Annotated in this window: 49 protein-coding genes, 6 tRNA genes and 1 riboswitch; of the genes, 30 read left to right on the top strand and 25 right to left on the bottom strand. The window is 71.3% G+C overall.

Annotated features, from left to right (window positions below; translation table 11 throughout):
* The first annotated feature begins 263 nt into the window (after positions 1-263).
* From purS to purM, 9 genes are all read left to right on the top strand, one after another.
* Positions 264-527 (top strand): phosphoribosylformylglycinamidine synthase subunit PurS, encoded by a 264-nt coding sequence (gene purS / locus ACZ5TL_RS00275; protein WP_030251612.1) that lies wholly within the window; start codon positions 264-266, stop codon positions 525-527.
* Positions 524-1,204, top strand: coding sequence for a phosphoribosylformylglycinamidine synthase subunit PurQ (gene purQ, locus ACZ5TL_RS00270; protein WP_468586103.1), 681 nt, complete (start codon positions 524-526; stop codon positions 1,202-1,204). Before purS ends, purQ begins: the two co-directional genes overlap by 4 nt.
* On the top strand, positions 1,201-3,459 hold the full coding sequence (purL, locus tag ACZ5TL_RS00265; protein ID WP_468586101.1) for a phosphoribosylformylglycinamidine synthase subunit PurL: 2,259 nt from the start codon (positions 1,201-1,203) through the stop codon (positions 3,457-3,459). The genes purQ and purL overlap by 4 nt, the downstream gene beginning before the upstream one ends.
* Positions 3,460-3,572: 113 nt before the next feature.
* A complete protein-coding gene (locus ACZ5TL_RS00260) occupies positions 3,573-4,073 on the top strand; it encodes an ArsR/SmtB family transcription factor (RefSeq protein ID WP_468586099.1) in 501 nt (166 codons plus the stop codon).
* A gap of 25 nt (positions 4,074-4,098) precedes the next feature.
* On the top strand, positions 4,099-4,932 hold the full coding sequence (locus ACZ5TL_RS00255; RefSeq protein WP_468586097.1) for a M23 family metallopeptidase: 834 nt from the start codon (positions 4,099-4,101) through the stop codon (positions 4,930-4,932).
* 175 nt (positions 4,933-5,107) lie between these two features.
* On the top strand, positions 5,108-5,905 hold the full coding sequence (locus ACZ5TL_RS00250; RefSeq protein WP_468586095.1) for a maleylpyruvate isomerase family mycothiol-dependent enzyme: 798 nt from the start codon (positions 5,108-5,110) through the stop codon (positions 5,903-5,905).
* Between the two features lie 37 nt (positions 5,906-5,942).
* Positions 5,943-6,716: an META domain-containing protein gene (locus ACZ5TL_RS00245; protein WP_468586093.1), complete on the top strand. Its 774-nt coding sequence runs from the start codon at positions 5,943-5,945 to the stop codon at positions 6,714-6,716.
* A gap of 63 nt (positions 6,717-6,779) precedes the next feature.
* Complete coding sequence (gene purF, locus ACZ5TL_RS00240) at positions 6,780-8,309, top strand: amidophosphoribosyltransferase (protein WP_468586091.1); 1,530 nt, start codon at positions 6,780-6,782, stop codon at positions 8,307-8,309.
* Positions 8,310-8,352: 43 nt separating this feature from the next.
* Positions 8,353-9,432 (top strand): phosphoribosylformylglycinamidine cyclo-ligase, encoded by a 1,080-nt coding sequence (purM, locus tag ACZ5TL_RS00235; RefSeq protein ID WP_468586089.1) that lies wholly within the window; start codon positions 8,353-8,355, stop codon positions 9,430-9,432.
* A gap of 83 nt (positions 9,433-9,515) precedes the next feature.
* Here the strand turns inward: purM and ACZ5TL_RS00230 are convergent, their stop codons facing one another.
* Positions 9,516-9,764 (bottom strand): DUF3073 domain-containing protein, encoded by a 249-nt coding sequence (locus ACZ5TL_RS00230; protein ID WP_283974199.1) that lies wholly within the window; start codon positions 9,762-9,764, stop codon positions 9,516-9,518.
* 308 nt (positions 9,765-10,072) lie between these two features.
* The gene (locus ACZ5TL_RS00225; RefSeq protein WP_468586087.1) at positions 10,073-11,179 is read right to left on the bottom strand and encodes a Leu/Phe/Val dehydrogenase; all 1,107 of its coding nucleotides are present in this window, start codon (positions 11,177-11,179) and stop codon (positions 10,073-10,075) included.
* 252 nt (positions 11,180-11,431) lie between these two features.
* Here ACZ5TL_RS00225 and ACZ5TL_RS00220 point away from each other — a divergent pair, with 252 nt between their 5' ends.
* Entirely contained in the window at positions 11,432-12,277 is an 846-nt protein-coding gene (locus tag ACZ5TL_RS00220; RefSeq protein WP_468586085.1) for a DUF8083 family protein, read from the top strand.
* Between the two features lie 598 nt (positions 12,278-12,875).
* Complete coding sequence (gene bldC / locus ACZ5TL_RS00215) at positions 12,876-13,082, top strand: developmental transcriptional regulator BldC (RefSeq protein WP_003949541.1); 207 nt, start codon at positions 12,876-12,878, stop codon at positions 13,080-13,082.
* A 461-nt stretch (positions 13,083-13,543) separates the two neighbouring features.
* Here the strand turns inward: bldC and ACZ5TL_RS00210 are convergent, their stop codons facing one another.
* The 7 genes from ACZ5TL_RS00210 to ACZ5TL_RS00180 all read right to left on the bottom strand — a co-directional run bounded on the left by ACZ5TL_RS00210 (position 13,544) and on the right by ACZ5TL_RS00180 (position 20,252).
* The gene (locus ACZ5TL_RS00210; protein WP_468586083.1) at positions 13,544-13,753 is read right to left on the bottom strand and encodes a DUF6274 family protein; all 210 of its coding nucleotides are present in this window, start codon (positions 13,751-13,753) and stop codon (positions 13,544-13,546) included.
* A 244-nt stretch (positions 13,754-13,997) separates the two neighbouring features.
* Positions 13,998-14,072, bottom strand: a tRNA-Asp gene (locus ACZ5TL_RS00205).
* 93 nt (positions 14,073-14,165) lie between these two features.
* A complete protein-coding gene (hrpA, locus tag ACZ5TL_RS00200) occupies positions 14,166-18,134 on the bottom strand; it encodes an ATP-dependent RNA helicase HrpA (protein WP_468586081.1) in 3,969 nt (1,322 codons plus the stop codon).
* Between the two features lie 134 nt (positions 18,135-18,268).
* A tRNA-Phe gene (locus ACZ5TL_RS00195) sits at positions 18,269-18,342 on the bottom strand.
* A gap of 24 nt (positions 18,343-18,366) precedes the next feature.
* Positions 18,367-18,441: transfer RNA gene (locus tag ACZ5TL_RS00190), tRNA-Asp, on the bottom strand.
* A 35-nt stretch (positions 18,442-18,476) separates the two neighbouring features.
* Positions 18,477-18,549 (bottom strand) — tRNA-Glu (locus ACZ5TL_RS00185).
* An 80-nt stretch (positions 18,550-18,629) separates the two neighbouring features.
* Positions 18,630-20,252 carry a metallophosphoesterase family protein gene (locus tag ACZ5TL_RS00180; RefSeq protein WP_468586079.1) on the bottom strand — a complete coding sequence of 541 codons (1,623 nt, stop codon included), beginning with the start codon at positions 20,250-20,252 and terminating at the stop codon, positions 18,630-18,632.
* A gap of 83 nt (positions 20,253-20,335) precedes the next feature.
* Here ACZ5TL_RS00180 and ACZ5TL_RS00175 point away from each other — a divergent pair, with 83 nt between their 5' ends.
* From ACZ5TL_RS00175 to ACZ5TL_RS00160, 4 genes are all read left to right on the top strand, one after another.
* On the top strand, positions 20,336-20,686 hold the full coding sequence (locus ACZ5TL_RS00175; protein WP_468586077.1) for a metallopeptidase family protein: 351 nt from the start codon (positions 20,336-20,338) through the stop codon (positions 20,684-20,686).
* An 87-nt stretch (positions 20,687-20,773) separates the two neighbouring features.
* Positions 20,774-21,352 carry a hypothetical protein gene (locus ACZ5TL_RS00170; protein WP_468586075.1) on the top strand — a complete coding sequence of 193 codons (579 nt, stop codon included), beginning with the start codon at positions 20,774-20,776 and terminating at the stop codon, positions 21,350-21,352.
* Positions 21,353-21,692: 340 nt separating this feature from the next.
* Positions 21,693-23,792: a DEAD/DEAH box helicase gene (locus ACZ5TL_RS00165; RefSeq protein WP_468586073.1), complete on the top strand. Its 2,100-nt coding sequence runs from the start codon at positions 21,693-21,695 to the stop codon at positions 23,790-23,792.
* Between the two features lie 152 nt (positions 23,793-23,944).
* Positions 23,945-24,017 (top strand) — tRNA-Lys (locus ACZ5TL_RS00160).
* Positions 24,018-24,187: 170 nt separating this feature from the next.
* Here ACZ5TL_RS00160 and ACZ5TL_RS00155 read toward each other — a convergent pair.
* The 3 genes from ACZ5TL_RS00155 to ACZ5TL_RS00145 all read right to left on the bottom strand — a co-directional run bounded on the left by ACZ5TL_RS00155 (position 24,188) and on the right by ACZ5TL_RS00145 (position 25,315).
* On the bottom strand, positions 24,188-24,316 hold the full coding sequence (locus tag ACZ5TL_RS00155; protein ID WP_468586071.1) for a hypothetical protein: 129 nt from the start codon (positions 24,314-24,316) through the stop codon (positions 24,188-24,190).
* A 22-nt stretch (positions 24,317-24,338) separates the two neighbouring features.
* Positions 24,339-24,629 carry a glycine-rich domain-containing protein gene (locus tag ACZ5TL_RS00150; protein WP_468586070.1) on the bottom strand — a complete coding sequence of 97 codons (291 nt, stop codon included), beginning with the start codon at positions 24,627-24,629 and terminating at the stop codon, positions 24,339-24,341.
* A gap of 491 nt (positions 24,630-25,120) precedes the next feature.
* A complete protein-coding gene (locus tag ACZ5TL_RS00145) occupies positions 25,121-25,315 on the bottom strand; it encodes a hypothetical protein (RefSeq protein WP_468586068.1) in 195 nt (64 codons plus the stop codon).
* Positions 25,316-25,657: 342 nt separating this feature from the next.
* On the opposite strand from ACZ5TL_RS00145, the gene ACZ5TL_RS00140 reads away from it, so the two are divergent.
* Positions 25,658-26,233 (top strand): XRE family transcriptional regulator, encoded by a 576-nt coding sequence (locus tag ACZ5TL_RS00140; protein WP_468587040.1) that lies wholly within the window; start codon positions 25,658-25,660, stop codon positions 26,231-26,233.
* 74 nt (positions 26,234-26,307) lie between these two features.
* Here the strand turns inward: ACZ5TL_RS00140 and ACZ5TL_RS00135 are convergent, their stop codons facing one another.
* Positions 26,308-26,586 (bottom strand): hypothetical protein, encoded by a 279-nt coding sequence (locus ACZ5TL_RS00135; protein WP_468586066.1) that lies wholly within the window; start codon positions 26,584-26,586, stop codon positions 26,308-26,310.
* Positions 26,587-26,615: 29 nt separating this feature from the next.
* Here ACZ5TL_RS00135 and ACZ5TL_RS00130 point away from each other — a divergent pair, with 29 nt between their 5' ends.
* Complete coding sequence (locus ACZ5TL_RS00130; RefSeq protein WP_468586064.1) at positions 26,616-26,996, top strand: hypothetical protein; 381 nt, start codon at positions 26,616-26,618, stop codon at positions 26,994-26,996.
* A gap of 143 nt (positions 26,997-27,139) precedes the next feature.
* Here the strand turns inward: ACZ5TL_RS00130 and ACZ5TL_RS00125 are convergent, their stop codons facing one another.
* Both ACZ5TL_RS00125 and ACZ5TL_RS00120 read right to left on the bottom strand, forming a co-directional pair.
* Positions 27,140-28,000: an RNA polymerase sigma factor SigF gene (locus ACZ5TL_RS00125; protein WP_468586062.1), complete on the bottom strand. Its 861-nt coding sequence runs from the start codon at positions 27,998-28,000 to the stop codon at positions 27,140-27,142.
* A gap of 333 nt (positions 28,001-28,333) precedes the next feature.
* Positions 28,334-28,828, bottom strand: a complete 495-nt coding sequence (locus tag ACZ5TL_RS00120; protein ID WP_468586060.1) for a MarR family transcriptional regulator — start codon at positions 28,826-28,828, stop codon at positions 28,334-28,336.
* 156 nt (positions 28,829-28,984) lie between these two features.
* Between ACZ5TL_RS00120 and ACZ5TL_RS00115 the strand changes: the two genes are divergently transcribed.
* The 5 genes from ACZ5TL_RS00115 to ACZ5TL_RS00095 all read left to right on the top strand — a co-directional run bounded on the left by ACZ5TL_RS00115 (position 28,985) and on the right by ACZ5TL_RS00095 (position 33,126).
* Positions 28,985-30,175, top strand: coding sequence for a PP2C family protein-serine/threonine phosphatase (locus ACZ5TL_RS00115; protein ID WP_468586058.1), 1,191 nt, complete (start codon positions 28,985-28,987; stop codon positions 30,173-30,175).
* A 101-nt stretch (positions 30,176-30,276) separates the two neighbouring features.
* Positions 30,277-31,194 carry an STAS domain-containing protein gene (locus ACZ5TL_RS00110; RefSeq protein ID WP_468586056.1) on the top strand — a complete coding sequence of 306 codons (918 nt, stop codon included), beginning with the start codon at positions 30,277-30,279 and terminating at the stop codon, positions 31,192-31,194.
* Between the two features lie 38 nt (positions 31,195-31,232).
* Positions 31,233-31,619, top strand: coding sequence for an STAS domain-containing protein (locus tag ACZ5TL_RS00105; RefSeq protein WP_468587038.1), 387 nt, complete (start codon positions 31,233-31,235; stop codon positions 31,617-31,619).
* The gene (locus ACZ5TL_RS00100; protein ID WP_468586054.1) at positions 31,619-32,062 is read left to right on the top strand and encodes an anti-sigma regulatory factor; all 444 of its coding nucleotides are present in this window, start codon (positions 31,619-31,621) and stop codon (positions 32,060-32,062) included. The genes ACZ5TL_RS00105 and ACZ5TL_RS00100 overlap by 1 nt, the downstream gene beginning before the upstream one ends.
* Positions 32,062-33,126 (top strand): SpoIIE family protein phosphatase, encoded by a 1,065-nt coding sequence (locus tag ACZ5TL_RS00095; RefSeq protein WP_468586052.1) that lies wholly within the window; start codon positions 32,062-32,064, stop codon positions 33,124-33,126. The genes ACZ5TL_RS00100 and ACZ5TL_RS00095 overlap by 1 nt, the downstream gene beginning before the upstream one ends.
* 268 nt (positions 33,127-33,394) lie before the next feature.
* Here ACZ5TL_RS00095 and ACZ5TL_RS00090 read toward each other — a convergent pair whose 3' ends face one another.
* The 3 genes from ACZ5TL_RS00090 to ACZ5TL_RS00080 all read right to left on the bottom strand — a co-directional run bounded on the left by ACZ5TL_RS00090 (position 33,395) and on the right by ACZ5TL_RS00080 (position 35,310).
* On the bottom strand, positions 33,395-33,919 hold the full coding sequence (locus ACZ5TL_RS00090; protein WP_468586050.1) for a MarR family winged helix-turn-helix transcriptional regulator: 525 nt from the start codon (positions 33,917-33,919) through the stop codon (positions 33,395-33,397).
* Positions 33,920-34,020: 101 nt separating this feature from the next.
* A complete protein-coding gene (locus tag ACZ5TL_RS00085) occupies positions 34,021-34,662 on the bottom strand; it encodes a GTP cyclohydrolase II (RefSeq protein WP_468586048.1) in 642 nt (213 codons plus the stop codon).
* A 132-nt stretch (positions 34,663-34,794) separates the two neighbouring features.
* Entirely contained in the window at positions 34,795-35,310 is a 516-nt protein-coding gene (locus ACZ5TL_RS00080; protein WP_468586046.1) for a MarR family winged helix-turn-helix transcriptional regulator, read from the bottom strand.
* 77 nt (positions 35,311-35,387) lie between these two features.
* Here ACZ5TL_RS00080 and ACZ5TL_RS00075 point away from each other — a divergent pair, with 77 nt between their 5' ends.
* The 3 genes from ACZ5TL_RS00075 (at position 35,388) to ACZ5TL_RS00065 (ending at position 38,235) form a co-directional block, all read left to right on the top strand.
* Complete coding sequence (locus ACZ5TL_RS00075; protein ID WP_468586044.1) at positions 35,388-36,518, top strand: dihydrofolate reductase family protein; 1,131 nt, start codon at positions 35,388-35,390, stop codon at positions 36,516-36,518.
* A gap of 123 nt (positions 36,519-36,641) precedes the next feature.
* A tRNA-Met gene (locus ACZ5TL_RS00070) sits at positions 36,642-36,715 on the top strand.
* A gap of 311 nt (positions 36,716-37,026) precedes the next feature.
* A riboswitch (cyclic di-AMP (ydaO/yuaA leader) is annotated at positions 37,027-37,183 on the top strand.
* Between the two features lie 11 nt (positions 37,184-37,194).
* On the top strand, positions 37,195-38,235 hold the full coding sequence (locus ACZ5TL_RS00065) for a M23 family metallopeptidase (RefSeq protein WP_468586042.1): 1,041 nt from the start codon (positions 37,195-37,197) through the stop codon (positions 38,233-38,235).
* 160 nt (positions 38,236-38,395) lie between these two features.
* Here ACZ5TL_RS00065 and ACZ5TL_RS00060 read toward each other — a convergent pair whose 3' ends face one another.
* The 4 genes from ACZ5TL_RS00060 to ACZ5TL_RS00045 form a co-directional block, all read right to left on the bottom strand.
* The gene (locus ACZ5TL_RS00060) at positions 38,396-39,733 is read right to left on the bottom strand and encodes a PrsW family intramembrane metalloprotease (RefSeq protein ID WP_468586040.1); all 1,338 of its coding nucleotides are present in this window, start codon (positions 39,731-39,733) and stop codon (positions 38,396-38,398) included.
* 59 nt (positions 39,734-39,792) lie between these two features.
* Positions 39,793-40,620 carry a tRNA (guanosine(46)-N7)-methyltransferase TrmB gene (gene trmB, locus ACZ5TL_RS00055; protein ID WP_468586038.1) on the bottom strand — a complete coding sequence of 276 codons (828 nt, stop codon included), beginning with the start codon at positions 40,618-40,620 and terminating at the stop codon, positions 39,793-39,795.
* 36 nt (positions 40,621-40,656) lie between these two features.
* Positions 40,657-41,862 carry an L-2-hydroxyglutarate oxidase gene (gene lhgO, locus ACZ5TL_RS00050; RefSeq protein WP_468586036.1) on the bottom strand — a complete coding sequence of 402 codons (1,206 nt, stop codon included), beginning with the start codon at positions 41,860-41,862 and terminating at the stop codon, positions 40,657-40,659.
* A 140-nt stretch (positions 41,863-42,002) separates the two neighbouring features.
* Positions 42,003-43,427 carry an MFS transporter gene (locus ACZ5TL_RS00045; RefSeq protein ID WP_468586034.1) on the bottom strand — a complete coding sequence of 475 codons (1,425 nt, stop codon included), beginning with the start codon at positions 43,425-43,427 and terminating at the stop codon, positions 42,003-42,005.
* A gap of 803 nt (positions 43,428-44,230) precedes the next feature.
* On the opposite strand from ACZ5TL_RS00045, the gene ACZ5TL_RS00040 reads away from it, so the two are divergent.
* Entirely contained in the window at positions 44,231-46,345 is a 2,115-nt protein-coding gene (locus ACZ5TL_RS00040; RefSeq protein ID WP_468586032.1) for an asparagine synthase-related protein, read from the top strand.
* Positions 46,346-46,600: 255 nt separating this feature from the next.
* Here ACZ5TL_RS00040 and ACZ5TL_RS00035 read toward each other — a convergent pair whose 3' ends face one another.
* Positions 46,601-48,574, bottom strand: a complete 1,974-nt coding sequence (locus ACZ5TL_RS00035) for a sigma-70 family RNA polymerase sigma factor (RefSeq protein WP_468586030.1) — start codon at positions 48,572-48,574, stop codon at positions 46,601-46,603.
* 288 nt (positions 48,575-48,862) lie between these two features.
* Positions 48,863-49,627 (bottom strand): TetR/AcrR family transcriptional regulator, encoded by a 765-nt coding sequence (locus tag ACZ5TL_RS00030; RefSeq protein ID WP_468586028.1) that lies wholly within the window; start codon positions 49,625-49,627, stop codon positions 48,863-48,865.
* A 376-nt stretch (positions 49,628-50,003) separates the two neighbouring features.
* On the opposite strand from ACZ5TL_RS00030, the gene ACZ5TL_RS00025 reads away from it, so the two are divergent.
* The 3 genes from ACZ5TL_RS00025 to ACZ5TL_RS00015 all read left to right on the top strand — a co-directional run bounded on the left by ACZ5TL_RS00025 (position 50,004) and on the right by ACZ5TL_RS00015 (position 53,374).
* The gene (locus ACZ5TL_RS00025) at positions 50,004-51,383 is read left to right on the top strand and encodes an NAD(P)/FAD-dependent oxidoreductase (protein WP_468586026.1); all 1,380 of its coding nucleotides are present in this window, start codon (positions 50,004-50,006) and stop codon (positions 51,381-51,383) included.
* Between the two features lie 174 nt (positions 51,384-51,557).
* Positions 51,558-53,222 carry an ATP-binding SpoIIE family protein phosphatase gene (locus ACZ5TL_RS00020; protein ID WP_468586024.1) on the top strand — a complete coding sequence of 555 codons (1,665 nt, stop codon included), beginning with the start codon at positions 51,558-51,560 and terminating at the stop codon, positions 53,220-53,222.
* Entirely contained in the window at positions 53,219-53,374 is a 156-nt protein-coding gene (locus ACZ5TL_RS00015; protein WP_468586022.1) for a hypothetical protein, read from the top strand. Before ACZ5TL_RS00020 ends, ACZ5TL_RS00015 begins: the two co-directional genes overlap by 4 nt.
* A gap of 53 nt (positions 53,375-53,427) precedes the next feature.
* On the opposite strand, the gene ACZ5TL_RS00010 is transcribed toward ACZ5TL_RS00015, so the two are convergent.
* Positions 53,428-54,693 carry an MFS transporter gene (locus ACZ5TL_RS00010; protein ID WP_468587036.1) on the bottom strand — a complete coding sequence of 422 codons (1,266 nt, stop codon included), beginning with the start codon at positions 54,691-54,693 and terminating at the stop codon, positions 53,428-53,430.
* A gap of 122 nt (positions 54,694-54,815) precedes the next feature.
* Here ACZ5TL_RS00010 and ACZ5TL_RS00005 point away from each other — a divergent pair, with 122 nt between their 5' ends.
* Complete coding sequence (locus tag ACZ5TL_RS00005) at positions 54,816-55,364, top strand: MarR family winged helix-turn-helix transcriptional regulator (RefSeq protein WP_468586020.1); 549 nt, start codon at positions 54,816-54,818, stop codon at positions 55,362-55,364.
* Positions 55,365-55,887 lie beyond the last annotated feature (523 nt).

Raw genomic sequence — 55,887 nt, 5'->3', positions numbered from 1 at the left:
ATGGTGAAGCCCGACTAAATCCTTTGACGTGCCCAAAATCAAGAGGGAGTGAAGCGACTTCTTTGGAAGGGTGAGGGTGGGAGACGGGTGGGCGCAATAGGTTTCGGGTGTCGATCCGGAATCTTTCCCGAAAAAATCGGGTGTGCGCCCCTCGATGCCGGATCGTGATGACGGTCACGTAGTTTCCTACAAGTCAACGCGCGTAGAAATTTTGGGCGGGTAGTCTGAAGGGACCTGCTCAGCACCACACACCGGGAGTGCCAGTGGCACGCGTCGTAGTCGACGTCATGCTCAAGCCGGAGATCCTCGACCCCCAGGGCCAGGCGGTGCAGCGCGCACTGCCGCGGCTGGGATTCGACGGGATCTCGGACGTCCGCCAGGGAAAGCGGTTCGAACTGGAAGTTGACGGGCCGGTCGACGAGGCCGCCCTCGCCCGCATTCACGATCTTGCGGAGTCCTTCCTCGCGAACACCGTGATCGAGGACTTCACCGTCCGCGTCGAGGAAGTCGCGGAGGCCGTGAAGTGACCGCTCGTTTTGGCGTCGTCACTTTTCCGGGCAGTCTGGACGACCGGGACACCCAGCGCGCGATCCGGGTCGCGGGGGCCGAGCCGGTCCCGCTGTGGCACAAGGACAAGGACCTCAAGCAGGTCGACGCCGTGGTGCTGTGCGGTGGTTTCTCCTACGGCGACTATCTGCGCGCCGGGGCCATCGCCCGTTTCTCGCCGGTGATGGAGCCCCTGCTGGAGCAGGCCAGGGCCGGTCTGCCGGTGCTCGGTATCTGCAACGGCTTCCAGATCCTCACCGAGGCCCACCTCCTGCCGGGCACGATGCTGCGCAACGACCACCTGCACTTCATCTGCCGTGACCAGAAGCTGCGGGTGGAGAACGCCGAAACCGCCTGGACCACCGACTACGCGGCCGGCCAGGAGATCCACATCCCGCTGAAGAACAACGACGGGCAGTACGTCGCCGACGCGTACACGCTCGACAAGCTGGAGGCCGAGGGCCGGGTGGCGTTCCGGTACGTCGACTTCAACCCCAACGGCTCCCAGCGGGACATCGCCGGTGTCACCAACGAGGCCGGCAACGTCGTAGGCCTGATGCCGCACCCCGAGCACGCCGTCGAGCCGCTGATCGGCACCGGCCGCACCGACGGCCTCCCGTTCTTCACCTCGATCCTCAAGAAGCTGGTCAACGCATGAGCCGGACGCCTCTGGACACGGTCGAGCACGCGGCCGCGACCCCCGACGTCGAGCTGCCCTGGGCCGAGCTGGGCCTGAAGAAGGACGAGTACGAGCGCGTGGTCGAGATCCTCGGCCGCCGGCCCACCGGTGCCGAGCTCGCCATGTACTCGGTGATGTGGTCCGAGCACTGCTCGTACAAGAGCAGCAAGGTGCACCTGCGCCAGTTCGGCGAGAAGGCACCGCAGAACGACGCCATGCTCGTCGGCATCGGCGAGAACGCCGGGGTCGTCGACGTCGGTCAGGGCTACGCGGTCACCTTCAAGGTCGAGTCGCACAACCACCCGTCGTACGTCGAGCCCTACCAGGGCGCGGCCACCGGTGTCGGTGGCATCGTCCGCGACATCATCGCCATGGGCGCCCGCCCGGTCGCGGTCGTCGACCCGCTGCGCTTCGGCGCCGCCGACCACCCCGACACCAAGCGCGTGCTGCCGGGTGTCGTCGCGGGCATCGGCGGCTACGGCAACTGCCTGGGCCTGCCCAACATCGGCGGCGAGGTCGTCTTCGACTCCTGCTACCAGGGCAACCCGCTGGTCAACGCCGGCTGCATCGGTGTGATGCGGCACGAGGACATCCACCTCGCCAAGGCGTCCGGCTCCGGCAACAAGGTCATCCTCTACGGGGCCCGGACCGGCGGCGACGGCATCGGCGGCGCCTCGATCCTGGCCTCCGAGACCTTCGACGACGCCAAGCCCTCGAAGCGCCCCGCCGTCCAGGTCGGCGACCCCTTCCAGGAGAAGCTCCTCATCGAGTGCACCCTGGAGGCCTTCCGGGAGAAGCTCGTCGTCGGCATCCAGGACCTCGGCGCGGCCGGCCTGTCCTGCGCCACCTCCGAGCTCGCCTCGAACGGCTCCGGCGGCATGCGCGTCACCCTGGACGACGTGCCCCTGCGCGACTCCACGCTCTCGCCCGAGGAGATCCTCATGAGCGAGTCGCAGGAGCGCATGTGCGCGGTCGTCGAGCCGGGGAAGGTCGACCGCTTCCTGGAGATCTGCGAGAAGTGGGACGTCATCGCCACCGTCATCGGTGAGGTGACCGACGGCGACCGCCTGGAGATCTACTGGCACGGCGGCAAGATCGTCGACGTCGACCCGCGCACGGTCGCCCACGAGGGCCCGGTCTACGAGCGCCCGTACGCCCGCCCCTCCTGGCAGGACACCCTCCAGGCGGACGACGCGAACAAGCTGCCGCGCCCGGCGACCTCCGAGGAGCTGAAGGACCAGGTCCTGAAGCTGGTCGCCTCCCCGAACCAGGCCTCCAAGTCCTGGATCACCTCGCAGTACGACCGTTTCGTGCAGGGCAACACCGTCCTCGCCCAGCCCGAGGACTCCGGCATGATCCGGATCGACGAGGCGACCGGCCTCGGCGTGGCTCTCGCCACGGACGGCAACGGCCGGTACGCCAAGCTGGACCCGTACGCGGGCGCGCAGCTGGCCCTGGCGGAGGCCTACCGCAATGTCGCCACCACCGGTGCCAAGCCGCTCGCCGTCTCCGACTGCCTGAACTTCGGTTCGCCCGAGGATCCGGCGGTGATGTGGCAGTTCGCGGAGGCCGTGCGCGGTCTCGCCGACGCCTGCCAGCAGCTCGGCACCCCGGTGACCGGCGGCAACGTCTCGCTCTACAACCAGACGGGCGAGGCCGCCATCCACCCGACCCCGGTCGTCGCGGTCCTGGGCGTCATCGACGACGTCGCCCGCCGCACCCCGGTCGCCTTCCAGGAGGAGGGCCAGCTGCTCTACCTCCTCGGCGACACCCGTGAGGAGTTCGGCGGCTCGGCCTGGTCCCAGGTCGTGCACGACCACCTCGGCGGTCTGCCGCCCTTGGTCGACCTGGAGCGCGAGCGGCTGCTCGCGGAGATCCTGATCTCCGCGTCCCGCGACGGCATGATCGACTCCGCGCACGACCTGTCCGACGGCGGTCTGATCCAGGCGGTCGTCGAGTCGGCGCTGCTCGGCGGCAAGGGCGCCCGCCTGATCGTCCCGGACGGTCTGGACGCCTTCACCTTCCTGTTCTCCGAGTCGGCGGGCCGCGCGGTCGTGGCCGTGCCGCGCTCGGAGGAGGTCCGCTTCAACGACATGTGCGGGGCGCGGGGCCTGCCCGTCACCCGTATCGGTGTCGTCGACGGTGCTGTCGTGGACGTCCAGGGAGAGTTCGCGCTCACCCTGTCCGAGCTGCGCGAGGCGCACGAGGGCACGATCCCGGCGCTGCTGAAGTAGGCGACCGCTCCGAAGCCCCCGTCCGGTCCGCCGGGCGGGGGCTTCGCCGTGTCCCGGCAGGTACGCGCCCACCGACTCTTGCACGAGATTACGTAGTTTCGTAATATCGGAGCGTGGAACTGGAACAACGCGTCGCCGCCCTCGAACAGCGCCTGGCGGCCCTGGAAGGCGCCCAGCGCACCGGCCCCCGCATCGACGGGAGTGACTTCTGGGCCCTGAACGGACTGAAGGAACAGTTGTCCGAGGCGGGGGCCGCCGACGGAGGCGTCCTCTACACCGGCTCCGTACGGCTGCCGACGGGCGAGGGGTACGCCTGGCAGATGGCCGCCCTCACGGAGGACCTGCTGGAGGGCGACTGGACGTCGGCCGCCGAGTCCTTCGCGGCGCTCGGCCACCCGGTCCGGCTCCGGCTGCTCCGCGAGATCCTCGGCGGCCGGCGCACCGCCGCCGAGCTCGCCGAGCTGGACGAGGTCGGCACGACCGGCCAGATCTACCACCACCTGCGCCAGCTCACCGGTACGGGCTGGCTGCACACGACCGGCCGGGGCCGCCACGAGGTGCCGCCGGGGCGGATCGTCCCGCTGCTGGTGGCGCTGGCGACCACCCGCCCGTAGAGGAACGACTGAACTGGGGGACAGAATGTCCGCACGCAAGCTCGGCATGGTGACCTACCGCGTTCTGTGGCTGGTCTTCTTCGGCCTGATAGCCGCCGACCTGGGTTTCGGCCTGTCAGTCGGCCCCTGGTGGTGGAACTTCGCACCGGTGGTCCTGGCGTACGCCGTCGTCCTCCTGACGAACCGGGGCGGCGGCGCGAACAGGCCTCGCGCGGCCCGTGAGCCCGTCGAGGTCGCCCCGCCCGTCACCGGCCGCTGGTCCGCGCTGAACAGTCCGGCCGACCGCACCCCCAGCCACGGCGTGCACAGCTACGGCCAGACGTTCGCCATCGACATCCTGGCCGAGCCCGAGCCGGGTGCTCGTCCGGCCTTCGGGTGGCTGTGGCCGCTCGCCCGCCGCCCTCAGGACTTCCCGGCCTACGGCGCCCCCATCCTGGCGGTCGCCGACGCCACCGTCGTACGAGTGCGAGGCCGGCAGCGCGACCACCTCAGCCGCACCTCCCTGCCGGGGCTGCTGTACCTGATGCTGATCGAGGGCTCGGTACGCGAGCTGTTCAGCGTCGACCGCATCCTCGGCAACCACCTGGTCCTCGACCTCGGCAACGGCACCCACGCCGCCTACGCCCACCTCCAGCGCGGCTCCCTCACCGTCCGCGCGGGCGACCGCGTCCGCGCCGGACAGGTGCTCGCCCGCTGCGGCAACTCCGGCAACTCCTCCGAGCCCCACCTCCACTTCCAGCTGATGGACGGCCCGGACCCGGACGCGGCCCGGGGCGTCCCCTTCATCTGGGACGGAATCGGTGTGCCCCGCAACGGGGAGATCTTCGAGGCACCCCCGGCAGCCGTCCGCCAGGCCTAGGGGGCTTCTAATGGATCTCCGCGGCGTCGCGACGCCCGGCACGCACTCTCGGCGCACCGGACAAAAGGCCTGGTAGCTCCGCTACAAGGCCTTCCGCCCGGCACGCCGAGAGCACGCACCGAACGCCGCTCCTTCTTCCACGGAGATCCATCAGAAGCCCCCTAGGCTTGCCCTCATGCCCCCGGCCAGGAAGCGCACCCGCAGTTACGACCCCGCCAAGATTCGCGCGGCCGTGCTCGCCCAGTTCGGGAACGTACGGGCCGCCGCCGCCGGTCTCACCCCCGGCCAGCTCGACCTGCCCACCCGGCTGGGCGACTGGACGGTCCGGGACCTGCTGGCGCACTGCGGGACAGCGCTCGGGGCGGTCTCCTGCCTGGCCTGCCTGCCGGAGCCGGCGCGGCAGGACGGCACGCTGCTCGACTGGCCCGCCGCGATCGCGGCCGACGCGCCGGACATCGCCGCGTACGCCCGTGACCTGGCCGAGCGCCACCCGAACCCAGCCGCCCACCTGGCCGCCGCCGAGGAGCGCTTCACCGCCGACCTCGCCGCACACCCCGGCACCCGCCTGCTCCCCACCAGCGCCGGCGCCCTGCCGCTGGCCGACTACCTGGTCACCCGCACCGTCGAACTCGTCGTCCACACCGACGACCTCAACGCCGCCGTCCCCGGCCTGGACATCCCCTACGACCGTCAGGCTCTGGCCGCCTGCACCCGGCTGCTGGCCGACGCGCTCGCCGCGAAGGCGCCCGGCGGCTCGACGGAGGTGAGGGTGCCGCCGTACGCGGTCGTGCAGTGCGTGGAGGGGCCGAGGCACACCCGGGGCACCCCACCCAACGTCGTCGAGACGGACCCGCTGACCTGGATCCGGCTGGCGACCGGGCGGCTGGCCTGGGCGCAGGCGCTCGAGGACGCCAAGGTCAGCGCCAGTGGGGAGCGGGCGGATCTGTCGGTCTACCTGCCCCTGATGAAATAAGGGGAACCGATTCCCCCGGGTCCCCCGTCGAAGTGGCATGGACAGGCAAAAGCAGCGCATGACCCTGACGTCCGCCGCCCTGCTCGTCCCGCTCATGGTGGCCTGTGGCAGTGAGAAGGCGGACAGCGGCAGCGGCTCGGTCGGTGCCGAGAGGCCGGTCACCGGTGTGCGGTGGAGCGTGGACAGCGTCACCGCGGACGGCGAGAAGCACAAGGCCCCGGCCGGCGCTCACGTGACCATCGACCAGGGCCGGGCCGAGGGCAGCTTCGGCTGCAACACGTTCAGCGCCGAGGCCACCGTCGACGGCGACCGCGTCCGGCTCAGCCGGACCATGTCCACCGAGATGGCCTGCGAGAACAAGCCCATGGAGTTCGAGGAGACCCTCGCCCGCGCGCTGTCCGACCAGGAGCTGAAGGCGAAGGTCGACGACGACCGCCTCAGCCTCACCACCGGCCGGGGTGACACCGTCCGCCTGACCAAGGCCGAGGAGGCCCCACTGACCGGCACCCAGTGGACCGTCACGACCCCGGAGACCGACGGCCGCGCCCACCTCACCTTCGACGCGAAGAAGGGCACCGTCTCCGGCAGCCTCGGCTGCAACAAGGTCAAGGCCGAGGCCACCGTCAACGACGGCTATATCACCCTCGGCCAGCCGGCGACGACCCGAATGATGTGCGAAGACTCACTCATGGCCGCCGAGAAGACCCTGCTGCGGCTTTTCGACGGGAAGCCGAAGTACCGTGTCGATCACCAAACTCTGACGCTGACCAGCGAAAACGGCACGCATGTGCGCGCTGTCGCCGAGCGGTGATCCACCGGAAAGTCCGGTATCCCCAATTCGGACCAGTGGACGACCTCGCCTACACTCGGTGGCGTGCCACGTGGTGACGGACGACTCAACCACGACCTGCTCCCCGGTGAGAAGGGCCCCCAGGACGCTTGCGGCGTCTTCGGTGTCTGGGCTCCGGGCGAAGAGGTCGCCAAGCTCACGTACTTCGGGCTCTACGCCCTCCAGCATCGAGGCCAGGAATCCGCGGGAATCGCGGTCAGCAACGGCTCCCAGATCCTCGTCTTCAAGGACATGGGCCTGGTCTCCCAGGTCTTCGACGAGACCTCTCTCGGTTCGCTCCAGGGTCACATCGCGGTCGGACACGCCCGCTACTCGACCACCGGCGCCTCCGTGTGGGAGAACGCCCAGCCGACGTTCCGCGCCACCGGGCACGGATCCATCGCGCTCGGCCACAACGGCAACCTCGTCAACACCGCCCAGCTCGCCGAGATGGTCGCCGACCTGCCCAAGCAGGAGGGCGGCCGCACCCCGCGCGTCGCGGCGACCAACGACACCGACCTGCTCACCGCGCTCCTCGCGGCCCAGACGGACGAGGACGGCAAGCCGCTGACCATCGAGGAGGCCGCCCACAGCGTCCTCCCGCAGGTCAAGGGCGCCTTCTCCCTGGTCTTCATGGACGAGCACACCCTGTACGCGGCCCGCGACCCGCAGGGCATCCGCCCGCTGGTCCTCGGCCGGCTGGAGCGCGGCTGGGTCGTCGCCTCCGAGTCCGCCGCCCTCGACATCTGCGGCGCCGCCTACGTCCGCGAGATCGAGCCGGGCGAGTTCGTCGCCATCGACGAGAACGGCCTGCGCACCTCCCGATTCGCGGAAGCGAAGCCCAAGGGGTGCGTCTTCGAGTACGTGTACCTGGCCCGCCCGGACACCGACATCGCCGGCCGGAACGTGTACCTCTCCCGCGTGGAGATGGGCCGCAAGCTCGCGAAGGAAGCCCCGGTCGAGGCCGACCTGGTCATAGCGACCCCGGAGTCCGGCACCCCCGCCGCCATCGGCTACGCGGAGGCCTCCGGCATCCCCTTCGGCGCGGGCCTGGTCAAGAACGCCTACGTCGGACGTACGTTCATCCAGCCCTCGCAGACCATCCGCCAGCTGGGCATCCGCCTGAAGCTGAACCCGCTGAAGGAAGTCATCAAGGGCAAGCGCCTGGTCGTCGTCGACGACTCGATCGTGCGCGGCAACACCCAGCGGGCCCTGGTCCGCATGCTCCGCGAAGCGGGCGCGGCCGAGGTCCACATCCGGATCTCCTCGCCGCCCGTGAAGTGGCCCTGCTTCTTCGGCATCGACTTCGCCACCCGCGCCGAGCTCATCGCCAACGGTATGACGATCGACGAGATCGGCACCTCCCTGGGCGCCGACTCCCTGGCCTACATCTCCATCGACGGCATGATCGAGGCGACCACCATCGCCAAGCCGAATCTGTGCCGTGCCTGTTTCGACGGCGAGTACCCGATGGACCTCCCCGACCCCGAGCTGCTCGGAAAGCAGCTGCTGGAGACGGAGCTGGCCGCCGGCCCGGCCGCCACGGCCGCCACCGACGCGATCCGCCGCCCGTAGCGGTCCGTCACACCCGCCGTACGACACGAAGGTTCTCTTAGCCATGTCCGAGAAAGCCATTGCCGAGGGCGGCGCCAGCTACGCAGCCGCGGGCGTCGACATCGAAGCCGGCGACCGCGCCGTCGAACTGATGAAGGAGTGGGTGAAGAAGGCCCAGCGCCCCGAGGTCCTCGGTGGCCTCGGCGGTTTCGCCGGCCTCTTCGACGCCTCCGCCCTGAAGAACTACGAGCGCCCCCTGCTCGCCTCCGCCACGGACGGAGTCGGTACCAAGGTCGACCTCGCCCGCCGGCTCGGGATCTACGACACGATCGGCCACGACCTGGTCGCCATGGTCATGGACGACATCGTGGTGTGCGGCGCCGAGCCGCTGTTCATGACCGACTACATCTGCGTCGGCAAGGTCCACCCCGAGCGCGTCGCCGCCATCGTCAAGGGCATCGCCGAGGGCTGCGTCCTGGCCGGCTGCGCCCTGGTCGGCGGCGAGACGGCCGAGCACCCGGGCCTGCTGGGCGAGGACGACTTCGACGTCGCCGGCGCCGGTACGGGCGTGGTGGAAGCCGACCGGCTGCTCGGCGCGGAGCGTATCCGTACGGGTGACGCGGTGATCGCCATGGCGTCCTCCGGTCTTCACTCGAACGGGTACTCCCTCGTCCGGCACGTCCTGCTGGACCAGGCCGGCCTCCCGCTCGACGCGCACATCGAGGAGCTCGGCCGCACCCTCGGCGAGGAGCTGCTGGAGCCGACGAAGATCTACTCGCTGGACTGCCTGGCCCTGATGCGCACCACCGAGGTGCACGCCTTCAGCCACGTCACCGGCGGCGGACTCGCGGCCAACCTCGCCCGGGTCGTCCCCGACGAGCTGCACGCGATCGTCGACCGCTCCACCTGGGCCCCGGGCCCGGTCTTCGACCTCGTGGGCCGCACGGGCAGCGTCGAGCGCCTGGAGCTCGAGAAGACCCTGAACATGGGCGTCGGCATGATCGCCGTCGTCCCCCAGGAGTCGGCCGATGTGGCCCTGGTGACCCTCGCCGACCGTGGCGTGGACGCCTGGGTGGCAGGCGAGATCACGGACCGGGGCGAGCACACCACCGGTGCCGCCCTGATCGGTGACTACGCGAGCTGAGACACGGGGGCCGAAACCCTGCGCGCAGCACAGAACCCGGTCGGTGACCGAAGTCACCGACCGGGCGAGTGCTCAGTGCAGGGTCAAGCGCCGCGACGATGCTGCGAAGACTGGCCGTCCTCGTCGTCGTCGTCCTCATAGAGGTCGGCGTACCGTGCGTACAGGTCGTCGTCCTGATCATCGTCCTCGAACGGCTCGCCGTTAGGCGGCTGCGGATTCGAAGGCGATGCACCCAGCTCCTCGGCCAGGCGTGAGAGGTCAGTCCCACCGCTGTTGTACTTCAGCTGGCGGGCGACCTTCGTCTGCTTGGCCTTGGCCCGGCCGCGCCCCATGGCTCGACCCCCTCAACGACGGGGCTCGACGGCCCCAGAGTCTTGACACGCGTTCATGGTCCGGCACGGACTCTCCGCGGAGAGACCGGTCCGTAGGGCTTCCACGGTACCTGAGCCCGCGCCCATACGGTACGTCGCCCGCATGACGTGCCCGCGCCCAGGACCTTCGAGGCGCCCTGTCCTCGCTGGTCAACCGCGATTTTAACCACTTCTCGACGGTCGACCCGCCGGGAGAAGTGAGAGTTCTCTCTAACTGCCCACCGGCGGGTACCGGCCAAACGTACGAGGCACGTGCGATCGGCCGGGGGTCAGCCCGCCCGGCGCGCCATGGCCGCGTCGTGCATCCGCTGCTCGGCGATCCGGTCGGCCGCGGCAGCCGGCGGAATACCGTCTTCCTTCGCACGTGCGAATATGGTCAGCGTGGTGTCGAAGATCTTCGACGCCTTCGCCTTGCACCGCTCGAAGTCGAAGCCGTGCAGTTCGTCGGCGACCTGGATGACCCCGCCGGCGTTCACCACGTAGTCCGGCGCGTAGAGGATCCCTCGGTCGGCGAGGTCCTTCTCCACACCCGGGTGCGCGAGCTGGTTGTTGGCGGCGCCGCAGACCACCCTGGCGGTGAGCGCGGGCACCGTGTCGTCGTTCATGGCCCCGCCGAGCGCGCACGGGGCGTAGAGGTCGAGGCCCTCGACGCGGATCAGGGTCGCGGTGTCCGCGACGGCCGTCACGGCCGCCGGGTGCGCCGCGAGGATCCGCCCCACGGCCTCCTCACGCACGTCCGTGACGACGACCTCGGCGCCCTCCTTCACGAGGTGCTCCACGAGGTGGTGGCCGACCTTGCCGACGCCGGCGACGCCGACGCGCTTCCCGCGCAGCGAGGGGTCGCCCCACAGGTGCTGCGCGGAGGCCCGCATGCCCTGGTAGACGCCGTAGGCGGTGAGGACGGAGGAGTCGCCGGCGCCGCCGTTCTCCGGCGAGCGGCCGGTCGTCCAGCGGCACTCGCGGGCCACGACGTCCATGTCGGCGACGTACGTGCCGACGTCGCAGGCGGTGACGTACCGGCCGCCGAGGGAGGCCACGAAGCGGCCGTAGGCGAGCAGCAGCTCCTCGCTCTTGATCCGCTCCGGGTCGCCGATGATCACGGCCTTGCCGCCACCGTGGTCGAGACCGGCCATGGCGTTCTTGTACGACATCCCCCGGGCGAGGTTCAGCGCGTCGGCGACGGCCGCGGCCTCGTTCGCGTACGGGTAGAAGCGCGTGCCGCCGAGCGCGGGGCCCAGGGCGGTGGAGTGGAGGGCGATGACGGCCTTGAGGCCGCTCGCGCGGTCCTGGCAGAGCACGACTTGCTCATGTCCCCCCTGGTCCGAGTGGAACAGGGTGTGCAGTACATCAGCAGGTGCGCCGGTTACGTCGGTCACTGTGGTGACTCCTGAGTAAGTTGCGGCGGGTGGAGACCAGCGCCCGTGGGGGTCCCCCCGCGCTTTTGGCTGTGGGGGAGGAAGGCGGGGCTGTTGAGCATGAGATTAGAGCCTGGCGGCTCCGCCGGCCGCACCGTGCTCAGGATCACCTCCGTCCGGAGTACACCCGTGCGACGATTTGCATAGATTTCCCGCGCGATCGTGAGTGGGTTCCGCAGGTTTTCACGGCGGTGAGCGGGGGAGGGAGCAGGCGTGCCCAAGGTGACCTCGGTGATCGTCCCCTACGCGGCCTATCTGCGCGTGTACGAACCGCTGGCCGCCTTCCCCGAGCCGGAGCGCAGCCACTGGGACCGTTACGCACGCCGTACGGACCGCCCCTCCTACCAGGACGAACTCCGCCGGGCCCTGGCGGACTTGGCGCCCACCCCGCCGGTCCCGGTGCCGGTGCACGAGAGCGGGGACGCCTTCGTGCTCGACGTCGACGGCGTCGTCTGCGTCTGTCCCTGGCGCACCCGGCTGCGCGGCTGGCAGGCCCTGGACGAGCTCTCCGAGGAGCTCCCGCCCCCGGTCCTGGACGCGGTCCTGCCGCCCGTCCTGCGGCGCCAGGCGGCCCAGGACTACGAGCGCTGGCTGGCGGACCACCCGGACGCCCGGCCGTGGATCCGTACGGCGACCTGGCAGGTGCCGATCAACTGGTTCGTGCTGGTCTCCGACGAGGAGCGCGAGTACGACAAGGGCGCCGCGGCCGACAGCACGCCCGTGCTGCGCTACCGCACCCCCATGGTCCAGGCCCGGCGGCGCGTGGCCCGGGGCCTGCGGGCTCTGAAGGAGGCCATGGACGAGGGGCCGCTGATCGACGGCCTGCTCGACGTCGGCCGCTGGCTGGAGGAGTTCCACCCTCGCTCGCTGGTCGAGCTGGACTACGGCGGCCTGGTGCACGCCGTACCGGCCGGGGCGCTGGAGGACGACCACTCGGCGGCGGACGTGGCCGAGGGCATCGCCGCGCTGCGCCGGGGCGACGGCACGGCTGCCGGGGAGGCCTATGCCCGGCTCGTGGAGCGCTGGCGTTCCGTGCGGGATCTGCGGTCCGCGAACTGACCCCTGACCTTGAGGTGCGTACGGACCGCTCGCGATCGGTCACGAACTGACGTTTGACGAACCGCCCGATTTGGGGTTTCGTCCTCGCACTGAGTTCCTGAAGCGGACTGTGCGTTTCCTGAGGCTTCGTCAACAAGGGACGTAGAACCCGATCCGGGCAGACCTCTCAAGTAGGCCAAGCGTGACGGAGTACACGTACGTGGCCCTTGCGCCCCTTGCCCCCCCTCATGCCAAAATAGGACAAGGAGTCCGGGGAGGACTCCTTCCGTCCCTAGTGCTGCACTATGGGCGGAATCTCAGCATTGCACGCTTTGGGGGGTCTGATGACTTCCTGATCACCCTGTGACTGATCGTCACAGCGGTGTGACTGTCCGCTATGGCATGGTCCATCGGCTTCCGTCGCTGATGAACACCTGGAGGGGCAATTCCATCGGTTTGGCCGACGCGGCTGGACAGATGGTGTAGTTGTAGTGCCGAGGACAAGCCGTTCGTCCTATAACCGACTCGACTCGCGTCCGCCATTTCGGGCAACGCGGGTCAAGGTGCAGAATTTAGAGGAAAGAACCGAGAAGGTTCGGTTCTCCCGAGGAGGCCGCTCATGACCGCTCGCACCCCTGATGCCGAGCCGCTGCTGACCCCGGCTGAGGTCGCCACCATGTTCCGCGTCGACCCCAAGACGGTCACGCGGTGGGCGAAGGCCGGCAAGCTCACGTCGATCCGCACGCTCGGCGGGCATCGGCGCTACCGCGAGGCTGAGGTCCGCGCACTGCTCGCGGGCATTCCGCAGCAGCGCAGCGAGGCCTGAACAACTGAATAACCGGGCAGAACGGCCCGTCCCCCACTGGCCGTGACATCCGGGACCACAGCTCCAAGCGACGCGGGTTCCTGCCCCAACAGGCCCCACGCCCAAGCCAGTCAGAGCTTTCCAGGCATATAACAGGGTGCGTCGTCGATCGCGCTGGACTCCGCCGGGTCCAGCGCGATCTTTTTGTGCGCCGCGCGCCCGGCCGGCGGCCTGCCTGTGAGCGGCCTTGTCGGAGTCTGGGGAGGGGTGTCGGATCCGCTGTGTGCGGGCCCCTGAGTGGGGTGCAATTGCACATATTAAATTGACCTGCTGTAGGCGGGCTTTAAGTACCGCACTGTCCAAGATTCATGCGGTGACACCCGTCACATACCAAGCGGCTTGTTAGCCCCGGCGCGGTTGCGGTAGTGGAACATGCGGCTCCACCATCCCACGCCAGGAAGGGCGTTGGGGCCGGCGGTGGATCATGCCGACGCCGGGCTCTCGCCCTCCTGGGCCGGAGCCGGAGCCGGAGCCGGAGCCGGGGTCCGGCCGGCGCGTGGAGCGGACTCCATCGCCAGCCGCAGCAGGTGATGGCATATCGGGCAGTGCCGGGTGAGATGCCGGTACGACGACGCGGCCGCCAGGTGCGCGCGGAGCAGGGCCCGCGTCTCGTGCCTAGCCGATGCCGCCATACGCCACCTCCCAGGGGCCGTACGGTGAGCGGCCCTGATTCTGAGGTACCGGCCGGATGTGGGGCCGTCAAGACGGCGTGGGGGAGCGCGGAGCGCTCGCGGTGGGCCGAGCGGGCATGCGGTGGCCGCCGAACCTGAATGGAACATGAAACCGGACACGAAACCGGACACGAAACCGGACGTGATTACCGGACATGAAAAAGGACCCGCGTCCCTTGCGGGATGCGGGCCCTTCATTCTGCTGCGGTCCTGACGGGATTTGAACCCGCGGCCTCCACCTTGACAGGGTGGCGAGCACTCCAAACTGCTCCACAGGACCAGGTTTCGCGGCGCCATTCGTGCGTTGCGCTGCGAGAAGAGACTGTACAGGAGGGGGAGCCCCTGGTCGAACTCACCCTGGGTGCACACGTCGTCACGGCACCGCCGCGTCGATCGCCTTCACGATCCGCTTGTCGGAGACGGGGTACGCCGTGCCCAGCGCGTGGGCGAAGTAGCTGACCCGGAGCTCCTCGATCATCCACCGGATGCCCAGGGCCGGTGACGGCAGCGGCCGGCCCTGCGGCATCTGCTCCAGCAGCCAGGCGTACTCGTCCTGCATCTCGTGGACCTTCTCCATACGCGTGGTGTCGCGCTGGACGTTGGCCGGCATCTGCTGCAGACGCCGGTCGGCCGCGACCAGGTAGCGCATCAGGTCAGGCATCCGGCGCACCCCCGCCTGCGTCACGAAGCCCGGCTTCACGAGGCCGTCCAGCTGCTTGCGTACGTCCTGGAGGTTCGGCAGCAGCGCGGGGCTGCGTACGGCCTTCAGACGGCGCTCACAGGCCTGCCAGGCGGCGAGGACCTGCTGCACCTGGCCCACCGTACGGACCGTGGTGTCGACGATCTCGGCACGCACCTTGTCGTACAGCTTCCGGTACGACTCCTCGTCCCACGCCGGCCCGCCGAAGTCCGCGATCAGCTTGTCGGCGGCGGCCATCGCGCAGTCGTCGAACAGCGCCTGGACGGAGCCGTGCGGATTCGCCGACAGCGCCAGCTTCTGCGCGTTCGTCAGACGATCGCTCGCGAATTTCGCCGGGTTCACCGGAATGTTGCGCAGGATCAGGCGGCGCGTGCCCTTCCACATGGCCTGCTGCTGCTCGGCCTCCGTGTCGAAGAGGCGCACGGAGACCGTGTCGCCGTCGTCGACCAGCGCCGGGTACGCCTTCACCGGCTGGCCGGCCCGCCGGGTCTCGAAGACACGCGTGAGCGTCCCGATCGTCCAGTCGGTGAGGCCCTTGCGCTCGAGGGCCTCACCGCCCTGCCGTTCGGCCGTCGCCGCCGCAGCCTGCGAGAGGGCCTTCCGCGCCTTCGGCTTCAGCTGGAGCTTCAGCGCCTCCAGATCCTTGTCCTCGGCCAGCTTGCGGCGGCGCTCGTCGACGATCCGGAACGTGATCTTGAGGTGGTCGGGGACCCTGGCCTCGTCGAAGTCGTCCGCCTCGAAGGGAACACCCACCATGAGGCGCAGCTCACGGGCCATGGTTGTCGTGAGGGGCTCCTGAAGGGGGACGGCCTTGTCCAGGAACGCCTTCGCGTAGTTCGGCGCGGGAACGTAGTTGCGGCGGATCGGCTTGGGCAGGGAGCGGATGAGCTCCGTGACGAGCTCCTCGCGCAGGCCCGGGATCTGCCAGTCGAAACCCTCGTCCGTGACCTGGTTGAGGACCTGCAGCGGGATGTGGACGGTCACGCCGTCGGCGTCCGCGCCCGGCTCGAACTGGTACGTCACACGGAACTTCAGGTTCCCCTGACGCCAGGAGTCCGGATAGTCGGCCTTGCTGACCTCGCCCGCCTTCTCGTTGATGAGCATCTCACGCTCGAAGTCGAGGAAGTCGGGCTGCTCGTGCCGTTTGTGCTTCCACCAGGAGTCGAAGTGCGCGCCCGAGACGACGTGTTCGGGGATCCGCTGGTCGTAGAAGTCGAACAGCGTCTCGTCGTCGACCAGGATGTCCCGGCGCCGGGCGCGGTGCTCCAGCTCCTCGACCTCGGTGAGGAGCCGGCGGTTGTCCGAGAAGAACTTGTGGTGGGTACGCCAGTCGCCCTCGACGAGCGCGTTCCGGATGAACAGCTCGCGGCTGGCCTCCGGGTCGATCCGCCCGTAGTTGACCTTCCGCTGCGCCACGATCGGCACGCCGTACAGCGTGACCTTCTCGTACGCCATCACCGCGGCCTGGTCCTTCTCCCAGTGCGGCTCGCTGTACGTGCGCTTGAGAAGGTGGGCGGCGAGGGGTTCGACCCACTCTGGCTCGATCCTGGCGTTGACGCGGGCCCACAGGCGGGACGTCTCGACGAGTTCGGCGGACATCACGAAGCGCGGGGGCTTCTTGAAGAGGGCCGAGCCGGGGAAGATCGCGAACTTGGCGTTGCGGGCGCCCAGATACTCGTTCTTCCCGCTGCTTCTCCCGCTCTCCCCGCCGGTGTCCTTCACGTCCTTCATGCCGATGTGGGAGAGCAGGCCCGCGAGGAGGGAGACGTGGATGCGGTCGGCCGGGGCGTCGTCCTCGTTGAGGTGGATGCCCATCTGCTTCGCGACCGTGCGCAACTGCGTGTAGATGTCCTGCCATTCGCGGATGCGAAGGAAGTTGAGGTACTCCTGCTTGCACATCCGGCGGAAGGAGGACGAGCCCCGCTCCTTCTGCTCCTCGCGGACATAGCGCCAGAGGTTGAGGTAGGCCAGGAAGTCGCTGGTCTCGTCCTTGAAGCGGGCATGCTGCTGGTCGGCCTGGGCCTGCTTGTCGGCGGGGCGTTCGCGCGGATCCTGGATGGACAGCGCGGCGGCTATGACCATGACCTCGCGCACGCAGCCGTTCCTGTCCGCCTCCAGGACCATCCGGGCCAGCCGCGGGTCGACGGGCAGCTGGGCGAGCTTGCGGCCGGTGTCCGTGAGCCGCTTGCGCGGGTCCTTCTGGGCCGGGTCGAGGGCACCCAGCTCCTGCAGGAGTTGCACCCCGTCGCGGATGTTGCGGTGGTCCGGCGGGTCGATGAAGGGGAACTTCTCGATGTCGCCGAGACCCGCCGCGGTCATCTGCAGGATGACGGAGGCGAGGTTCGTCCGGAGGATCTCCGCGTCGGTGAACTCCGGGCGGGCGTCGAAGTCGTCCTCGCTGTACAGGCGGATGCAGATGCCGTCCGAGGTACGGCCGCAGCGGCCCTTGCGCTGGTTGGCGCTGGCCTGCGAGACCGCCTCGATCGGGAGGCGCTGGACCTTCGTGCGGTGGCTGTAGCGGGAGATCCGGGCGAAGCCGGGATCGATGACGTACTTGATGCCGGGGACGGTCAGGGACGTCTCGGCGACGTTCGTGGCCAGAACGATCCTGCGGCCGGTGTGCGGCTGGAAGACGCGGTGCTGTTCGGCGTGCGACAGCCGGGCGTAGAGGGGCAGGATCTCGGTGAAGCGGTAGTTCTTCTTGGTGAGGGCGTCGGCCGTGTCCCGGATCTCCCGCTCGCCGGAGAGGAAGACGAGGATGTCGCCCTTGCCCTCCTTCTGGAGCTCCTCCACGGCGTCGGTGATCGCGGTGATCTGGTCCCGGTCGGCGTCGTCGCCGTCTTCTTCGAGGAGCGGCCGGTAGCGCACCTCCACGGGGTACGTACGGCCGCTGACCTCGATGATCGGGGCGTCACCGAAGTGCCGGGAGAAGCGCTCGGGGTCGATGGTGGCCGAGGTGATGACGACCTTGAGGTCGGGGCGCTTCGGCAGCAGCTGGGCGAGGTAGCCCAGCAGGAAGTCGATGTTGAGCGACCGCTCGTGGGCCTCGTCGATGATGATCGTGTCGTAGGCGCGCAGCTCGCGGTCGGTCTGGATCTCGGCGAGCAGGATGCCGTCCGTCATGAGCTTGACGAAGGTGGAGCCCGGGTCGACCTGGTCGGTGAAACGGACCTTCCAGCCGACGGTCTCGCCGAGCGGGGTGTCCAGCTCCTCCGCGACGCGCTCGGCGACCGTGCGGGCGGCGATCCTGCGCGGCTGGGTGTGCCCGATCATGCCGCGTACGCCACGGCCGAGCTCCATGCAGATCTTGGGGATCTGCGTCGTCTTGCCGGAGCCGGTCTCGCCGGCGACGATCACGACCTGGTGGTCCCGGATCGCCGCCGCGATGTCGTCCTTCTTCTGGCTGACCGGCAGCTGCTCGGGATACGTGATGTCCGGTGTGCGGGCGCGCCGCCCGGCCATCCGCTCCTCGCCCTTGGCGATCTCCGCCTCGATCTCGGCGAGCACGGCGGCCCGCGCCTCCGGCTTACGGATCTTGCGCGCACCTTCGAGCCTGCGCCCGAGCCGGTGCGCGTCGCGCAGCGACAGCTCGGTCAGGCGGGGGGCGAGGGCGCCGAGGGCGGGGGCGGGGTGCGTAGACATACGGGATCCAGGATCTCATCCCCGGGAAATTCGTGGCTAACGCTTTTGTCTCCGACGGTCCGGACGGGCGGCGCCCCTTCCGGGGAGGGAGACAAGGCGAAACCCCCGTCGAGGCTCGACGGGGGTTTCTGTTGTGGCTGGGGCCGGGGTCGAACCGGCGACCTTCCGCTTTTCAGGCGGACGCTCGTACCAACTGAGCTACCCAGCCACGAGGTTTCACGTGAAACCTCAGCGGTCCTGACGGGATTTGAACCCGCGGCCTCCACCTTGACAGGGTGGCGAGCACTCCAAACTGCTCCACAGGACCAAGCTTCGTACGACAGTGTCGCACAGGGTGGTGCGTGCCCCCAACGGGATTCGAACCCGTGCTACCGCCTTGAAAGGGCGGCGTCCTAGGCCGCTAGACGATGAGGGCTATCGGCCCGCCTGGGCGCTTCTCAGCGCGTCGGGGACGTGAGAAGCATATGGGATGGCGGGAGGGATCGCCAAAACGGTTTAGGGGGACGCGGACGGAGTGCCTTCCGACGGGGTGCCGGGGGAGGCGCTGGGGGAGGTACCGGGGGTCGTGCTGGGGGACGTTCCGGGGGACGGGGTCGCGCCCGGCTGGTTCTCCTTCGGGAGGTGGCGGCTGACCTCGGCTGTCGTGAGGCCGAGGCCGCCCAGTTCGATCTCGTCCCAGGCCTGGAGATGGCGGGTGTCCCGGTCGAAGTAGAGGATCGACGCCTCGATGGGGTCCGGGTGTTTGCCCTCGATGGCGCGCAGGCCGCTGCCGCCCGTGGAGCCTTCGATGCGGAGCCGGGTGCCGTACTTCAGGACTTCCATCTCGTCGTGGTGGACGTGGCCGGCCAGCACCAGGGGCACCTCGCCGTCGACCTCGCGGGCCGCCGCCGGCTGGTGGGCGATGGCGATGTCCACCGGGGTGCCGGCCCTGCGCTGGTCGCGCAGGGCCGTGGCCAGGCGGGCGCCGGCCAGTTCCTGGGACTGCTCGGCGCCGGACTGCTTGGAGCGGTCCGGGGTGAACTGCGGGTCGCCGATGCCGGCGAAGCGGAGGCCGTTGACAGTCTTCGCCCGGCCGTCGTCCAGGACGTGGACGTTCTTCAGGCCCTTCAGGTAGCGCTGGGTGATCATCGAGTCGTGGTTGCCGCGGACCCAGACGTAGGGGGCCCCGAGGTCCTCGATGGGGTCCAGGAAGCCGTTCTCGGCGGCCGTGCCGTGGTCCATCGTGTCGCCCGAGTCGACGATCACATCGACCTTGTACTGCTCCACGAGCGAGGCGATGATCTTCCAGCTCGCCGGGTTGAGGTGGATGTCGGAGACGTGCAGGACCCGGATGGTGGAGGGGTCGGGGGCGTAGGCGGGGAGGGTCGAGGTGGCGTCGTAGAGCTTGGTCACGTTGGTGACGAGGCGGGCCAGTTCCTTCTGGTAGACGTCGAATTCCGTGACGATGCTGCGCGCGTTGCCGACCAGGGAGGGGGCGGAGATGAGCAGGCCGGAGAACCTGGGTTCCAGGACCGAGTCGGGGCGCCAGGTGGCGTACGCCGTGCCGCCCGAGGCGGCGAGCAGGGTGAGGGCGAGGCCGCCGGCGGCCAGGGCGCGGCGGGGGCGGCGGTAGACCGCGAGGCCGAGGGCGGTGGCGCCCGCGACGACGGCGACACCGGAGCGCACGGCCAGGTCGAGGGTGCCGCGGCCGACGTCCGCGGTGACCTCCTCCTGGAGGCCGGAGAGGCGCTCGGGGTGGTCGACCAGGGCCTGGGAGCGGACCGGGTCGAGCTGGTCGACGTTCACGTCCAGGCGGACCGGGGCGATGTGGCTGTCCATCTGCAGGTCGCCCAGGGGCGAGACGTTGATCTTCGTGCCGCCGGTGAAGGACGGGCGGAGCGTCATGGTGGTGTTCATGGGGCCCACCGGGACCCGTACGTTGCCCACGACCAGCAGGCCGAGCCAGGCGCCGACGAGGACGACGGCCACGAGTCCCACCGCCCGGGTCCATGGGTGCGGTTGCGGTACGAGTTCGATGGTGGTGGGTGCCTGGCGGGAGCGGTAGTGGCGGGCCAGGGCTCGCGGGGCGGATCGGATCGGGTTCAGGACACTCCGGACAGAGGCGGGGACGCGGACCATTGGTCCCGTATGCCCAAGCCGGGGGCCGGATATGCGGCGCCGGAAGGCTCTCGTACTGAGGAGTCGTGGCTGACAATGGGCCTGTGCTGGAGATGACACGCGAGGAGTTCGAGGAACTGGTGGCCGAGGCGCTCGACCGGATCCCGCCGGAGCTGACGCGACTGATGGACAACGTCGCGGTGTTCGTCGAGGACGAACCGCCGGCGGACGATCCCGAGCTGCTCGGGCTGTACGAGGGGACTCCGCTGACCGAGCGGGGTGAGTGGTACGCCGGTGTCCTGCCGGACCGGATCACGATCTACCGGAACCCGACGCTGCGGATGTGCGAGTCGCGGGAGGACGTCGTCGCCGAGGCGGAGATCACCGTGGTGCATGAGATCGCACACCATTTCGGCATCGACGACGAGCGCCTTCACGCCCTGGGTTACGGCTGAGCGGGTTGTGAATACGGGGCGCGTGTCCTCTTGTGGGCGGCGGGAGTTGGAGGTGTTGACTCCATCACCCCTCCCGGAGGTGGCCCCGTGCGCCCCTTGTACGTACCCGTCCGTCTGGCCGCCACGGCCGTGGCCGTCGCCGCTGCCGCCGGCTGTATGAGTGTCGGGGACGACGACGCGGGCGGGAGCGTCAAGCCGTCGCACTCCGCCGGGCAGCGGGCCGGTGAGGCGCCGGACGGCGGTTCGGCGGGGACGGGCGGCGGTTCGGGGCTCGGTACGGCGTCGGCCGACGGTGAGCGGGGGCGCGGCAAGGGCAAGAAGGGCGGCAAGGGCAACAAGGGCGACAAGGGCGGCAAGGGCGGCAAGGACGACGAGGGCGAGGACGGCGGGCCAGGGGAGTCGGCGTCGCCCGAGCCGTCGCCGGCCGCCGACGCCGGCGTGTCGGCACCGGTGCGGGACAAGCCGGGGAATCCGGCCCGGCCCACGCCGAAGCCGCCGGCTCCGCCCGCTCCCACCCGGACGGCGGAGCCGGAGCCCACGCCGACGCCGCCCGAGCCGACGGAGTCCCCGGAGCCGACGGCGGAGCCGTCGTCGTCGGCGCACGAGCCGCCGGGGACGCAGTTGGAGCAGCGGGAGCCGGCGCCGGAGGCCGGGGTACCGGCGTAGCCAGGTGGACGGGACCTGGCAGGTGGCCGGGGGTGGTGCGGGTGGCGCGGAGCCGCCGCGCGGTGTTGCCGTGGCGAGCGCCGTGGGAGCGGGAACAAAACGTGGCCGGTGTGCCTTGTAGGGGGTGCCGTACCAGTCCGGTTTGCCTTACGGGGGCCGGGGTGCGTATGGTGGTAGATCGTTTGATCCCATCTTGCCCGGCGCCACCGCAGAGCGCGCCGTGTGGCGCGTACTCTCCCTTGCCGTGGTGGACCGCATTGAGGCGGTCGTATTGCGAATCGCGAATCACGGAGTTGACGGGCGCGTGCCGACTTGAGACTCCGGAAGGTTTCCCATTCGCATGTCCATCGCCAGTACTGATCACGTCGTCCTGCCCGAGAACGAGGCAGTCGAGGACGCCCCCGAGGTCACCTTCGCGGACCTCGGCCTGCCCGAGGGCGTCGTGCGCAAGCTCGCGCAGAACGGCGTGACCACCCCCTTCCCGATCCAGGCCGCGACCATTCCGGACGCCCTGCTCGGCAAGGACATCCTCGGCCGGGGCCGCACCGGCTCCGGCAAGACCCTGTCGTTCGGTCTGCCCGCCCTGGCCACGCTGGCCGGCGGCCGGACCGAGAAGCACAAGCCGCGTGCCGTCATCCTGACCCCCACGCGTGAGCTCGCCATGCAGGTCGCCGACGCGCTGCAGCCCTACGGCGACGTCCTCGGCCTGAAGATGAAGGTCGTCTGCGGCGGTACGTCGATGGGCAACCAGATCTACGCCCTGGAGCGTGGCGTCGACGTCCTGGTCGCCACCCCGGGCCGGCTGCGCGACATCATCAACCGCGGCGCCTGCTCGCTGGAGAACGTGCGGATCGCCGTTCTCGACGAGGCCGACCAGATGTCCGACCTGGGCTTCCTGCCCGAGGTCACCGAGCTGCTCGACCAGGTCCCGGCGGGCGGCCAGCGCATGCTCTTCTCGGCCACGATGGAGAACGAGATCTCCACGCTGGTCAAGCGCTACCTGACCGACCCGGTCACGCACGAGGTCGACAGCGCCCAGGGCAACGTCACGACCATGTCGCACCACATCCTCATCGTGAAGCCCAAGGACAAGGCGCCGGTCACCGCCGCGATCGCCTCCCGCAAGGGCCGCACGATCATCTTCGTCCGCACCCAGCTGGGCGCCGACCGTATCGCCGAGCAGCTGTGCGACTCCGGTGTGAAGGCCGACGCGCTGCACGGCGGTATGACACAGGGCGCGCGTACCCGCGTGCTGGAGGACTTCAAGAAGGGGTACGTCAACGCCCTCGTCGCGACCGACGTCGCCGCCCGCGGCATCCACGTCGACGGCATCGACCTCGTGCTGAACGTGGACCCGGCCGGCGACCACAAGGACTACCTGCACCGGGCGGGCCGTACGGCGCGTGCGGGCCGCACGGGCACGGTCGTGTCCCTGTCCCTGCCGCACCAGCGGCGTCAGATCTTCCGGCTGATGGAGGACGCGGGCGTCGACGCCACGCGTCACATCATCCAGGGTGCCGGCGCCTTCGACCCGGAGGTCGCCGAGATCACCGGTGCCCGGTCGATGACCGAGGTGCAGGCCGAGTCCGTGGGCAACGCGGCGCAGCAGGCCGAGCGTGAGGTCGCCCAGCTCACCAAGGAGCTGGAGCGGGCGCAGCGGCGGGCGAACGAGCTGCGTGAGGAGTCCGACCGGCTGCTCGCGCGGGTCGCCCGTGAGCGGGGCGAGGAGCCTGCGGCCGTGGTGGCCGGCGAGGCCGGGGACGTCGTGGCCGCCGTCGAGGTGTCGGTGCCCGAGCAGCCGACCGCGAAGGACGTCGAGCGCGAGGAGCGCCCCGAGTCCTCTGCTCCGTACGAGCGCCGGGAGCGGCGCGACGATCGCGGCGGCTTCCGTCGTGACGACCGTGGTGACCGGGGCGGTGACCGTGGTGGTCGTTCCTTCGAGCGTCGTGACGACCGTGGCGGGCGTTCGTTCGAGCGTCGTGACGACCGTGGCGGGTTCAACCGGGACCGTGACCGCGACCGGGACCGTGGCGGCCGTTCCTTCGACCGTGACCGCGGCGGTTTCCGCCGGGACGACCGGGCGGACCGGGGCGACCGGGGTGAGCGCGGCGGCTTCCGTCGTGACGACCGTGGCGGCCGTTCCTTCGAGCGCCGTGACGACCGTCCCTTCGAGCGTCGTGACGACCGTGGCGGCCGTTCGTTCGAGCGTCGTGACGACCGCGGCGGGGTCAACCGCGACCGTGACCGCGGCGGTTTCCGCCGGGACGAGCGCGGCGGGCACCGTGGCAGTGACCGTCCCTTCAACCGGGACCGCCGGGACGACCGTCCGGGCTTCCGCTCCGGCGGCCACGACCGTCCCCACGGCCGTCGTGACGACCACCGCGGCGGCGGCTCCTTCCAGCGCCGCGAGGACAAGCCGCGCTGGAAGCGCAACGGCTGACACACACGCGTGACGAGCGCCGTGACCCCCCTCGGGTGGGCCGCGGCGCTCCGCCGTTCCGGCCCTGTTCGCCCCTCCGGCACGGCCGGGATCCGATACCCGATCGGAGACTCGGCGTCGTCCGGCTATGCTCGTGGGGGCAACATCGCCTTGGGCCCTTAGCTCAATTGGCAGAGCAGTGGACTTTTAATCCATTGGTTGTGGGTTCGAGTCCCACAGGGCCTACAGAAGAGCCCCAGTCCAGAGTGCATTTGGACTGGGGCTCACGGCTTTTTTGGACCTCAGAGATCGTTAGCTCGCCCGATGCTCGCCCGAAGTGCAGACGATCAAGACGTGAAGCGGGCCCGGCGGCGTCGAGGGGACGCTGGCCGGGGCCGCAGTTTGAGCTGGGCGGGTCAGGGCTTGGGCGGGGTCACGAATCCCCGGACAGGCCGCTGCTCCTTCGGGTCACGCGATGCGGGCTGCTGCGCGCCCTTCCACGCCGCCACCATCTCCGCGTAGCGCGGGTCGATCCATTCGGACACGGTGCCTCCCTTCACGGGCAGGCTATGCCACCCCGGGCTTCTTCGGCTTCGGTGTGACGACGATCGTGCAGTCCGGGGCGTGCTGGCACTTGGCCGCCACCGACGTCAGCGTCTCGTCGGACGGCGGCCCCCACAGCTCCGCATCCGCCTCCCATCCCAGCTCCGCGATCTTCTCGCGGGTCCGGTCCAGGATCGGCGGATCGTAGTTGGTGGGGTCGTAGCCCGGGAAGTGGTGCACGAAGCTGCCCAGGGACTCGCACAGCTCGGCGTACATCGCGGTGTGCAGGATGAGGGCGTGCCAGCCCTCGTCCACGATGCGCGACGGAGCGAGCCCGACGCCGGGGTCCTTCGCGCAGGCGCCACGAACTTGAGGCCCTCGTCGACGATGCGGCCGGCCAGCATCTCGTCCATGTCCGGGTTGGCGTCCATGAGGGTGCCGCGGGCACTGGCGAACTGCTCGTCGGTGATGAGCATGCGCGCGAGGGCGGGCACGGCCGGGTTCTCGGGCGGGTCCATGGGGCCCGGAGGTATGGTCACGGGATCTCCTTCGCTGGTTGTGGTTGGGGATGGCCCCGCCCGGGCCGGGGTTCTTCGCGGGATTCACCGGCCGGGCGGGGAGTTTGAGGGTTACGGGCGCGGCCCCTGCCTGATGAGCCGGTAGAGGGTCAGCCCGACTTCGCAGCGGCTCGCGTTGTCCGTGCACTGCTCGCACATCGGGGCGTGCTCGAAGAGGCCGCGGTGTGCCCATGCGGCTGCGCAGCGCTGGCAGGCGCGGGGGAACCAGCTGCCTGCCGGTGACTTCTGCTAGCCGAGGTCGATGGCCGTCTCGGCGTTCAGGGGACCGTCCTCGCACCAGACGCAGCGGGCGCCGCGTAGTTGGGCCTCGGTCGCGTCCGCGGCGGCCGGCAGTAGAAGGGCGGCTACCACGTCGGCGGGCACTTCGAGTAGGGCTCCGGGGGTTCCTGACGGCTGGAGTGCTGCGGCGGTACGGTGCGTCACGTCGACTCCTTGCAGTCGGCCAGCCCCGGGGCCGTTCGCGCGGTCGCCGGGGCGCTTCGTCCGATCGTGGCTGCCCGTGAGGGACGTATCCCCTTTTGTGCGGAGACAGTTGAGACGTTCAGCGCTACGGTCTGAGAAGGCCCAAAGGTCCGCGTCAGGGGGGTTGACTTGAACGTCAGACTTCGTTCCGCAATGGATGACGCTGGTTTGAGCACCCGGCAGCTGGCCAACCGGGTAGGGGTGTCGCTGAAGCAGGTGGAACGATGGCTGGCGGACGATGAGCTGACGCCTCATGCCAGGAACCGAGGGGACGCCGCCCGCGCGCTGGGAGTGGACGAGGAAATGATCTGGCCGCAGAAGGTGAAGGACAGGATCAAGACCGGCACAGACCGTGAGATCGTCCATAGCTATCCGTACCGTTCTGCGGCGCCATCATCGCTATGGGTTGATCTCGTGGAGGACGCCAAGCAGGAGATCTGCCTCGCGGGGTATACGAACTACTTCTTCTTCACCAGCGTTCCAGCGTTCACCGAGACGCTTCGACGCAAGATCGACTCAGGGTGCCGGGTCCGCTTCCTCCTTGGGAATCCCGAGGGGGAGGTGACGCGACAGCGCGAGACCATCGAGGACACGGCCCTGACAGTCTCAACGCGCATCAGGATCACGTTGGAGCACCTGGATCGCCTCGGTTCTCTGAACGGCCTTGAGACGCGTTTCAGTGCGGCGGAGGACGCCGTGAACCATGTGTCCCTGTCGGTCTTCCGGTTCGACGACGACGCCCTTGTGACTCCTCATCTCGCGCGGCTGGTCGGCCACGACTCGCCACTTCTGCACCTTCGCCGGCAGGGGGACGGTGGCATGTTCGACCGCTTCCGAGATCATGCGGAGGAGTTGTGGGACAGGGCCGTTCTCATGTGAGGCTCCAGCCAGATCCCGGGCATGACGAAATGCTCCCTGCACGGTCGTGGTGACCGTGCAGGGGGCGTCGTGTATCAGCGAGCGAAGAGGGCGAGTGCGCCCGTGGCCGCGCCCGCGACGCCGGCGAGGACGCCGATCGTGGGCATGGGCCAGCGGGCGCGTTCCAACGTGGCAACGCGGAGCTCGAGGTCCCCGTGCACCGCTCCCCGTACGGCCTCTCCACCGCCCTCGACGGCGCCGACTCCGCTCTCGTGCGCCCCTGCCTCACCGCCCACGACCGAGCCGTCCTCCGGGAACAGCGTCGCCTCGCCCTCGTCCTCGCCGCCGGCTTCGGGATCGACCTCGACCGGCACCTGGTCGGCGCGCGGAAGGTGGCTGCCTGATGGAACACAGCACCCGGCCCGGGACGACCTCCGTCTCTCCCCGTCTGCTGCCCTGGCCGTCCTCCGACGGCAAGCCCTGCTACCTGGTGACGGATGACAACGGTGGCGGATACCTCTCCCGCCTCGCCGACGGCCTGGAGGCCACCCAGCTCGCCACGGCCGCCGACGTGCTCGACCTCGCCCGCCCGCTGCTGGACGACCCCACCTCGCCGTACGCCGAGGTCCGCTACGCCGGCCCCCGGCTCGCCGAGTGCCTGACCGACGCCCTGCGCGTCGCGGAGTCCAGGGGTCTGCGCCTGCCCGCACCGGACACCGAGGACGCCGAGGACGCCCACGGCGTCGAAGTGGCCGGAGTGACCGCACGCAACGTGCCGGGGTGACCAGCGGCCACCCCGGCTCCCGTTCCGGCCAGTACCGCGCCGACCGGCCGGAACGGGCCACGAACAGCTCGCCCTCAGCCCGTGTGCACGGCTATCGCCGTAGGGCATAGCCGTGCACAGGAGCAGATACCCGTGGGGCGGCGTCAGCCGGTCTCCAGCATCCCCGACCGCAGCCGGGCCACCGTGCGGGAGATCAGCCGGGAGACGTGCATCTGGGAGATGCCGAGGCGGCTGCCGATCTCCGCCTGGGTGAGTTCCTCCACGAAGCGCAGGTGGAGGATCAGGCGCTGGCGTTCGTCGAGTTCGGCGACGAGGGGGGCCAGGGCGTGGAAGTCCTCGACGAGTTCGAGGGCCGGGTCCTCCTCGCCGATGAACGCCGACAGCTTCGTGTCGCTCTCCTCCTGGTCGCCGGTGATCGTGGCATCGAGTGAGGAGGACGAGTAGCCGTTCGCCGCGATCTGCGCCTCGAGGACCTCCTCCTCGGACAGGTTCATCAGCGCCGCGAGTTCGGCCACTCCGGGCGCGCGGCCGAGACGGGAGGCCAGTTCCTCGGTGGCCTTGGCGAGTTCGGTGCGCGCTTCCTGCAGGCGGCGCGGCACGTGCACGGCCCAGGACGTGTCACGGAAGAACCGCTTGATCTCGCCGATGATGTACGGCACCGCGAAGCTGGTGAACTGCACCTCGCGGGAGACCTCGAACCGGTCGATGGCCTTGATCAGGCCGATGACGCCGACCTGGACGACGTCCTCCATGGACTGGCCGCTCGTCCGGAACCGGCGGGCCGCGTACCGCACCAGCGACATGTTCATCTCGATGAGCGTGTTGCGCGCGTACTGGTGTTCGGGGGTGCCCTCCTCCAGTACGGAGAGCCGGTCGAGGAACTGTCCGGTGAGCTCGCGCGCGTCCTGCGGGGCGAGCTTCTGCGGTTCGGCGATCTGCGGCAGATCCTCACCGGTGTCGGTGGCGGAATCCGTCGTCGTGCTGATGCGCGTGGTCGCCGTCACGGGCCCTCCCTCGTAGTTCCGGCCCGCTCCCGTCCCCCGACAGGCCACCTCAAGCGCCGCTACCCCCGCTCGTCCCGCTCATGCCCCGCCTGCGTCCCGGCGAGACGTAGACCACAGTCGATGCAGGTCGGGGCGGTGACGGGGTATCCGGACGTGTGCTGTGACCGGAAGGGCGGAAAGGGCGGGACGGTGTGGGGCGCAGGAAAAGGCCGGGGGGCTGGTGGAGCGGACAGTTGTCGTTTGACAACTATAGGTGTGAGAGAACAACCTAGCCATGCCGAACGTGCTCGGGGGAGAAACCGCACAGACCGACCCCGCGCCGCGGCGGGCAGTTCAGGCAGTCCGGGGTTCGGACGAGCGGGAGTCGTCGGAGTCGTCGTGTATCTGGGCCGCCGCCACGTCGCAGAACGCCTCCAGCCCCTGCAGCAGCGCGACCCGCTTGGCCGCGGGCATCTGGTCGAGCACCGCGCGCAGCGCCTGCTCCCGGCGTACGCGCAGATCGGCCAGGAAGGCGCGGCCCCGGCCGCTGAGCCGCAGACGCACCTCGCGCCGGTCCACCTCGCTCACCACCCGCTCGACGAACCCGGCCGCCTGCAGCCGGTCGCACAGCCGGCTGGTCGAGGGCGGCGTGGAGGCCAGGGAGTCGGCGAGCGTGCGCAGGTTGATGCCCTCGTGGTGCTCCAGGATGAGCAGCACCCGCAGCTGGGACGCCGAGGCCGGCGCGGTCGAGGCCCGTCCCCACAGCACCTCCAGCAACTCCGCGGCCGTGGAGGTCACACGGGCGACCTCTGCTGGCTCGGGGCGGGGTCGGAGGGAAGTCACAGTCACACTCTCGCAGGCGCCGGGACGGTCAGCGTACTAGGCGTGCCGGAGCCGCCCGCGTCCGCTTCCGGGCCCGTGCTCGAAGAACCCGTCGACGTCCGGTTCAGGAGACCCGTCGACGTCCGACCAAGGATTGGTGTTCTGACCATCGTGACCTCGATCGTGAACAGATTCGTGGCCGCCGAGCGCGCCCTGCGCACGGCGGCGCCCCATCAACTGCTGGACGCGGTCCGTCGTGTACTGACCGATCAGTACGCGGCGGACTCCGTCGAGCTTTTCCTGGCCGACTACGGACTGTCGGTGCTGCAGCCGGTGTCCGAGCTGCCGCACACCGCGAAGCCGGTGTCCGTGCACAACAGCCCGGCGGGCCGGGCCTTCGGCGCGCAGGAGCCGTACGTGGAGGCCCTTCCGGGTGACCTCGTCCGCGCGCACCTGCCCGTCACCGTGCGCGGCGACCGCCTCGGCGTGCTGACGGTGACCCTGCCGGGCGGCGGGCCCTTTGACGGCTCGCTGGCCGAACTGGCCGAGATCGCCGAGGTGCTGGGGCACGAGGTGGTCGTGGCCGAGCGGGACACCGACGTGTACCTCCAGGCACGCCGGCGGGACCGGCTCACGCTGGCCGCAGAGATGCAGTGGCAGCTGCTGCCGGGCCGCTCCTGCGCCCGCCGCGAGTACGAGCTGGGCGCGCAGCTGGAACCGGCGTACGCGATCTTCGGGGACAACTTCGACTGGTCCGCCTCGGCCGACCGGCTCAGTCTCTACGTCACCAACGGCATGGGCGAGGGCATAGAGGCCTCCCTGCTGACGAACCTGGCGATCAACGCCCTGCGCAACGCGCGCCGGGCCGGCCTGGCCATCGACGACCAGGCGGCTCTGGCCGACCAGGCGGTGTACGCCCACTACCGGGGCCGCTGCTACCTCTCCGTGCTGATGCTCGACATCGAGCTGGCCACCGGGCGGGCCCGGGCGGTCGACGCCGGGTCCCCGCAACTGCTGCGGCTGCGCCGGGGAGTCGTGGAGCGGGTCGCCTTCGACGCGCAGCTGCCACTCGGCATGTTCGAGGAGACGGACTACGTGGTCCAGGAGTTCCGGGCCGAGCCCGGCGATCGGCTGGTCTTCGTCAGCGACGGGGTCTACGACGTCGCCTCCCCGGGCGGGGAGGCCTACGGCGACACCGCCCTGGCCCGGGCGATCCAGTCGACCCGGCTGCTCCCGGCCGCCGAGGTGCCCCGGGCCATCCTGCGCGAACTGAAGGGCCACCGCGGCCGGCCCGTCGCGGACGACGACGCCCTCGTGGTGTGCCTGGACTGGCGTGGGGGAGTGGGGGAAGACGCAGGTCGAGGGCACCGGTAGAGGTTGTTTGGTGGTGCCGTCGGTCGGCACTAATGTTTGTCATACGGCAAGTAAGGGCTGAGGCGCGGTGGCGACCTCGGTCCGGCCCGTGCAAGGGAGCGATGCAAGTGTCGGTGTCGGAAGAGAACGCTGAACAGGAGCCGGTCGCGCACCAGGTGAGCGCCTTCCTCGAGCGGCGCCGGGAGCAGATCGCCCAACGCTGGGCGGACGCCGCGCTGTTCCGCACGGTCTTCACCGTGTCACGGGACGAGGCGGTGGAGGCGGGCAGGGCCGTGACCGCGGCACTGGCGGCGGTGGCCGCCTCCGGGCGGCTGGACGACATCCGGGCGCCCGGATTCGAGGCGGTGCGCGACCAGTTGGGGCGGATGGCCGCCTCCCGTGCCCGCACGGGCCTTGACCCGGACGGGATCGCCGCCGAGGTGGCAGCCCTGCGCGAGCCGGTGACCGAGGTGCTGCGCGCCGAGTACCCGGAGCCGTACGCCCCCGAGGCGCAGGAGTGCCTGGTGGCGCTGACCGTGCTCATGGGCACGCTGCGCCTGGTCGTGCTGGAGACGACGGTCAGCGCGGGCGAGGAGGTGATCGCCCGGCAGCGCGAGCAGCTGCACGAGGTGGCCACCCCGGTGATCAAGCTCTGGGACAGCACGGTCGCCGTGCCGCTGATCGGCACCCTGGACAGCGCCCGCAGCCAGGTGGTCATGGAGAGCCTGCTGGACGCGATCGTCGCCGAGCGCGCCCGGTACGCCATCCTCGACATCACCGGCGTGCCCACGGTCGACTCGCTGGTCGCGCAGCACCTGATGAAGACGGTGGCCGCGGCCCGGCTGATGGGCGCCGAGTGCATCGTCTCCGGCATCCGGCCCGCGATCGCGCAGACCATCGTCCACCTGGGCATCGACCTGGGCACGGTGCTCACGCGCTCGAGCCTGGCCGACGCGCTGGCCTACGCGCTCAGCCGGCAGGGCGTCGAGATCGCGCCGCTGCGCACGGCCGAACCGGCGGCGGACGCGGGCGCGCGGTGACCGGCTCCGCGGGGAACGGGACCCCGCCCGTCGCGGCCCTGGCCGGACACGGCTTCGCGGTGCCGGTCCTGCAGTTGGGCGACGTGCTGCTGGTCACCCTCCAGGGGGAGCTGCACGACGGGATGGCCGAGCAGCTCCAGCAGGACGTCACGGCCCGGATCGCGGCCTCCCGGGTGACCGGGGTCGTGATCGACATCTCCGGTGTGGAGATCGTCGACTCCTTCCTGGGGCGGGTCCTCGCCGAGATCGCCGCCGGAGCGAAACTGCTGGCGGCGCGCACGGTGCTGGCCGGGATGCGTCCGGCCGTGGCGATCACCCTGGTCGAGCTGGGGCTCACCCTGCCCGGACTGCGGACGGCCCTGGACGTCGAACGCGCGATGGAGCTGCTCGCCGCGGACCCGCGCGTGGGTGAGGGGGGTCCTTGATGCAGGCTTCCCGCCACGCCGCCCCGGCCCGCCTGCCGATCGGCTCGGACGCCGATCTGGCCTGGGTGCGCCAGCAGGTCCGGCAGGCCGCCGCCGAGCTCGGATTCGGGCTGGTGCAGCAGACCAAACTGGTCACCGCCGCGAGCGAACTGGCCCGCAACACCCTCGTCCACGGCGGGGGCGGCCATGTGGAGATCACCCCGCTGCGCACCGCCCAGGCGCAGGGGCTCCGGCTGGCGTTCGTCGACGCCGGGCCCGGCATCCGCGACCTGGACCAGGCCATGACCGACGGCTACACCAGCGGCGGCGGGCTCGGCCTCGGCATGAGCGGCGCCAAGCGGCTGGTCCACGACTTCGAGGTGGACAGCCGGCCCGGTGAGGGGACCACCGTCACCGTCACCGCCTGGGCCACCGCCGTACCGCCCGCCCGGCCGGTGCCGTGATGAGCAGGGTCTGGGACGTGCCGGTGGACGACTCCACCCGGGTGCGGGACGTCAGGGTCGCGGCCGAGGAGGCCAGCGCCTGCGCAGGCCTGCCCGCGAACCGCACTGCGACCGCCGCGCTCGTGGCGACGGAACTGGCGACCAACCTGCTGCGGCACGCGGAGGGCGGTCGGGTGCTCATCAACCTCGTCGAGCGTGCCTGCGACGAGCCGCGCCGGACGTCCGTGCAGCTCGTCTCGCTCGACCACGGGCCGGGCATCCCGGACGTCGCGGCGGCGATGCGCGACGGCTATTCCACGACCGTCGCGGCCTCGCTCGGCGCCGGGCTCGGCACCTGCCGGCGCATAGCTAACGACTTCGACCTGCACAGCGCCCCCGGCCGGGGCACCGTCGCGATGGCCCGGATCGACCACGAGCCCGCCGTCCGCCACCAGGAGCCGCCCCCGCCGGGGCTGCGCGCCGGTGGTGTCAACGTCCCCCTCGGCCGGGCCGAGCATTCCGGGGACGCCTGGGGCCGGGTACGCGGGGCCGACTGCATGACCCTGCTGCTCGCCGACGGGCTCGGGCACGGAGCGAAGGCCGCCGAGGCCTCCACCGCGGCGGTGACCGAACTGCGCGGCATGCCCGGCCTGCCGCCCGCCGAGATCCTGCGGCGCCTGGGCCGGGCCCTGCGTCCCACCCGGGGCGCGGCGGTCGCCGTGGCCCAACTCGACCTCTCCTCCGGGCAGTTGCACTTCGCAGGGATCGGCAACGTCGGCGCCCGCCTGCGCACCGAGGGCAGGTGGAAGCCGCTGCTGTCCCAGCCCGGCATCGTGGGCGCGCAGGCCCCGGCCAACGTGCCCGTAGGGCGCGAGCCGTGGCGGGACGACAGTCTCCTGGTCCTCCACAGCGACGGCCTGCCCAGCCGCTGGACGACGCCCGACGACGTGATCCTCGCCATCGACCCGGCGGTGGCGGCCGCGGTGGTGCTCCGCGACTCGGGCAGCGCGGCGCTGCCGGTGCGGGACGACACGTGTGTGGCGGTGCTGAGCGGCGGCGGACGGCCGCATGGCTCGGGGGCGTGACCGGGGGCGGCGGACGGCCGCACGGTCTGGGTGCGTGGTCGGCGTCGGTCGGCAGCATGGCTGGGGTGCGTGGTCGGCGTCGGGCGGCCGTACGGTCTGGGTGCGTGACCGGGGTCGGGCGGCAGCATGGCTGGGAGGCGTGACCGGGGCGGGCGGTTGTACTGCTTGGGTGCGTGGTTGGCGGCGGGCGGCCGCACGGCTCGGGGCCTGGCCGGTGCTGGGCGTACCGGCGCCGAGCGGCCCGCTCACCCCGGGGTCCGGCTGCCCCTCACCGACCGTCGGGGCCGCCGGCGCGGGGCACACCCGAGTCCCGCACCGCCATGAACTCCCGCAGCCCTCTGCTGAGCGCCGCCCGTTCCGCCGGTCGCATCGCTGCCAGGGCCGTCGCCAGGGCCTCGGCGCGGCGGTCGGCGACGTCGCTCAGGACGTGGTGGCCGTGGGGGGTGAGCCGGAGCTGTACTTCGCGGCGGGTGTCGGGGTGCGGGGCCCGTTCCAGGAGGCCGGCCGCCGCGAGGCGGTCGCAGAGGCGGCTGGCCGTGGGGAGGCCGATGTCCAGTCCGTCCGCCAGGGCCGTGAGGTTGAGGCCGGGCGCCGCGGCCACCGTGCGCAGCGCCCGCAGCTGATGCGGGGACAGGCGCAGGGACGCGTCCTGGGCGGCGACCGACCACAGGGCCGTCAGGCTCTCCACCGCATCGGCGATCTGGGACGCGACGGCCTCCGGGCCATCGCCGGGTCCTCTCGCCCGGTGGTCGCCGGGGCCGCCGAGATCGGTCACGAAACGGTCACTTTCCATAAGCTCCGGGTACTGCGGAGGTCGCCCTCTTCCAAAGGCTGTACCCGAAGAGCCGAGGGGCAAGCAGTCCCGTTCAGCGGCAGGCCGGACCGAGGGGTGGCTCAGCCGGCGCTGAGCTCCGTCAGCGCGGCGAGCGGCAGCGTGTGCCGCGTCTGGAGGACCTTGGCGCGCAGGTAGCGGACGTTGTGCGCGGTGGTGAAGACGCCCGTGGGGACGCGGTCGCGGACGCCGACGCCCAGCTCACGCAACTGACCTGCCTTGTCGGGGTTGTTGGAGAGCAGGTCCAGTTCGCCGATGCCCAGGGCCCGGAGCATCTGGGCCGCCGCCGTGTAGTCGCGGGCGTCCTCCGGCAGTCCCAGGGCCGCGTTCGCCTCGTACGTGTCGAGGCCCTCGTCCTGGAGGGCGTAGGCGTCGAGCTTGTTGTAGAGGCCGATGCCCCGGCCCTCCTGGCGGAGGTAGAGGAGCACACCGCCGCGCTCGGCTATGCGCTCGACGGCCTCGCGCAGCTGCGGACCGCAGTCGCAGCGGGCCGAGCCGAACACGTCCCCGGTCAGGCACTCGGAGTGCAGCCGCACCAGCGGGACCGGGCCCGGCTCGCCCAGGACGACGGCCACGTGCTCCCGGCCGTCGGCCAGGCCGTGGAAGGTGACGAGCTCGGCGTCGGCCTCGTAGCCGTCGTGGAAGCGCAGGGGGACCCGGACGCGGGAGCGCGGGGTGGCGATGACGGCGGGAGTGTCGGGCATGCGGGGCCTCCGGGTCCGTTCCTGTTCGGCTGCACAGCCGGTGTTGCTTCAGATTTGAAGCATAACCACGAGCGGAACCCTACTCGTGCTTTAAATTTGAAGCAACGAGATCGCGGTGCCTTGTGGCGCGCGTCACGAACAGGCCGACGAGGACCTCCGCCGCCACGGCACGTCGTCCGACGCCGGCCGCGTCCCGTCCTCCTGGAGCCCTCGCGCGATCGCTGCCGAGATCTCCTCCAACTGCCCCACCTGCTCCTCGCTGAGCCGGTCGAACAGGAAACTCCGCACGGTCTCGACATGCCCGGGCGCCGCCCTATCCAGTACGGCGAACCCCTCGTCGGTCAGGGCCGCGATGCTGCCCCGCTTGTCGTGCCGGCAGGCCTCGCGCCGCAGCATGCCGTCCTTCTCCAATCGCGTCACCGCGTACGTCAGCCGGCTGCGCGTGATCTTCAGCCGCTCGGCGAGATCGGTCATGCGCAGTCGCCGGTCCGGGGACTCCGACAGGACGGACAGGATGGAGTAGTACAGGTGCGGCATGCCGGCGTCCTGCTGGAGCTGCCGGTCGATCGCGTCCTCCAGGAGCAGCGAGGCGGCGATGTAGGCGCGCCAGGCGCGCTGCTCCTCGGAGGTGAGCCAGCGAGTCGTCATGTCGCCAGTGTAGGTTTGTTTCAAACTTGAACCAAGACCTGTCCAGTCCCGCCGTCCCGACCAGTCGCGGAGCGTCGATGCCCCACCCGTACGTCCTGCTGTCCGCCGCCGTCTCCCTCGACGGCTACCTGGACGACACCGGACCCGAACGCCTGCTCCTGTCCAGCCCCGCCGACTTCGACCGGGTCGACGAGGTCCGGGCGTCCGTCGACGCGATCCTGGTCGGCGCCGGCACGCTGCGCGCCGACAACCCGCGGCTCCTGGTCAACTCCGCCGAGCGGCGCGCCGCCCGCACGGCCGCCGGCGAGCCGGAGTACCCCCTCAAGGTCACCGTCAGCGGCTCCGGCGACCTCGACCCGGACGCCCGGTTCTGGCACACCGGCGGCGAGAAGGTCCTCTACACGACCGACCGGGGCGCCGAGCGCGCCCGCGCCCTCGGTCTCGACACCGGCATCGTCCCCCTCGGCCCCGGCCTCGACTGGCGCCGGCTCCTCACCCACCTGCACGACGTCCGGGGCGTACGGCGGCTCATGGTCGAGGGCGGCGGCCAGATCCACACCCAGCTCCTCACCCAGGGCCTCGCCGACGAGCTCCAACTGGTCCTCGCCCCGCTGTTCGTGGGCGACCCCGGGGCGCCGCGCCTCTTCGGGCCCGGCGGCTACCAGGCCGGCCGGCTCCGGCTGCTGGAGACCAGGCGGATCGAGGACGTCGTCCTCATGCGCTACGAACCGACCGCCCCGGGTACCGGCCCCCTCCCGGTCGCCGCCGACCACCACTGGCTGGCCCTCGCCTGCGAACTGGCGGAGCGGTGCCCGCCCTCGGGCGCGGCGTTCAGCGTGGGCGCGGTGGTGGTCGCGGCCGACGGCACGGAACTGGCCCGTGGTCACTCCCGAGAGGGCGGCGACCCGGTCGTGCATGCCGAGGAGGCGGCCCTGGCCAAGACCGACCCGGCCGACCCGCGGCTCGCGGGCGCGACGGTGTACAGCAGCCTGGAGCCCTGCGCCCGCCGCGCCTCCCGCCCCGCCCCCTGTGCCCGGCTGATCCTCGACGCGGGTGTCCGCCGGGTCGTCACGGCCTGGCGCGAGCCGGACACCTTCGTGACCGAGGCCGACGGCAGCGGCCTCCTGGCGGCCGGGGGAGTGGAGGTCCTCGTCCTCCCGGAGTACGAGGAGCGGGCCAAGGCCCCGAACGACCACCTGGCGCGCTGACGTTGCCCGGCGCCGACGGGCTTTCACCGTGTGGCGGACCTGTGCGGCGCGGGCGCCCAGGGGTGGCTGAGGGGCGGGTGGCGCGAGCGGTCCCGCGGATGGCGTACACTGGAGTCACAACGGCGCGGGGTGGAGCAGCTCGGTAGCTCGCTGGGCTCATAACCCAGAGGTCGCAGGTTCAAATCCTGTCCCCGCTACTGAAGGCCGAGGGCCGGAATCCGAAAGGGTTCCGGCCCTCGGTGTTTTCCGGGACTTCCCCAGCCTCCCGTACGGAACTCGCCCTTACTGTCGGTGAGCGAAGCACCTCACTCCGCATCACAACTGACACACCGTCAAAGCACTGGAGTCACTTGCGGAGCGGCCAACTCGCCCGATTTGGACTGGTCGTGGCAGGTAAGTCCGCGCGAAAAAGGTTAATGATCAAGTGGAATCGCTGGAATACCCACCGCGCGTCTATTAACGTTCGATAACGCAGCGCGGTCGTCCCAGCCGTCACAGAAGGCGGCTCCGTGCGCACGCGCCGAATCCCGAAAGGGAACCGGGGAACCACCACTTGGGGTGAATCGGGCGTATGCCGCCGTGGAAGCACGGCCGGTATACGCGCGTAGGAGACCTTCCTGCTCCGAACCCGTCAGCTAACCCGGTAGGCGAGAAGGAAGGAAAGGAGTACGCCTACGTGGCGTCCAACCGGCCTGCCCCCGAGGCCCCGCTCGCGACGGACCAGCGCGACACCGAGTTCTTCGGCTACGGCGGTCAGCGCACCGATGAGGGCCCGTTCCAGGAGTGGAACCCCACGGCGGAGTCCATCCGTCCCGTCCGTGGCCGGCACCGCGTCACCAAGCAGCGCGGCGGAGGGCTCGCCCGCAGCTCCACCGTCCTGGGCGTCGGCGTCATAGCCGCCGTGGGCGCGGGCGGCATGGCCAGCGCCCAGACCGGCAAGCCGCCGGTGTCGATCTCCGTTCCGGACCTTCCCTCGGTGGGTTCCCTCATCTCGGACGACGACACCCCCGAAGGTTCCGCCACCCCGCTCAGCAGCCTCGGCACGGTGTCCGCCGAGACCGAGCAGGGCACCGACGGCACCAACGGCGCCGGCGAGGCGCTGCGCGCCCGGATCCTGGCCCAGGTCGAGCACCAGCAGGACCAGATCGAGACCAAGGCCGCGCAGGACGCCGCGGCCGCCGCCGAGAAGGCAGCGGCGGAAGCCGTCGCCAAGGCGGAGAGGGAAGCCAAGGCCAAGGCCGCCGAAGCCAAGAAGAAGGCGGAGGAGGAGGCCCGCAAGAAGGCCGAGGCCGAGCGGCTCGCCGCCCTCGCCAAGCAGTACACGCTGCCGACCTCCTCGTACACCGTCACCTCCACCTTCGGCCAGGCCGGCGCCTACTGGTCCTCCGGCTACCACACGGGCCTGGACTTCGCCGCGCCCACGGGTACCCCGGTCAAGGCGGTCCACAGCGGCACGATCACGGAGGCGGGCTGGAGCGGCTCGTACGGCTACAAGACCGTCCTGACCCTCGATGACGGCACGGAGATCTGGTACGCGCACCAGTCGTCCATCGGCGTCAGCGTCGGCCAGAAGGTCAGCACCGGTGACGTCATCGGCCGCGTCGGCGCCACGGGCAACGTGACCGGCGCGCACCTGCACCTCGAGGTCCACGCTGCCGGTTCCAGCAGCGGCATCGACCCGATGGCCTGGCTGCGGGACAAGGGACTGAACCCCTAACCGCTAACCGCTAACCGCCAGTCGAAGCACCGGCAGCCCTGATGACGCCCCCCCCGGCATCAGGGCTGCCGGTTTCGCAGGTGCGGGGGCGGTCACGGGGTCCTGCCGAGCGGACGGGCCCGGCGGCCGTTCCGTGCCCGGCGCCAGCGCCCGGGCTTCCTCACGACCGGTACGGGTTGTACGCGGGGTACGGCTGATGGCCGTACCCGTGCACCCCGACCTCGTACGCCCCGTACATCGGCCAGGGCGGGGCCGCCACCGGTACCGGAGGGGCCGTGACGCGTGCAGCGTGGCCCAGCGCGGGGCGGGCCGCCTCCCGCCGTCGCCACAGTTCGCCGAGCAGTTCCCGCTCCCGTTCCACGAAGCCGGCCCCGGCTCGGCCGCGGCGGGCCCGGTGCCGCAGGAACGCCAGGGACGTCGCGTACGCCTCGTACCGCGCCACCTCCCGTGCCGCGGCCTTCCCCGCGTGCCGGCGGGCGTACCGGCGCGCGATCCGCCGGGCCCGCATCGAGCCGAGCGCGTACGGCTCCGCCGCGGACAGCCAGCCGGCCACCGCGTACGCGGGCAGCTCCTCCCGTACGGTCCTCAGCTCCCGCTGCCGTGTCCAGACCACCAGCCACGTCAGCAGCCCGAAGATGGGCACCATGAACGCCGCGTACACGGCGAAGAAGCCGTACTCGCCGAACGTCGACGAGCCGTTCCACATGGCGTGCATGCCCATCGCCAGCAGCAGTCCGGAGAGCGGGAAGGCGACGCGGCGGAGGTGCCGGCGGTCCGCCGAGAGCGCGGAGACGCCGAAGCCGATGCCCGTGAGGACGGTGAAGAGAGGGTGCGCGAACGGCGACATGACGATGCGCACGAAGAAGGTCGCCGCCGTCACGGAGGCGATGCCGGTGTGGCCGGTGAGCTGGTCGGTGCCGAAGGCGGTGCCCAGGTAGAGGATGTTCTCCGTGAACGCGAAGCCGGTGGCCGTGACGCCGGCTGTGACGACTCCGTCGATGATGCCGGTGAAGTCGCGGCGGCGGAACAGGAAGATCAGCAGGACGGCCGCCGCCTTGGCCGTCTCCTCCACCACCGGGGCTATGACCGTCGCGCCGAGTGTGTCCGCGCTGGACGGGTCCGCGGTCGCCGTCGCTATCCAGCGGGTCGCGAAACTGTTGGCGACGATCGCTATCAGCGCCGCCGCGCAGGCGCCCCAGGCGAAGCAGAACAGCAGGTTCCGCCAGGGGCCCGGTTCGACCCGGTCCAGCCAGCGGAACGCGGCTATCAGCAGCGGGACCGGGAGGACGGCCAGACCCAGCCCGACCAGGAACCCCTCCGTGCCGGTCTCCTCGCGGACCAGGGCCAGGATGACGAGGCCGGATATCGCGAGGAGCGTGCTCGGCGCGCCGTAGCGCACCCAGGGCCGCTGCCACCAGTGTGCGTGCCGCAGCGAACCGCCGACGGGTACGCCGCCGGCGGGGCCGCTGGGGTAAGGGTGCGGGGGGCAGGTGGCCACTGCGTTGACCCTAACGACGGAGGGGCGCTGTCCGCGGGCGGGAGAGGTGCCGGGTGCGGTCAGGCGCCGGTGGGGGGCTGGTCCACGTGCTGTACGCGACGGAAGAGGAGGTCGTTCACGACATGTCCCTTGTCCAGTCCCTGGCCCTCGAAACGGGTCAGGGGCCGGAAGTCCGGGCGCGGCGCGAAACCGCCGTCCGCCTGTGTGTTCTCGAAGGCGGGGTGTGCCGTGAGCACGTCGAGCATCTGCTCGGCGTACGGCTCCCAGTCGGTGGCGCAGTGGACGATCGCGCCGGGCCTCAGGCGCGTGGCGGCGAGGGTCAGGAAGTCGGGCTGGATGAGCCGGCGCTTGTGGTGCCGCTTCTTGGGCCAGGGGTCGGGGAAGTAGACGCGGAGACCGTCGAGGGAGTCCGGGGCGAGCATCTCGCGGAGGAGGATGATCGCGTCGCCGTTGCCGACGCGGACGTTGGACAGGCCGCCCCGGTCGGCGAGGTTGAGCAGGTTGCCCTGGCCGGGGGTGTGGACGTCGACGGCGAGGATGTTGGTGGCGGGGTCGGCGGCGGCCATCTGGGCGGTGGCCTCGCCCATGCCGAAGCCGATCTCCAGGACGACGGGGTTGTCGTTGCCGAACAGGTCGGGGAGGTCGAGGCCGCGGCCGTCGATGTCGAGGCCCCACTTCGGCCACAGGCGCTGCAGGGCGTCCGCCTGGCCTGCCGTGACCCTGCTCCGCCGGGGCTGGAAACTCCGGATCCGCCGCTCGAAGTGGGACCCGGCGGGGTCGGCCTGCGGCCCGTCGGGGAAGCGCGGCTCTCCCTTGGCCCGGGTGTGCCGGATAGAGGCACCGGGGTCGTGGGGCGAGGTCTCGGGGGTGTTCACGGAGTCAGACACAGTGAGGCCGATTTTACGGCGCCCGGTACCGGACGGTCACAGCGCGCTCAACGCCCTCCGCGCCACCTCCCGGCCGATCGGCAACGAGGCCGTGGCCGCGGGGGACGGCGCGTTCAGCACGTGCACCGTACGCGCGCCCTCGCGGATCAGGAAGTCGTCGGCCAGCGTGCCGTCCCGCAGGACGGCCTGGGCCCGCACGCCCGCCGCCGTCGGCACCAGGTCGTCCTCCGACACGACGGGCAGGAGTCTGCGCACCGCTTCCGTGAAGGCCCTCTTGGACACCGACCGCCGCAGCTCCCCCGCCCCGTACCGCCAGTGCCGGCGGGCGATCCGCCACGACCCGGGCCATGCCAGGGTCGCCCCCAGCTCGCGCATCCGGACCGTGCCCCACCCGTACCCCTCCCGGGCCAGCGCCGGCACCGCGTTGGGCCCGATGTGGACACCTCCGTCGATCCCCCGGGTGAGGTGCACCCCGAGGAAGGGAAACGCCGGATCGGGGACGGGATACACCAGCCCCCGCACCAGCTCCGGCCGGGCCAGCTCGTAGTACTCGCCCCGGAACGGCACGATCCGCACGTCCGGGTCGTCCCCGGTCAGCCGGGCGATCTCGTCGCTGTGGAGGCCCGCGCAGTTCACCAGCATCTGCCCGCGCACGACGTCCCCGGCGGCCGTGAGCACCGCGACGCCCCGCTCGGGGCGGCGGTCGACACGGACCACTCGTGTGCCGTAGCGGATCTCCGCGCCCGAGCCGTGCGCCAGCTGACGCGCGACCGCGACGAAGTCGCAGATCCCGGTGGTGCCGACGTGTATCGCGGCGAGGCCGCGCACCTCCGGTTCGTACTCCGCGATCTGGGACGCGCCCAGTTCACGGACCGGAATGCCGTTTTCCCGGCCGCGCTGCACGAGGGCGTGCAGGCGGGGCAGCTCCGCGCGGTCGGTCGCGACGATCAGCTTGCCGGTGACTGCGTGCGGGATGCCGTACTCGGCGCAGAACTTGACCATCTCCGCCGCGCCCCGCACCGCGTAGCGCGCCTTGAGGGAGCCGGGGCGGTAGTAGATGCCGCTGTGGATGACGCCGCTGTTGCGGCCGGTCTGGTGCCGGGCCGGGCCCGGTTCCTTCTCCAGGACGGTGACACGCGTCCCGGGCGCGGCGCGGGTGATCGCGTACGCCGTGGACAGACCGACGATCCCGCCGCCGATCACCAGCACGTCACAGTCGTATGCGGGCCGCACGAACACCACCTCCCACCTCGATAGTGCACTGCGCCACTGACAGACCCTTCAAACGCGGGGACGGCAGCTCGCCCTCAGGGGCGCGCGGAACCGCGCGAACCGCCACGACGAGACCCGCGGCTCCAAGATCACGGCAACCCGGTGGCCGGTCACGCGGGAGCCATCAGCAGAGGCCGCGCCCGCTCGCGCAGCTCCACCACCCGCGGCTCGTCGCCGTACGGCTCCAGCCGGTGCAGGAGGTCCTTCACGTACTCCGTGGTCCGGGCCGACGAGATGCGCCCGGCGACCTCCACCGCCCGCACCCCCTGCTCGCACGCCGCGTCCAGGTTCCCCGACTCCAGTTCGGCGACCGCGGAGACGACCAGGCGCAGACCGTGCGAGCGGACGAACTCCTCCGTCGGTTTCGACAGCGCCTGCTCGGTGAAGCGACGGACCTGGCGGGGCGCCTTGAGGTCGCGGTAGCACTCGGCCGCGTCGGCGGCGAAACGGTCGTAGGAGTAGAAGCCGAGCCAGCTCGGGTCGTTGTCGCCGGGGCGGGCTCGCTCCAGCCAGCTCTCGGCCGCCTTCAGGGCGCCGCCGGCCGCCGGGGCGTCACCCGCACGCGCGTGTGCCCGGGCCTCGACGAGGCGGAAGAAGCTCATCGTGCGGGCCGTCGCCAGGCCGCGGTTGCGTTCCAGGGCGGCCTGGGCGAGGTCCACGCCCTCGTCGCCGAAGCCGCGGTAGGTGGCCTGGAGGGACATGGAGGCCAGGACGTACCCCCCGAGGGGGACGTCCGCCGCCGCCCGGGCCAGGCGCAGGGCCTGGATGTAGTAGCGCTGGGCCGCTTCCTGCTGGCCGGTGTCGAAGGCCATCCAGCCGGCGAGCCGGGTGAGTTCGGCGGAGGCGCCGAAGAGGGCCCGGCCGACCTCGTCGGAGTAGGAGCCGAGCAGGAGCGGAGCCGCCTCCACCCGCAAGCACTCGGGGACCATCGACGAACGCCAGTCGCCGCCGCCGTACTTGGAGTCCCAGCGCCGCGCGTCCTCGGCGGCCTCCCGCAGCTTCTGCACATCGCTGTGGCCGACTTTGAGCGGTGCGCCGGAGCCCTCTCCGGGGCCCACGTCACGCGCGACCGAACTGTCGGCCGGGGTTATCAGCCATCGCGAGGCGGGCGTTGCGTATGCGCTCACTGCGAACGATCCGGCCAGCGACTGCCAGATGCCGCCGGACCCGGCACGGCGGCCGGCGAGGTCGAGGCGGTACAGCTCCGTCGCGGACTTCACCGCCTGGCCGACGTCCCGCGGGAAGGCGAGGCCGACTTCGGGGGCGGGGTCCGCGTCCGCCAGGCCGATCTCGTGGAGCGGCACCGGGCGGCCGAGCTTCTGGCCGATGGCGGCGGCGATGAGGTGCGGCGCCGCACCCTGCGGCACCATTCCCTTCGACACCCAGCGCGCCACCGACGTCTTGTCGTAGCGAAGTGTCAGGCCGCGCTGGGCACCGAGATCGTTGACGCGCCGCGCGAGGCCTGCGTTGCTGATTCCCGCGAGGGCGAGAACGGCGCCGAGTTTTTCGTTCGGCCCGCGTTGCTCCCTGGACATGAGCCACCCCTCGACACAGACGGCTGCCGCGCTGGCATAACCGTGCGGCATTCGTAAACCCAGCGTAGTTCGCCGCATCCCAAGCGTTAAGGGGCATTCTTCCGGTTGGCGGGATTGTGGTCCGTACTGAAGTGCGGTTCAGATACGGGCAGTTGCGGTGTGCTCCCGCTGTGTGGCCGTGCGCCCGGCCGTGCGCTCTTCTCCAGCCATCGCGGGAGCGGTTCCATGGTCATCGCGTGGGTCGGCCCGCTGTACTGGATCCAGTGGGCTGGGGGACACCGCCGCCTTCATCCCCGCGGGCGGCGGAACGGTCCGGGAGGCGGACTCCGTCTCCCGGACCGCGCGACCGGGTGGCAGTGTGCGGAGCCTGTACGGAGCGTGTTCGACGCTGCCTGTGTGACGGCGATTTGGCTGAAAATCGACCCCGCCGGTCGTGGGGTGTCAGGGCTCCGACCACGGTACTTGAGGGCGCTTCCGGCGTGTTTGGGGCGCACATCGGGGGCGCATTCGCGTCGCAGTCGTACCGGAGACATGTCGCTGGCCTGCCTTGATTGTTGGCCGTTCTCTTCCTTTCGCCTTCTCTTCCCCTCGTCACGGCTGTCGTCTTCTTCGCTCGTTCTTTCTCTCGTCCTCGTGTGCGGCGTGCGGGTGTTCGTGGTGTTTCGGTCTCCACGGGCGGCTCCGCCGGGGCGCATTGGGCGGAGCGCGAGCGGCGCGGGCACCCTCTGGAGCGCTTCCTTCATGGCAGCATGGTGAACCGGTTCGTACGGTGCACTGGTTGTCCACAGCTTGTGGAGGCGGCGATGCGGTGGTTGGTGGGGTGGAGCAGCACCGCCGCGGGAGCCGTCGCCGCCGGCGCGGCGGGGGCCACCGGGCACGACGGTGAGACCGTGCACCCGGTGGGGTCCCAACTCCTGTGGGGCGACCCCGATCCGCTCTGGGCGGTCGGCGACTGGCGCCCCGACGAGGTGCGGGTCGTGCGGGCCGACGAGCGGACCCGGATCGCCGTTCTCGGCATCTGCGGCGCCACCGACGAGCAACTGCGCGTCGCGCTGTTCGCCGCGCGCGGCGGGGCACTTCGGCATCTCACCGCCTGGCCCGGGAGCTACACCGCGATTGTGCAGGCCGGCAGGAGGATCACCGTCTGCGGCGATCTCGCGGGCGCACGGCCGGTGTTCCACACCCCGTGGGCCGGCGGTACGGCGTACGCGACGGCCGCGCTGCCGCTGGCCGACCTCGTCGAGGCCAACCTCGACTTCGGGCACCTCGCCGCGCTGCTGGCCGCCCCTGACGTGCCCGCCGCGCTGCACGACTCCACGCCGTACGACGGCGTGAAGCGCATTCCTCCGGGACACGCGCTCATCCTGCGCGCCGGGGCGCGGGAGATCGCCGGATACGAGCCCGTCGCCTCGCTCGTGGTCGCCGCTCCTCCGGCCGATCCCGACAGCGCGGTCGACGCCGTGCGCGACGCGCTCGTGGAATCCGTACGGACGCGGCTGTCCGCGCCGCGGCACGTCCCCGGGGCGGACATCGACCCCGGGCCCGTGCCCGGCATGGGACCCGCCGAGCGGCGTGCCGCGCGCGGGATGCCCGTTCCGGGGATCGGCGCGGACCTGTCCGGGGGGCCGGCCTCCGGGGCGCTGGCGCTGCTGGCCGCGGGCCTGCCCGGCATGCCGGGCACCGTGCTGGGGCACGGCACGGGCGCGGGGGAGCGGCTGCTGGCGGTGACCTTCAACGACCTCGCCGTCGCGGGGCGGGAGGCCGAGCTGGAGCGGGCCGGGGAGCTCGCGGCCAACCCGCGGCTGCACCACGTGGTCGTGGCGGGCGGGGAGGAGACCCTTCCGTACGCCGACCTGGACGGTCCGCTGACGGACGAACCCGGGCCGTGCCTGGTGTCGGCGGCGCGGCACCGGGCCCGGCTGGCGGCCGGCAGCGCGGACCACTTCACGGGGTACGGCGCACGTCAGGTCCTGGACGCCCATCCGGCGCGGCTGGCCGACCTGCTGATGGACCGCAAGCGGCGTCATCTCGTGCGGCCGGTCGCCGCGTTGGCCAAGGCCGACGGGTCGGTACTGGTGCCCGCGCGCGTGTACGCGGCGGCGCGGCGGTTGTCCCGGACGCCGTACCGGACGGGGCTGGAGTCCCTGGCCGAGCGTCTCCTCGACCACCGGCCGGACGACGGACTCGACGCGCCCGGCGGGGCGGTCGACGCCTCGCTCGCCGCGCTGACCTGGGGCAGACCCGGGCCGGCCGCGCGCTGGCTGACCGGTGAGGCGCTCGCTGAAGTATCGGTTCGTCTCCAGGCGTCCACGCACCGCTCGGAGTTGGTGGGGCCGGGACAGCGCCCGGGGGACTTCCGCGCGCGTGCGGCGCTGGCGCGGGCCGCGGCGGACCTGCGGGTGCTGGAGCAGGCCGCGGAGGTCCGCTTCCAGCGGCTGCACGCTCCGTTCCTCGACAACCAGGTCGTGCGGGCGGCCCGGGCGCTGCCCGAGGCCCTGCGGGTACGGCCGGGGGCCCGGGCGGCGATCCTGCGCACGGTGCTGGAGGGCGCCGGGGTACGGGAGCTGCCGCCCGGGTGGGGCGCACCGACCCAGGCGACGGCGGCGGCCGCCGCGCGCACGGGCTTGCGGGTGGCGGCGGACTCGCTGATCACGCTGTTCGACACGCCGCTGCTGGCGGAGGCGGGGCTGGTCGAGGCGCGGGTGGTCCGCAAGGCGTTGCGCGGCGCGGCGGCGGGCGAACCCCTCCCTCTGGACGGTCTCGCGGACCTGGTCTCCCTGGAACTGTGGCTCCGCCGCCTGCTGTCCCGCCGCGGCACGTGCTGGACGGGCACGCCGGCACGGCAGCGAGCGGTACCAGCCGGGATCGCGCCGCAGCGGGGGGCGCTGGGGGCCGGAGCCGGCGGGCGGCGGGGGTAGGGAGCAGTACCGCTTGGCCGCGCCTCGGCTGTGGGCAGCTCGGCAGTGAGACCGAGCACCTGTGGGCGAGGCCCCCGGCAATGCCCGGTCACAACGTGCCGGAGCTCGCCCAAGCGGAGCGGACGGAGGCCCGCGGCCCGCGGCCCGCGCCGCACCGGGCGCGGGCCGATGCGCCTAGGAGCACGCCTCGGGCACAGCCCCTCACCCCGGACGACGTCCCGCGCGAGCTGCGCGAGGCGCGCAGCGTGTATGCCGCTAGCGGCAGGTGAACTTCGACTCCGCCCAGTCCGCGAGGGCCAGGTCGTCGAGGGCGCCGCGCGGCTCCACGACCAGCTGGACGGTGCTGCGGCCGGTGAGGTTCACCCGGACGGGGACGGCCGGGTCGCCGCCCTCGACCAGCCCGGACCGCCAGAGCCGGACACCGTCGGCGTGGACGGAGAAGTACACCTTGCCGAGCTTCAGCGTCAGGTCGTCGACTCCGACGCGCGCCTCGTACGCGGAGCAGGGGCGGTTGAGGTCGATGGTGACGGAGGAGCGGCCGTGCACCGTGACGCCGTGCGCGTACCGCTGGTCGCCGACCGACATGCCGTACCGCTTCCAGACCCAGCTGCTCGACCCGATCCGCATCTCGGGTTCGGTGCCGTCGCCGGTGATGTCGTACGACAGGTCGCTCCACTGGTAGACGGCCGGGGCGGGCGGGGGTGGAGGCGGAGTGGGTGGGGGAGTGAGTGTGGGGGCCGGAGGGGGCGTCGGGCGCGGGGACGCGGGCGGCCGGGTGGGTGTCGGTGTCGGTGTCGGTGTCGCGGACGGTGCGGGACTCGGGCCGGTCCTGGAGGCCGGTGCCGGCGTGGGCGTGGCGGCGCCCACGGGCACGATCGCCGGAGGCCGCGGCCCGGGTTCCCGCTGCGAAGGGGCGGGTGTGGGCTCACCGGGCCGCACCACGGACGACGGCGCGGGGGAGGAAGGCGTCGCCCTCGCCTCCTCCTTCGGCTTCTCGTTGCCGGCCAGCGCCAGCACCACCGCGGCCGCGACACCGACGGCGACCACACCGGCCGCGACACCGGCCTTCAGCGGCGCACCGACCCCCTCGGAGGCCGCCGCACCACCACCTCCGGCCCCACCGGACGAGCCGCCCGCCGCCGCTCCCGCCCCGGCGGACGAGCCTCCGCCCGCCGCGGCCGCCCCCGCCGCGCCGGCCGCTCCCGCACCGGCGCCCCCGGCGATGAGCCCGGCCGCCTTCGCGTACCCGGCGGCACCGAACCAGCCAATGACGGCGACCGGCACGACGGCCGGGATGCCATCGGCCACTTCCGCGATCTGGCTCGCGGCCAGCCGGCACTTCGCACACTCCTCCAGGTGCTTGCGCAGCCCCCGCCCGGCACGTGTGCGCAGCCGCCCGCGGGCGTAGGTGCCGAGGTGGTCGGCGTAGCGCGCGCATTCCTCGTCGGCGGTGAGCGTGGCGCTGACGTGGGCCTGGAGATAGGCCTGCTTCAGGCCCTCACGGGCCCGGCTGGCGAGCACGCGGGTGCCGTTGGCGTCCAGGCCGAAGAGCGTGGCGACCTCGCTGGGCGACTCGTCCTCGACCTCGGTGTGCCACAGCACGGCCTGCCACCGCTCCGGCAGTGACCGGAAGGCCCGCATGGCCATCGACTGCTCGGCCTCGTGCATCGCCCGTACGTCGGCGCCCCGCACGAGCGGGTCGTCGTCGGAGATGCCGGAGCCGCGTGCGGACTGGGCGGCGAACACCGCGAAGTCGTCGACGAGCTGCTCCCGCCGCGCCGACCTCGTCCAGGACGCGGCGACGCGCCGGACGGAGGTGAGCAGGTACGCGCGTACGGCGTACGCGGGGCCGGCTCCGCCGCGCACGGCCTGGAGCATGCGGGCGAAGACCTCGGCGGTCAGGTCGTCCGTGGTGTGGGCGTCACGGCAGCAGGTCCGGGCGTACCGGCGCACGGCCCGCGCGTGACGCCGGAACAGTTCCTCGTACGCCGTGTCGTCGCCCGCGCGCATGCGGTCGACGAGGTCGGCGTCGGACGGCGGCAGCTCGCGCGGCGGCGGCAGGAGACTGTCCTCGCGCCCTGCGCGCTGGGCCGGGACCGAGCCGTCGGCGGGACGTCCGCCCGGCGGAACGCTTCCGCGCCCGCCCTGACTCGGCACCTGGGGCGGGAGGGGACCGCCGGTCGTGGCGTCCCCGTCACCGCTCGACTCGTTCCGCCCGTCAACGCTCATCGCGGAAAGCCCCCGCCCGCCGCCCAATCCGTCCAGATACCGGGTCAGAGTGCCACAGCGGTCCTTGGCCAGAACCCCGGAGTTCCGACCATCACTCATCTGTGGGGATTTACCGCACGTCAGTACTAGCCGTCACTCGTTCGGAGAATGCTCCTTCGCTCGGGAAAGGCTCTCTCTTTGCTCAGGGAAGCCCCCTACTTCGCTCCGGGCCCGAGGTCCACCGCCCGGCTCGATCGCTCCGGGCCCGCGGCCCACCGGCCAACTCGGCTCGCCCCGGGCCCCGCGAGCTCACGCCGGCCGGGACCGCAGGCCCTCCAGCAGGATGTCCAGCAGCCGGGCCGACGCGGCCGCCTGCTGTGCAGCGTCGGGCAGCGAGGGCGCGGCCGTCGCGATCACCAGCAGGACGTCCGAGACGGACACGTCCGCCCGCAGCTCACCCGCCGCACGCGCCCGCTCCACGAGCTGACCGACGACCTCGAGCAGCGCCGACGTCCCGGCGTCGTCCTCAGCCCCGACCGCTGGCGCCGGCGCGACCGCCACCGGCGCGTCCGGCACCAGCCGCAGCTCCGTCCCACCCGGCTGGGTCCGCTGCTGCGGCACCCGGGCACCACCGGACCCGTCCTCGACGGACACCCGCAGCACCTGAGGCGGCAGCAGCCGCCCGGCGCCGGAGGCCACCGACGTGCGCAGGAAGCGCGACAGCGCCGACCACGGCTCGTCCTCCTGCCCGAGAGCCGCACGCGCCTGTTCGGTCAGCCGGGAAGTCTCCTCCTCGGCTATCCGCCGCACCAGGACGTCCTTGCTCGGGAACCGCCGGTACACCGTGCCCACGCCGACGCGCGCGCGCCGCGCCACGTCCTCCATCGGCGCGCCGTACCCCAGCTCGCCGAAGACCTCGCGTGCCGCACGCAGCACGTGCTCCAGATTGCGCTGTGCGTCCACGCGCAGCGGTGTGGTCCGCGCACCGTCCCCGCGTCCGCCGCCCGCCGCGCTCATCGTCACACCGCCCGCGAGGGCAGATGCGGACGACCAATGAGAATCCTGAACATGCATATGTATTCCCCCGGTAATGACGTCTCCCCCCGGAGACACTCCCCGCCATGCGATGACGGGACGAGGGAACAGGCTCGGGTCTGTGGGCCCGCCCGTCGCGGACCCGGTGAGCGCATCCCCCTCCACCCCGTCGACACACGAACATAGTTGAGAGGGAGTCAATTCAGAAGGGGCAGGTTCCGCACGGAGCGCCCACCGATCGGAGTACGGGCCGCATACGTCCCGAATGTGCCCCCGCGCGCCCCCCACGCCACCCCAGCTGACCTGCACATATCCACCGCAGCCCGCTATTCCGGCCAACTCCGCGCGCGCTCCGGCCCCGGTCACACAATTCGTCGAGACTGTGGACAAACGCAAGCGACGGGTGCGTCATGGGATGGTGAAGGAACGTGCGCGCATTCTCGTTGTCGGCGGCGGCTACGTCGGGATGTACACGGCCCTGCGCCTGCAGCGCAGACTGAAACGGGAACTGGACCGGGACGAGGTCGAGATCACGGTCGTCACCCCCGACCCGTACATGACCTACCAGCCGTTCCTCCCCGAGGCCGCCGCCGGGGCCATCTCACCCCGCCACGTCGTCGTACCGCTGCGCCGCGTCCTCGACCGGTGCCGTGTCGTCATCGGCGAGGCCACCGCCGTCGACCACGCGAAACGCACCGCCACCATCACCACTCTCGCCACCGAGGAGGAGGGCACGGGCGGGCAGCGCCTGTCCTACGACGAACTCGTCCTCGCCCCCGGCTCCGTCTCGCGCACCCTCCCGGTCCCCGGCCTCGCCGACCACGGCATCGGCTTCAAGACCGTCGAGGAGGCCATCGGCCTGCGCAACCACGTCATCGAGCAGATGGACATCGCCTCCTCCACCCGCGACCCCGCGATCCGCGACGCGGCCCTCACCTTCGTCTTCGTCGGCGGCGGCTTCGCCGGAGTGGAGGCGCTCGGCGAACTGGAGGACATGGCCCGCTACGCCGCGCGCTACTACCACAACATCCGGCCCGAGGACATGAAGTGGATCCTCGTCGAGGCCTCGGACCGCATCCTGCCCGAGGTCGGCGAGGAGATGGGCCGATACACCGTCACCGAACTGCGCCGCCGCAACATCGACGTCCGCCTCCACACCCGCCTCGAGTCCTGCGCCGACCGCGTCGCCGTCCTCAGCGACGGTGCCCGCTTCCCCACCCGTACGGTCGTGTGGACGGCCGGCGTGAAACCCCACCCGGTGCTCGCCGCCACCGACCTGCCCCGCAACGGCCGCGGACGCCTCACGTGCACAGCCGAACTGGCCGTCGAGGGCGCCACGCACGCGTGGGCCGCCGGAGACGCCGCCGCCGTTCCCGACGTGACGGCCGACGAGCCGGACCGCGCATGCGCCCCCAACGCCCAGCACGCCCTCCGCCAGTCCAAGGTCCTCGCCGACAACATCGTGCACACCCTGCGCGGCGAGCCCCTGCAGACGTACGCACATGCCTACGCCGGTTCGGTCGCCTCCCTGGGCCTGCACAAGGGCGTCGCCCACGTCTACGGACGCAAGCTCAAGGGCTACCCCGCCTGGTTCATGCACCGCGCCTACCACCTCAGCCGCGTGCCCACCTTCAACCGCAAGGCGCGCGTGCTCGCCGAATGGGCCCTGGCCGGCCTGTTCAAACGGGAGATCGTCTCCCTGGGGTCACTCGAACACCCCCGGGCGGAGTTCGAACTCGCGGCCGGGGGAAAACCTCCCCAGGACCCCCCGCACAACCCGAAGGGGTCGTCCTGACCGGACCCAGGAACTCCACCGGCCGACCCGGCGTCTGACGGATGTCGGTCCGGTCCGCGCCCTGCCAGACTGGTCCACCACCGCGGGCGTGCCACCACACGCCCCGGTGCGGGCCCCCCGGGGCCCCGGCCGGTTCCGGTGCCGGCCGCCGACCACTACACGAGGCAAGGATTCGTGAACTTCACGCGCTGGAGCGCCCGGCTCCCCGGAACGCAGCGCCGCGCCGCAGCGCGGACCGAGCAGACGGCCTCCCCGGACCGGCGGGGGGAAGGCTCCGTACCCGCCGCCCGTGTCGAACAACTGACCGACGAGACACCGCGCGTACCTGCCGTCGACGACCTGCGGGTGCGCGAGGTCCTCGACCGCGTCCCGTCCCTCGTCGCCCTGGTCCACGGCCCCGACCACCGCATCGCCTTCGTCAACGACGCCTACACGACCGCATTCGGCCTACGCCCCCTCGGCGAACGAGCCCGCGAGGCCCTCCCCGAACTGGACGCCCTCGGCCTGTTCCCCCTCCTGGACCAGGTCCAGCGCAGCGGCAAGCCCCGCACGGTCAAGTCCCGCAAGGCCCCCGACGGCCGCTCCTACACCTTCACCTGCACCCCGGTCACCCAGGGCGACGGCGACAGCGGCAGTGAAGGCCGCGGCGTCCTCGTCTTCGCCACCGACGTCACCGACCACGCCGAAGCCGCCGAACGCCTGCGCGCCAGCGAACGCCGCCAGCGGGAGACCGCGGTCACCCTGCAGCGCTCACTGCTCCCCCAGGAGCTCGAAGAGCCCGACGACCTGCGCGTCGCCGCCACCTACCACCCCGGCGGCACCGAGGCCGCGGTCGGCGGCGACTGGTACGACGTCATCACTCTGGGCGGCGGCCGCACGGCCTTGGTCATCGGCGACGTCATGGGCCGCGGCGTCCGCGCGGCAGCGGTCATGGGCCAGCTCCGCACGGCGGTCCGCGCCTACGCCCGCCTCGACCTGCCTCCGCACGAGGTCCTCCAGCTCCTCGACGGCCTGGCAGCCGAGATCGACGCCAACCAGATCGCCACGTGCGCGTACGCGGTCCACGACCCGAACGAGGGCAAGCTGGTCTACGCCTCGGCGGGCCACCTCCCCATCCTGGTCCGCGACGAGAGCGGCACGGTCCTGCGCGCCGACGAACCCACCGGCCCCCCGCTCGGCACCGGCGGCTGGATGCACACCTCGGGCTCGATCCCGCTCGGCCCGGGTTCCACGGCCGTCCTCTACACGGACGGCCTGGTGGAGCGCCGGGACGCGGACCTCGACGAGGGCATCGCCGCCCTGGAACGCGCCCTGGCCGGCGCCACCGGCACGCCCCAGGTCGTCTGCGACCGGCTGGTCCGCTCGGCCGGCGTGACACCCGACCACGACGACGACGTGGCCGTACTGGTCCTCCAGCACCCCGCCCGCTCGGGCCCGGAGAGCGAGCTCTTCCGCAACGCGGCCCTGGAACTGCTCGGCGGTGTGGAAGCGGCCCCACGCGCGCGTGCCTTCGCCTCCGGCGTCCTGACCAGCTGGCGCTTCCCCGCCGACCTCCACGACCTGGGCGTCCTGGCCACCAGCGAACTGGTCGCCAACTCCCTCCAGCACGGCACCCCGCCGATGCGCCTGCGGCTGCGCCGCACCGACCGCCGCCTGATCGTCGAGGTCACCGACGGCGACGACCACCTCCCCAGACGCCGCCGCGCGGAACCGGGCGACGAATCGGGCCGCGGCATCGCCATCGTCGCCACGATCGCCTCGAACTGGGGCTGCCGCCGGACACCCGGCGGCGGCAAGGCGGTCTGGTGCGAGTTCGCCCTGCCGCGCGGGGGGATGTGACGGACGGCCGCGCCCGTACCGGGCCCCTGCCCGGCCTGGTGATCGCTGTGTTCCCGACCGTCGTCCTCGCCGCGGCGATCTACTTCGCCGCGCTGCTCGCCGCGGTCCACTCGGCCCACCGGCTCCGGGTGAGCGAGGCACGATCGGCCTGACCTGGCCTGACCCGGTCGGCCCCGCCCGGGCGCCCGCCGACGGCGCCGGTGTCTCACACGTCCGCGGAAACGGGCGCCCCGCCCCGTGCCACGACCCGGCTCTTCCCGAGCCACGGCTGATCCTGTACGTCGGTCAGCTGCCGCCCCAGCCGCACGGCGAGGACGGTGATCCCCAGCGAGAACACCAGGAACGCCACGATGTACGGCGCGTGCAGCGAGGCCCCCAGGGGCCCGCCCACCGCCGGCCCGACAGCCAGCGCGAGTTGCTTGACCAGCGCGAACGCGGAGTTGTACTGCCCGGCCATGCCCTCCGGCGCGAGATCCGCGACCAGCGGGGCCACGGTCGGTGACAGCATCGCCTCACCCAGACCGAACAGCGCGTACGTCGCCACGAACGCGGCCGTCGCCATCTCCTGGCTCCCGTGCCCGAGCCCCGCGTACCCGGCGACGGCCCACGCCACGGCCCAGATCAGCCCGACGACGGCGATCACCCGCGACCGCCTGCGCCGCTCCACGAACCGCAGCACCGCGAACTGGGCGACGACGATCACCAGAGTGTTGGCGGCCAGCGCCGTCCCCAGCGCGGACGTCGAGATCCCGGCGGCCTCGACCCCGTACGCGCTCAGCCCCGACTCGAACTGCCCGTAGCAGGCGAAGAACAGCACGAAACCCAGCACGCACAGCTGCACCATGGCCCGGTTGCCCAGCAGCTGCTTCCAACTGCCCCGCCCCGACACCACGGGCGCGTCCTCGATCCGCGGCGCGTGCGGCATCCGCACGGTCGCCGTCACCACGACCAGCAGCAGGAACATCGCCGCCTCGATCGCGAAGAGCAGGGTGAAGGAGGCGGCGCTCGACGTGTCGACGAGATGCCCCCCGATGAGGCCACCGACGCCGAGCCCGAGGTTCTGCAGGAAGAACTGCATGGCGAAGGCACGCGACCGTGTCTCCGCCGATGAGCAGTCCACGATCATCGTCGCGAGCGCCGGCTGCATCACGGCCTGCCCCGCCCCCAGCAGGGAGGCCGACACCAGCACGGCCGCCGCGCTGCTCGCGACCCCCAGACTCAGCGCGCCCAGGGCGGCGGTGACCAGCGCCGTGAGCAGCACCGGCAGCGGGCCGCGCCGGACGATGGCCCGCCCGGCGAACGGCAGCACGATCAGCGCGGCCACAGCGAAGACGGCGAGCACCAGACCCGCCGTCATGGCCCCCAGCCCTCGCACCTGCGCCACGTAGACGTACAGATACGGGACCGTGAAGCCGAGCCCGAACGCGCTGAGTGCGTTGCCCACGTGAATCCGGCGCATCGCTGCGCCCATCGCCCTGGTCACGTTCACCTCTCCCACAAGTTAGGAGTGAAGACTTCGATACTAAAGTTCGAAGCTAAAGAGTACATACCCAAGGACTTCAAGGCAAAGAACGGCCATGCCATACTGCGCCCATGGGCGACACCCCCGGCCCCAGCGAGCCGACCCTCGAAGAGCAGATCGCCGCGTACCAGCGCGAGTTCCAGGACCTCGACCCCCAGGTGGAGCAGATCGTCTCCGCCCTGTCCCGCCTGAACCGCCGCATGAACGTCGCATACGGCCGTCAGACCGCGGCCCTCGGCATCAGCAACGCGGAGTGGGAGGTCCTCAAGGCACTCGTCCTGTCCGGCGCCCCCTACCGCTTGGGCCCCAGCGACCTGGCCAAGCGACTCGGTCTGACCCCGGCCGCGATGACCCACCGGATCGACCGCATGGTTGCCGAATCTTTGGTGACCCGGGAGAGAGACGAGTCGAACCGCGTACGAGTCATCGTGGAGCTGACACCCGAGGGGCGTGAGAAGTGGCTGGAGGCGATGCGCCTGGCAACGGTCTTCGAGGAGGACCTGCTCCAGGACCTGTCCCCGCAGGAGCGCACGGCACTGGGCGAGGTGCTCACCCGCCTGCTGCGCCGGGTCGAGCACGCCCAGCCAGACGCCGGCGGACGCCTCACTGACCTGGAGTGACGCCGAGGCGAAAAGATCTTGACAGGCGCTACTTGACACCCCCCTACCGGATCCGTAAAGTTCTTCGGGTTGCCGCGGAGCCGTAACGGTTCTTCGGCAGCACTTCCGCCGCACCAGCGGCACCCAACCACTAGCAAGATCGCTCCCAACGGGGTTGATTTCGGCGTGCCCGAATTCAATTCGAATGGGGACTCGACGGCCTGAGATCGACAGAACCTCGATTTTGGAATCGCCGAGAGGACGCGCTAGGGTTGGATACGTCGGAACGGCCCAACAGCCGCGAAGACAAACCCTGCTGACAGGGAATCGGGCCCGAAAGGATCTGATAGAGTCAGAACCGCCGGAAAGGGAAACGCGGAAGCGGAAACCTGGAAAGCGCCGAGGAAATCGGATCGGAAAAGGATCTGATAGAGTCGGAAAAGCAAGACCGAAGGGAAGCGCCCGGAGGAAAGCCCGAGAGGGTGAGTACAAAGGAAGCGACCGTTCCTTGAGAACTCAACAGCGTGCCAAAAGTCAACGCCAG

Source organism: Streptomyces sp. NPDC033136 (assembly GCF_055578235.1).
This window is presented reverse-complemented; position numbering and strand designations above follow the sequence as displayed.

Excerpts from the sequence above, each read along its gene's own strand:
- ACZ5TL_RS00210 (WP_468586083.1), bottom strand. The coding sequence starts at position 13,753 with ATGGCGGCATCGGCTAGGCACGAGACGCGGGCCCTGCTCCGCGCGCAC.
- purM (WP_468586089.1), top strand. The coding sequence starts at position 8,353 with ATGTCCGAGAAAGCCATTGCCGAGGGCGGCGCCAGCTACGCAGCCGCG.
- ACZ5TL_RS00180 (WP_468586079.1), bottom strand. The coding sequence starts at position 20,252 with ATGGTCCGCGTCCCCGCCTCTGTCCGGAGTGTCCTGAACCCGATCCGA.
- ACZ5TL_RS00080 (WP_468586046.1), bottom strand. The coding sequence starts at position 35,310 with ATGACGACTCGCTGGCTCACCTCCGAGGAGCAGCGCGCCTGGCGCGCC.
- ACZ5TL_RS00090 (WP_468586050.1), bottom strand. The coding sequence starts at position 33,919 with ATGGAAAGTGACCGTTTCGTGACCGATCTCGGCGGCCCCGGCGACCAC.
- ACZ5TL_RS00130 (WP_468586064.1), top strand. The coding sequence starts at position 26,616 with ATGGAACACAGCACCCGGCCCGGGACGACCTCCGTCTCTCCCCGTCTG.
- ACZ5TL_RS00035 (WP_468586030.1), bottom strand. The coding sequence starts at position 48,574 with ATGAGCGTTGACGGGCGGAACGAGTCGAGCGGTGACGGGGACGCCACG.
- ACZ5TL_RS00030 (WP_468586028.1), bottom strand. The coding sequence starts at position 49,627 with ATGCATGTTCAGGATTCTCATTGGTCGTCCGCATCTGCCCTCGCGGGC.
- ACZ5TL_RS00040 (WP_468586032.1), top strand. The coding sequence starts at position 44,231 with ATGCGGTGGTTGGTGGGGTGGAGCAGCACCGCCGCGGGAGCCGTCGCC.
- ACZ5TL_RS00025 (WP_468586026.1), top strand. The coding sequence starts at position 50,004 with ATGGTGAAGGAACGTGCGCGCATTCTCGTTGTCGGCGGCGGCTACGTC.
- hrpA (WP_468586081.1), bottom strand. The coding sequence starts at position 18,134 with ATGTCTACGCACCCCGCCCCCGCCCTCGGCGCCCTCGCCCCCCGCCTG.
- ACZ5TL_RS00230 (WP_283974199.1), bottom strand. The coding sequence starts at position 9,764 with ATGGGGCGCGGCCGGGCCAAGGCCAAGCAGACGAAGGTCGCCCGCCAG.
- ACZ5TL_RS00255 (WP_468586097.1), top strand. The coding sequence starts at position 4,099 with ATGTCCGCACGCAAGCTCGGCATGGTGACCTACCGCGTTCTGTGGCTG.
- ACZ5TL_RS00045 (WP_468586034.1), bottom strand. The coding sequence starts at position 43,427 with ATGTCCAGGGAGCAACGCGGGCCGAACGAAAAACTCGGCGCCGTTCTC.
- ACZ5TL_RS00095 (WP_468586052.1), top strand. The coding sequence starts at position 32,062 with ATGAGCAGGGTCTGGGACGTGCCGGTGGACGACTCCACCCGGGTGCGG.
- bldC (WP_003949541.1), top strand. The coding sequence starts at position 12,876 with ATGACCGCTCGCACCCCTGATGCCGAGCCGCTGCTGACCCCGGCTGAG.
- ACZ5TL_RS00005 (WP_468586020.1), top strand. The coding sequence starts at position 54,816 with ATGGGCGACACCCCCGGCCCCAGCGAGCCGACCCTCGAAGAGCAGATC.
- ACZ5TL_RS00165 (WP_468586073.1), top strand. The coding sequence starts at position 21,693 with ATGTCCATCGCCAGTACTGATCACGTCGTCCTGCCCGAGAACGAGGCA.
- ACZ5TL_RS00140 (WP_468587040.1), top strand. The coding sequence starts at position 25,658 with ATGATCTGGCCGCAGAAGGTGAAGGACAGGATCAAGACCGGCACAGAC.
- ACZ5TL_RS00010 (WP_468587036.1), bottom strand. The coding sequence starts at position 54,693 with ATGGGCGCAGCGATGCGCCGGATTCACGTGGGCAACGCACTCAGCGCG.
- ACZ5TL_RS00110 (WP_468586056.1), top strand. The coding sequence starts at position 30,277 with ATGCAAGTGTCGGTGTCGGAAGAGAACGCTGAACAGGAGCCGGTCGCG.
- ACZ5TL_RS00250 (WP_468586095.1), top strand. The coding sequence starts at position 5,108 with ATGCCCCCGGCCAGGAAGCGCACCCGCAGTTACGACCCCGCCAAGATT.
- ACZ5TL_RS00100 (WP_468586054.1), top strand. The coding sequence starts at position 31,619 with ATGCAGGCTTCCCGCCACGCCGCCCCGGCCCGCCTGCCGATCGGCTCG.
- ACZ5TL_RS00085 (WP_468586048.1), bottom strand. The coding sequence starts at position 34,662 with ATGCCCGACACTCCCGCCGTCATCGCCACCCCGCGCTCCCGCGTCCGG.
- purL (WP_468586101.1), top strand. The coding sequence starts at position 1,201 with ATGAGCCGGACGCCTCTGGACACGGTCGAGCACGCGGCCGCGACCCCC.
- ACZ5TL_RS00245 (WP_468586093.1), top strand. The coding sequence starts at position 5,943 with ATGGACAGGCAAAAGCAGCGCATGACCCTGACGTCCGCCGCCCTGCTC.
- ACZ5TL_RS00075 (WP_468586044.1), top strand. The coding sequence starts at position 35,388 with ATGCCCCACCCGTACGTCCTGCTGTCCGCCGCCGTCTCCCTCGACGGC.